At 60.8% G+C, this 57,308-nt stretch carries 50 protein-coding genes, 1 tRNA gene and 1 riboswitch (2 of these 52 running past the window's edge); of the genes, 26 read left to right on the plus strand and 25 right to left on the minus strand.

The annotated features are described in order from the left end of the window. The 9 genes from ACSV9I_RS14110 to ACSV9I_RS14150 all read right to left on the minus strand — a co-directional run. Positions 1–841, minus strand: partial view of an anti-phage dCTP deaminase gene (locus ACSV9I_RS14110; protein ID WP_438329450.1) — the 5' portion only. 722 nt of this gene lie to the left of the window's left edge; the window shows 841 of its 1,563 coding nt (coding positions 1–841); it begins with the start codon at positions 839–841; the stop codon falls past the left edge of the window. Positions 842–1,747: 906 nt separating this feature from the next. Further along, the gene (locus ACSV9I_RS14115) at positions 1,748–2,449 is read right to left on the minus strand and encodes a hypothetical protein (RefSeq protein WP_438329452.1); all 702 of its coding nucleotides are present in this window, start codon (positions 2,447–2,449) and stop codon (positions 1,748–1,750) included. 9 nt (positions 2,450–2,458) lie between these two features. Beyond that, the gene (locus ACSV9I_RS14120) at positions 2,459–3,220 is read right to left on the minus strand and encodes a hypothetical protein (protein WP_438329454.1); all 762 of its coding nucleotides are present in this window, start codon (positions 3,218–3,220) and stop codon (positions 2,459–2,461) included. 3,192 nt (positions 3,221–6,412) lie between these two features. Further along, the gene (locus ACSV9I_RS14125; RefSeq protein WP_438329455.1) at positions 6,413–7,288 is read right to left on the minus strand and encodes a hypothetical protein; all 876 of its coding nucleotides are present in this window, start codon (positions 7,286–7,288) and stop codon (positions 6,413–6,415) included. A gap of 524 nt (positions 7,289–7,812) precedes the next feature. After that, on the minus strand, positions 7,813–8,166 hold the full coding sequence (locus ACSV9I_RS14130) for a hypothetical protein (protein ID WP_438329457.1): 354 nt from the start codon (positions 8,164–8,166) through the stop codon (positions 7,813–7,815). Continuing rightward, positions 8,163–9,833, minus strand: a complete 1,671-nt coding sequence (locus ACSV9I_RS14135; RefSeq protein WP_438329458.1) for a restriction endonuclease subunit S — start codon at positions 9,831–9,833, stop codon at positions 8,163–8,165. The genes ACSV9I_RS14130 and ACSV9I_RS14135 overlap by 4 nt, the downstream gene beginning before the upstream one ends. Further along, complete coding sequence (locus ACSV9I_RS14140; protein WP_438329460.1) at positions 9,830–11,284, minus strand: N-6 DNA methylase; 1,455 nt, start codon at positions 11,282–11,284, stop codon at positions 9,830–9,832. Before ACSV9I_RS14140 ends, ACSV9I_RS14135 begins: the two co-directional genes overlap by 4 nt. Positions 11,285–11,337: 53 nt before the next feature. Further along, positions 11,338–13,782 (minus strand): EcoAI/FtnUII family type I restriction enzme subunit R, encoded by a 2,445-nt coding sequence (gene hsdR, locus ACSV9I_RS14145; protein ID WP_438329462.1) that lies wholly within the window; start codon positions 13,780–13,782, stop codon positions 11,338–11,340. 323 nt (positions 13,783–14,105) lie between these two features. Beyond that, positions 14,106–14,195, minus strand: a tRNA-Ser gene (locus ACSV9I_RS14150). Positions 14,196–14,466: 271 nt separating this feature from the next. Here ACSV9I_RS14150 and rplU point away from each other — a divergent pair. The 4 genes from rplU (at position 14,467) to ACSV9I_RS14170 (ending at position 16,428) form a co-directional block, all read left to right on the plus strand. Continuing rightward, entirely contained in the window at positions 14,467–14,781 is a 315-nt protein-coding gene (rplU, locus tag ACSV9I_RS14155) for a 50S ribosomal protein L21 (RefSeq protein ID WP_054158047.1), read from the plus strand. A gap of 33 nt (positions 14,782–14,814) precedes the next feature. Further along, positions 14,815–15,084 carry a 50S ribosomal protein L27 gene (gene rpmA / locus ACSV9I_RS14160; RefSeq protein ID WP_054158048.1) on the plus strand — a complete coding sequence of 90 codons (270 nt, stop codon included), beginning with the start codon at positions 14,815–14,817 and terminating at the stop codon, positions 15,082–15,084. A gap of 130 nt (positions 15,085–15,214) precedes the next feature. Continuing rightward, positions 15,215–15,853: a GNAT family N-acetyltransferase gene (locus tag ACSV9I_RS14165; RefSeq protein ID WP_438329463.1), complete on the plus strand. Its 639-nt coding sequence runs from the start codon at positions 15,215–15,217 to the stop codon at positions 15,851–15,853. Next, the gene (locus tag ACSV9I_RS14170; protein WP_438329465.1) at positions 15,850–16,428 is read left to right on the plus strand and encodes a GNAT family N-acetyltransferase; all 579 of its coding nucleotides are present in this window, start codon (positions 15,850–15,852) and stop codon (positions 16,426–16,428) included. Before ACSV9I_RS14165 ends, ACSV9I_RS14170 begins: the two co-directional genes overlap by 4 nt. A 42-nt stretch (positions 16,429–16,470) precedes the next feature. Here ACSV9I_RS14170 and ACSV9I_RS14175 read toward each other — a convergent pair whose 3' ends face one another. Next, the gene (locus tag ACSV9I_RS14175) at positions 16,471–17,337 is read right to left on the minus strand and encodes an endonuclease/exonuclease/phosphatase family protein (RefSeq protein WP_438329466.1); all 867 of its coding nucleotides are present in this window, start codon (positions 17,335–17,337) and stop codon (positions 16,471–16,473) included. 86 nt (positions 17,338–17,423) lie between these two features. Here ACSV9I_RS14175 and obgE point away from each other — a divergent pair, with 86 nt between their 5' ends. The 10 genes from obgE (at position 17,424) to ACSV9I_RS14225 (ending at position 27,427) form a co-directional block, all read left to right on the plus strand. Next, positions 17,424–18,512, plus strand: a complete 1,089-nt coding sequence (gene obgE, locus ACSV9I_RS14180; protein ID WP_054158052.1) for a GTPase ObgE — start codon at positions 17,424–17,426, stop codon at positions 18,510–18,512. Continuing rightward, positions 18,512–19,690, plus strand: a complete 1,179-nt coding sequence (gene proB, locus ACSV9I_RS14185) for a glutamate 5-kinase (protein ID WP_054158053.1) — start codon at positions 18,512–18,514, stop codon at positions 19,688–19,690. The genes obgE and proB overlap by 1 nt, the downstream gene beginning before the upstream one ends. Next, a complete protein-coding gene (locus tag ACSV9I_RS14190) occupies positions 19,683–20,966 on the plus strand; it encodes a glutamate-5-semialdehyde dehydrogenase (protein WP_438329468.1) in 1,284 nt (427 codons plus the stop codon). The genes proB and ACSV9I_RS14190 overlap by 8 nt, the downstream gene beginning before the upstream one ends. Positions 20,967–21,003: 37 nt before the next feature. Next, entirely contained in the window at positions 21,004–21,594 is a 591-nt protein-coding gene (locus ACSV9I_RS14195) for a nicotinate-nucleotide adenylyltransferase (RefSeq protein WP_054158054.1), read from the plus strand. A 185-nt stretch (positions 21,595–21,779) separates the two neighbouring features. After that, positions 21,780–22,139 carry a ribosome silencing factor gene (rsfS, locus tag ACSV9I_RS14200; protein WP_054158055.1) on the plus strand — a complete coding sequence of 120 codons (360 nt, stop codon included), beginning with the start codon at positions 21,780–21,782 and terminating at the stop codon, positions 22,137–22,139. 105 nt (positions 22,140–22,244) lie between these two features. Further along, positions 22,245–22,727: a 23S rRNA (pseudouridine(1915)-N(3))-methyltransferase RlmH gene (gene rlmH, locus ACSV9I_RS14205; protein ID WP_054158056.1), complete on the plus strand. Its 483-nt coding sequence runs from the start codon at positions 22,245–22,247 to the stop codon at positions 22,725–22,727. A 167-nt stretch (positions 22,728–22,894) separates the two neighbouring features. Further along, positions 22,895–24,289: a murein hydrolase activator EnvC family protein gene (locus tag ACSV9I_RS14210; protein WP_438329664.1), complete on the plus strand. Its 1,395-nt coding sequence runs from the start codon at positions 22,895–22,897 to the stop codon at positions 24,287–24,289. Further along, entirely contained in the window at positions 24,279–25,598 is a 1,320-nt protein-coding gene (locus ACSV9I_RS14215; RefSeq protein WP_054158057.1) for a S41 family peptidase, read from the plus strand. Before ACSV9I_RS14210 ends, ACSV9I_RS14215 begins: the two co-directional genes overlap by 11 nt. 84 nt (positions 25,599–25,682) lie before the next feature. After that, positions 25,683–26,855: a divergent polysaccharide deacetylase family protein gene (locus ACSV9I_RS14220; RefSeq protein WP_054158058.1), complete on the plus strand. Its 1,173-nt coding sequence runs from the start codon at positions 25,683–25,685 to the stop codon at positions 26,853–26,855. Between the two features lie 41 nt (positions 26,856–26,896). After that, entirely contained in the window at positions 26,897–27,427 is a 531-nt protein-coding gene (locus ACSV9I_RS14225; RefSeq protein WP_438329471.1) for an RNA pyrophosphohydrolase, read from the plus strand. Between the two features lie 12 nt (positions 27,428–27,439). Here the strand turns inward: ACSV9I_RS14225 and ACSV9I_RS14230 are convergent, their stop codons facing one another. Beyond that, positions 27,440–27,838 carry a rhodanese-like domain-containing protein gene (locus ACSV9I_RS14230; protein ID WP_054158060.1) on the minus strand — a complete coding sequence of 133 codons (399 nt, stop codon included), beginning with the start codon at positions 27,836–27,838 and terminating at the stop codon, positions 27,440–27,442. Positions 27,839–27,905: 67 nt separating this feature from the next. Here ACSV9I_RS14230 and ftrA point away from each other — a divergent pair, with 67 nt between their 5' ends. Next, positions 27,906–28,922, plus strand: a complete 1,017-nt coding sequence (gene ftrA / locus ACSV9I_RS14235; protein WP_438329472.1) for a transcriptional regulator FtrA — start codon at positions 27,906–27,908, stop codon at positions 28,920–28,922. A gap of 8 nt (positions 28,923–28,930) precedes the next feature. Here ftrA and ACSV9I_RS14240 read toward each other — a convergent pair whose 3' ends face one another. Together ACSV9I_RS14240 and ACSV9I_RS14245 are read right to left on the minus strand one after the other, a co-directional pair. Then, on the minus strand, positions 28,931–29,680 hold the full coding sequence (locus ACSV9I_RS14240; RefSeq protein WP_438329474.1) for an SDR family oxidoreductase: 750 nt from the start codon (positions 29,678–29,680) through the stop codon (positions 28,931–28,933). 149 nt (positions 29,681–29,829) lie between these two features. Continuing rightward, entirely contained in the window at positions 29,830–30,273 is a 444-nt protein-coding gene (locus tag ACSV9I_RS14245) for a metallopeptidase family protein (RefSeq protein WP_054158062.1), read from the minus strand. Positions 30,274–30,431: 158 nt separating this feature from the next. Here ACSV9I_RS14245 and ACSV9I_RS14250 point away from each other — a divergent pair, with 158 nt between their 5' ends. The 5 genes from ACSV9I_RS14250 to bfr all read left to right on the plus strand — a co-directional run bounded on the left by ACSV9I_RS14250 (position 30,432) and on the right by bfr (position 37,474). After that, positions 30,432–31,394 (plus strand): ImuA family protein, encoded by a 963-nt coding sequence (locus ACSV9I_RS14250; protein ID WP_438329476.1) that lies wholly within the window; start codon positions 30,432–30,434, stop codon positions 31,392–31,394. A gap of 40 nt (positions 31,395–31,434) precedes the next feature. Next, on the plus strand, positions 31,435–32,868 hold the full coding sequence (locus ACSV9I_RS14255) for a DNA polymerase Y family protein (RefSeq protein WP_438329666.1): 1,434 nt from the start codon (positions 31,435–31,437) through the stop codon (positions 32,866–32,868). Positions 32,869–32,899: 31 nt separating this feature from the next. Next, entirely contained in the window at positions 32,900–36,298 is a 3,399-nt protein-coding gene (locus ACSV9I_RS14260; protein ID WP_438329477.1) for an error-prone DNA polymerase, read from the plus strand. Between the two features lie 12 nt (positions 36,299–36,310). Further along, the gene (locus ACSV9I_RS14265) at positions 36,311–36,736 is read left to right on the plus strand and encodes a (2Fe-2S)-binding protein (protein ID WP_438329668.1); all 426 of its coding nucleotides are present in this window, start codon (positions 36,311–36,313) and stop codon (positions 36,734–36,736) included. Between the two features lie 252 nt (positions 36,737–36,988). Then, positions 36,989–37,474: a bacterioferritin gene (bfr, locus tag ACSV9I_RS14270; protein ID WP_054158066.1), complete on the plus strand. Its 486-nt coding sequence runs from the start codon at positions 36,989–36,991 to the stop codon at positions 37,472–37,474. Between the two features lie 2,462 nt (positions 37,475–39,936). Here the strand turns inward: bfr and ACSV9I_RS14275 are convergent. Both ACSV9I_RS14275 and ACSV9I_RS14280 read right to left on the minus strand, forming a co-directional pair. Continuing rightward, on the minus strand, positions 39,937–40,143 hold the full coding sequence (locus ACSV9I_RS14275) for a DUF1737 domain-containing protein (RefSeq protein WP_438329479.1): 207 nt from the start codon (positions 40,141–40,143) through the stop codon (positions 39,937–39,939). Position 40,144: 1 nt separating this feature from the next. Next, positions 40,145–41,059 carry an HpcH/HpaI aldolase/citrate lyase family protein gene (locus ACSV9I_RS14280; protein WP_438329481.1) on the minus strand — a complete coding sequence of 305 codons (915 nt, stop codon included), beginning with the start codon at positions 41,057–41,059 and terminating at the stop codon, positions 40,145–40,147. Between the two features lie 110 nt (positions 41,060–41,169). On the opposite strand from ACSV9I_RS14280, the gene ACSV9I_RS14285 reads away from it, so the two are divergent. Further along, positions 41,170–41,400: a hypothetical protein gene (locus ACSV9I_RS14285; protein WP_054159128.1), complete on the plus strand. Its 231-nt coding sequence runs from the start codon at positions 41,170–41,172 to the stop codon at positions 41,398–41,400. Positions 41,401–41,547: 147 nt separating this feature from the next. Next, positions 41,548–42,153 (plus strand): 3-isopropylmalate dehydratase small subunit, encoded by a 606-nt coding sequence (gene leuD, locus ACSV9I_RS14290; RefSeq protein ID WP_438329483.1) that lies wholly within the window; start codon positions 41,548–41,550, stop codon positions 42,151–42,153. An 88-nt stretch (positions 42,154–42,241) separates the two neighbouring features. Here leuD and ACSV9I_RS14295 read toward each other — a convergent pair whose 3' ends face one another. Continuing rightward, positions 42,242–43,174 (minus strand): pyridoxal-phosphate dependent enzyme, encoded by a 933-nt coding sequence (locus ACSV9I_RS14295; protein WP_438329485.1) that lies wholly within the window; start codon positions 43,172–43,174, stop codon positions 42,242–42,244. A gap of 174 nt (positions 43,175–43,348) precedes the next feature. Here ACSV9I_RS14295 and leuB point away from each other — a divergent pair, with 174 nt between their 5' ends. Both leuB and ACSV9I_RS14305 read left to right on the plus strand, forming a co-directional pair. Then, the gene (leuB, locus tag ACSV9I_RS14300; protein ID WP_438329487.1) at positions 43,349–44,461 is read left to right on the plus strand and encodes a 3-isopropylmalate dehydrogenase; all 1,113 of its coding nucleotides are present in this window, start codon (positions 43,349–43,351) and stop codon (positions 44,459–44,461) included. 340 nt (positions 44,462–44,801) lie between these two features. Then, positions 44,802–45,671: an RNA polymerase factor sigma-32 gene (locus ACSV9I_RS14305; RefSeq protein ID WP_054159133.1), complete on the plus strand. Its 870-nt coding sequence runs from the start codon at positions 44,802–44,804 to the stop codon at positions 45,669–45,671. A 21-nt stretch (positions 45,672–45,692) separates the two neighbouring features. Here the strand turns inward: ACSV9I_RS14305 and ACSV9I_RS14310 are convergent, their stop codons facing one another. Then, positions 45,693–45,902 (minus strand): hypothetical protein, encoded by a 210-nt coding sequence (locus ACSV9I_RS14310; protein ID WP_438329489.1) that lies wholly within the window; start codon positions 45,900–45,902, stop codon positions 45,693–45,695. Positions 45,903–46,187: 285 nt separating this feature from the next. On the opposite strand from ACSV9I_RS14310, the gene ACSV9I_RS14315 reads away from it, so the two are divergent. Next, positions 46,188–46,832: a glutathione S-transferase family protein gene (locus ACSV9I_RS14315; RefSeq protein WP_438329491.1), complete on the plus strand. Its 645-nt coding sequence runs from the start codon at positions 46,188–46,190 to the stop codon at positions 46,830–46,832. 61 nt (positions 46,833–46,893) lie between these two features. Here ACSV9I_RS14315 and ACSV9I_RS14320 read toward each other — a convergent pair whose 3' ends face one another. The 4 genes from ACSV9I_RS14320 to thiB all read right to left on the minus strand — a co-directional run bounded on the left by ACSV9I_RS14320 (position 46,894) and on the right by thiB (position 52,069). Further along, positions 46,894–48,420 carry a M48 family metalloprotease gene (locus tag ACSV9I_RS14320; protein ID WP_156318600.1) on the minus strand — a complete coding sequence of 509 codons (1,527 nt, stop codon included), beginning with the start codon at positions 48,418–48,420 and terminating at the stop codon, positions 46,894–46,896. A 219-nt stretch (positions 48,421–48,639) separates the two neighbouring features. Further along, complete coding sequence (thiQ, locus tag ACSV9I_RS14325; RefSeq protein ID WP_438329493.1) at positions 48,640–49,386, minus strand: thiamine ABC transporter ATP-binding protein; 747 nt, start codon at positions 49,384–49,386, stop codon at positions 48,640–48,642. Beyond that, positions 49,376–51,034, minus strand: a complete 1,659-nt coding sequence (gene thiP / locus ACSV9I_RS14330) for a thiamine/thiamine pyrophosphate ABC transporter permease (RefSeq protein ID WP_438329495.1) — start codon at positions 51,032–51,034, stop codon at positions 49,376–49,378. Before thiP ends, thiQ begins: the two co-directional genes overlap by 11 nt. A 6-nt stretch (positions 51,035–51,040) precedes the next feature. After that, the gene (thiB, locus tag ACSV9I_RS14335) at positions 51,041–52,069 is read right to left on the minus strand and encodes a thiamine ABC transporter substrate binding subunit (RefSeq protein ID WP_438329497.1); all 1,029 of its coding nucleotides are present in this window, start codon (positions 52,067–52,069) and stop codon (positions 51,041–51,043) included. 45 nt (positions 52,070–52,114) lie between these two features. Further along, a riboswitch (TPP riboswitch) is annotated at positions 52,115–52,229 on the minus strand. A gap of 122 nt (positions 52,230–52,351) precedes the next feature. Here thiB and ACSV9I_RS14340 point away from each other — a divergent pair. After that, the gene (locus ACSV9I_RS14340) at positions 52,352–54,157 is read left to right on the plus strand and encodes an ABC transporter ATP-binding protein/permease (protein WP_438329499.1); all 1,806 of its coding nucleotides are present in this window, start codon (positions 52,352–52,354) and stop codon (positions 54,155–54,157) included. A gap of 201 nt (positions 54,158–54,358) precedes the next feature. Here the strand turns inward: ACSV9I_RS14340 and ACSV9I_RS14345 are convergent, their stop codons facing one another. The 4 genes from ACSV9I_RS14345 to ACSV9I_RS14360 all read right to left on the minus strand — a co-directional run. Next, on the minus strand, positions 54,359–56,191 hold the full coding sequence (locus ACSV9I_RS14345; RefSeq protein ID WP_438329501.1) for an ABC-F family ATP-binding cassette domain-containing protein: 1,833 nt from the start codon (positions 56,189–56,191) through the stop codon (positions 54,359–54,361). Positions 56,192–56,195: 4 nt separating this feature from the next. After that, the gene (locus ACSV9I_RS14350; RefSeq protein WP_438329502.1) at positions 56,196–56,849 is read right to left on the minus strand and encodes a thiamine diphosphokinase; all 654 of its coding nucleotides are present in this window, start codon (positions 56,847–56,849) and stop codon (positions 56,196–56,198) included. A gap of 257 nt (positions 56,850–57,106) precedes the next feature. Next, positions 57,107–57,244, minus strand: coding sequence for a hypothetical protein (locus tag ACSV9I_RS14355; protein ID WP_197278358.1), 138 nt, complete (start codon positions 57,242–57,244; stop codon positions 57,107–57,109). Then, on the minus strand, positions 57,208–57,308 hold the end of the coding sequence (locus ACSV9I_RS14360) for a hypothetical protein (protein ID WP_054159143.1). The gene runs 187 nt beyond the window's last position; only the last 101 of its 288 coding nucleotides appear in the window; its start codon lies off the right edge, out of view — the gene reads right to left on this strand; its stop codon occupies positions 57,208–57,210. The genes ACSV9I_RS14355 and ACSV9I_RS14360 overlap by 37 nt, the downstream gene beginning before the upstream one ends.

A 57,308-nucleotide genomic window follows, 5' to 3' on the forward strand; every position in this document is an offset into this window, starting at 1 on the left:
GAACCTCGTTGCACCCTAGGGTGATTATTTCGCCTCTATCTGAAAAGATAGCGGCTCCGATCTGCCGCGAGAGGTCGAGCGAGCGTAGAGAAGCGCCTGCGGCTGCGTACATGCCGTATTCCGTCTTCGTGGGCGACAATCCGTTATGCCCAAAGAACGCTTTGACGAACCTGTCGATGACCGATTTTGTCCCTTTGTTCTCCTCACCAGGGACGAAAACGTCGCCTAGATGGAAGACATCGGACACCCGCTGTCCGAAGTCGTCACCGACCTCATTGTTATCGCGCGCTATCAGATCGATCGCCGCCTTCTCAGCCTCGTCATCGTCGATGATGGTCGTCGCATAGGACTTGATCTTCTTTACAAGTCTCTTCCTTCGCTCATCTTTGTCGGAGAATATCGACACCTGGAGGAATTTGCGACCATAGACCTCACGAAGGAGAGCGATCTCCTCCTCGCGTTTGAACTGACGCAGGATGAATGCCGTCCCTCTCATCGGCTCGTTGCGGGCGTCCTTGACGTTGGGCTGCTGCTGTTCTCGAAGTCGTCGTATCTCGCTGATACCTAGACAAGCGAGCGCAGCCTGATTGTCGGCCTCTCGTCGCACTCTGTCAGCATTGCCAATTAGCGAGTTGTACCTGTCGCTGTACGTAGTTTCGTCGACTGCGAGGTCAGGAAGCAGATCTCCCATGATCGATGTGATGTGGATGACATGCGATTTGTAATGGACACGTTGAAGCGCTTCCGTCAAATGCTGAATCACAGCATCGAGGTCGACCCCGATCGGACCAACCAGACCGATAACGAGCTCAGGATTGTCGACAGTGTTTTTCGACTTCACAGCAGGAACCTAAACTGGAACTTAACGGGTCACAGGCGATTGTCATATCGCCTAGGAATTAATGGATGTATGATCGAGTCGGACATCCTTGGAGGGTATAGGATCATGGAAGCGAAAACAGTCAAGCGGGACAACGTTTCTAGCCAGACGCGTAGGGAGCAACTCTGGTCGATCATGGAGGACGCAGCAGAAAACGTGTTGCAGCGTCCACAGAGCCGTCGTGGCCCATATGTCATCCCTGATAATGATCTCAAGATACCCAAGCAGGTTAACGGCCAATAATATCAGCCCGCTCCGGCGGGCTTTTTCTTTGCCTTAGATTGGCGTGAAGCAGCAGCTTGCACATTTCAGCTGTAAGCGCGGAAGCGAAGTGATGGTGCCACGGCGGGCGCGTCGGCCGGTGCGGATATGATCGTGCTGGCCGACAGATGGCATGGGAAAGGCCCCGCTCTCGATCGAATGCAGGGCCCAGGTTGCCGCCTTCACGATGGGAGGAGGCCGGAGGCGGGGATGGTCTGGGCAGGTTACGCCAGCCCAGTAAGGCGACAGGTGTAGGCGTCTTTCCTGCTGCCTAGATGCGGGTCACGCTCCTTCCTTCACCGGCCCAAGGGGTCGGGGGATCCTCGGGTTTGTTGACGTGGCAATAGCCGCAAGCTTGCTGGCAGCGCTTGCACTTGTGCAGATCGCAGGCGCGGTTCGCGTCATCAGCGGGGAGTCGCCGAGTTCGAGCTGCGCCTCCAAGTCATCGCGGAGGCGTTCCGTCAAAGGATGTTGTCAGGGCCTTTTGCGGGCCAAGATATCAGGGGAAATTCTCATCACCGGCTCCAAAAGGTAAGAGGTATCTACTGAAGCATCATGAGGCGGAGAAATTAGACCGCGAAAGTATACTTTTCGGTTTAACCGTGCCTATCGCTGTGGCGCGGCGGGGTTATTTGATGTGTATTCGATATTCAATCTGAGAAGTGATGGGGTGATCGGCGCTATTTCGTAGTTCTTATCTTTGAACCAATGCATCTGCTCCTCAGTATAATAATGGCAAAGTGCTGCCGCCGTAACGATCTGCGTCAGTACGCCGTCCTTCTCCTGAATGTAATCTGGTGAAAAATAGAAGTAAGGAGTGACCAGCTGGGCTTGCTCAGTTCTGGCAAACACGTCTTCCGGCACAAAAGTACGGTATTCGAGGTGAGCATCTCTTACGGCTTCCTCGGCGGCTTCCACGCGCTCAATGTAAGCACCGATGTCAAAGAGTGCAGCGTCAAAGCCAAGGTTTGAAACTGATACTTGTAAAGCATCATCCTCAACAAAATCGGGAGTTCCGACAGTCAGGTGATATTCAGGAGGAGTGATGGCCCGACATAGCCGGTTCCAAGTAGCAATGTAGTCTTTGAACGTCGCGTTGGCATCTGCAGCTGTAAGTGCCTCACGGGCATAACGTGCCTGCTCGGCAGAGGAATAAGCAGCCTCCATGGCAAAGTAAGCGGAGAGTGAGCTTACCAACGCTCCAATAGCAATCAATACCAACTCCATCAGCCGAACGGGGTCACGCTTTAGCGCAGCTCCGAACGTAGATTTTTCTGTCGAGCGAAACCGGCGTCCGCTGTTGACCATGTTCAAACCCTAATCAGGAGATCCCAGTCTAAGCTGTGAGGAATTAAAATGGGAAATCAGGTTTGAAACCGTGACAGCAAGCATGAACAAATAGAGAAAACCTAAACTTCCCAGAATTACAAAGAAGACGGGCCCGACTGTTGACCAGTCGAGAGTAAGGAAATACATATAACCAAGCGATGGGAAAAATAGGCAGACAGCAACCCCTCCAAATATATTGTCAAGACGATCTTTTTTTGCAGGCATTTCCCTGCGACGGGGCTCGCCTGCTTCGATCAGCATGCCTTCGAAAGTTATGTCGCTGGCGGTTCCGGTGTGAAAGACATCACAGATAAAACCCTGTTTGGGTTCGATGAATTCGAACAATACATCAGCTGCGCTGTCTGAACAAACGTCTACGGAGACGTCCATAGCCTCATTGGCTGCCGAATAAATGCTGGCCTGCAGGATCTGCTGACCCTCTGCCACCTTGAACATCAAAGGTTTTTTCCGTGCGATGTCGACGCGGCGGATCGTTTTGTTGCCGTCATTCCAAATGGTGAAAGTGCTGACTGTCCCCCGCGGAATCTCTTTTCCGTCAAACGAGATCTTTATCATCTTCGAGAATGCCGTCTTGTTCTGGCCGACGATCGTCGAGCTTCGGCAGTCAAAAGCCAAGCGTGAACGGCTTCGGATCCAAAAAGTTATGAATATGCTGATGATGGCAACTGCGGTGGCAACCCAGAACGCGTAGTTGAAGCCCCATTGGGCTGAAAACGTCTGCCAGTCCATGCAACAACTCCTGTGGTCAATACTGCTTACCACAGCGCCCCTCGTGCAACAGGCTCTCCGAGTATGGGGATAACTTTTAGTTGTGGTAATCCACAAGCTGAATCATCTTGAAGTCATCAGGGTGCGGCCCCAATCCCCCATCCTGGCCTTTTGAAGGCTGATTGGGAGGCAAAAACAAAGCAAAGTATTGGGATGTGGAACGTCCTATTATTTTCAAAGCCCACGAGGTTCGTGGCGTCTTAGGCCGCAGACATACTCAGGTACGCTGTATCGCCAAATTCAGTCAGAGCACACCACCGATGCCGTTTGAAGAGGGCACATCAACCGACCAATACCGTAATGGATTTGTAGTGCAGGGGCGCATTGGCTCCTGCTGGAATGACCTGACAGAGCCACTTGCATGCCCCTTTAGCCAAGTAGGAGACCGCCTTTGGGGTCGGGAAACTATGTGAAGTGACGGGGACGACCGGTGGCTTCCTGCCAATGGAGCTTCTCCTAAAGGACAAGACCATTTCGGAGCAATGTCCGCTCTCCGGCATGATCTAGGACGACCTTTACGACCAAAATGACGGCGCAAAGCGGAAACTACCTCCACTAGGAGCCGTAAGCCGACCTCGCCACCATGACTCTGAATAAAGGGTAAGGCGCGGAGTCCAAATTGGCGAATTAGATCTTTCACATCATTGGGTGCAGCGCCAGTAGGATGGTTTTGATGCCGTCGATCGTGCTCACGGCTACGATGCGGGCTCGAGGATGCGCGTGATCGCGAGGACTCCGAGCTGAGGGAACTCGGCTCGCGGATCCGGCTCGGTCTCATATGCATCGTCATTCGGCCAGAGCGAGTCACTGGCGCGCTTCAGAGGTCAGACCAGAGAATCCCCCTCCGCAGAGAAGAATGGCCGCCGGTGAGTCGCTATGGCGGTTTTGGCCAGCAGGGTGACTTTCGCTGTGGCGAACACAAGGGTCAGCCCACTACCAAACTTATTCTAATTACACTGTACTTCCTTCTTCCCCCCTTAGTGGAAATTAAAAGAAAAAAGAGAGTACTTAATAAAAGGGCCTCACGTGACGTATTCGGGAAATTTTCAGTACACTGTACTCTGCTCCCGCACACCCGACTGGCCTTATCGAACCAGAACCCGGACCTCGAGCGGCCTCAACTCCCGGTTCTCGGTTCGCCTGAGAATTTCGGTTGTCGGCGCTCACCCCGAACCCGCCCCGCGGTTCTGATCCACAATCCTTCCCAGCTTCGGGCAGAGCAATCCAGACCCGGGCCGAAGCGGTATAGCCACGAGTAGTTGGCGCTTCCGGACGACACGCGCGGGCCTTACCGACCCGAGTCGAAACTTTGTCACCAGCACAGCAGCCCCGAAATGCTGGATTTGCAGAAATGGCCTGCACCAAGCCTCACGCAGCGGAAACGGTTGGCGACTAGGTTGAGGCAATTGACGAGCACGGGATGTAATCACCTCAGATCACCTTGCATGAAGGCTGAGCGGAAAACGCCCAACAACAGAATTACCGGACTAGGCGCAGGTGGTCGCAGGTAATTTGGAAAGCGTATTGACGTTCGGGCTGAAGAAGCTTCCAAGCCTGTCAGTCAGATCGAGTTTGCCGCCAAGCTGGCGACAAAAGTGGAGAGCATAGAATACGACGCGATCAAGAGCGCTCCGTCAGCGGCCGCCTAACAGCAATCAAACATTCAGCAACAACGAGACGATTGCCTCGCCCAGCAAGGCCGACTCTAGATTTCGCCGCGCGAGATGACGAATTGTCATTGCCAAGGATACGCACACGCATCTTAATTTGGTGTACGAGCACATCCTTTGTGAGCCCCTAACCCCGGTCGGTTCAAGCAGAGCACGAACTCAGTTAGGCAATGGCGGGCAGGAGGTCTTCTGGCAAATGGGCGCCCCCATCAGCACTCTGCAGGAATTCGCGGCAATTAGCTTTGGTCGACCGATGGCCAGCATGTAGGCGCCGTACCTACGCAGCCTCTCTTTCGGCCAGAGCGAGTCACTGGCGCGAATCGCCGCCTCACCTGCCTCGACATAGCCAAACAGGCGAAATTGCCGCCAGCGGGCAGCTGTGACGATTTTAAGAAGTCCGAGGCGCCCCCCCGTTACGGTGAAAGCAATGGTCAGCCTATTACCAGCTTCTCTCTAAGTACAGTATACTCTCTTTTCCCCCATGAAACAAAATTAGAAGAAAAAAAGAGTACTTAATAAAAAGGGGACTCACGTGACGTATTCGGAAAATTTTCAGTACACTGTAATCTCGTTCCCGAGCCCGCCCGGGGATGGCTAAGGTGGAGAACCTCCAGCGTCAAATGCTCCCGATTTTGGAGCCAATCACCCAAAACCCGCAATCGCTTGGCTCACCTTGTCGTACACGCGGAGGCGACGCTGGCACCGAAGAAGCATCCTGGCTCACAAGGGGGACAGATCGATCCGTACCGCATGAATAGCCCGCCTGTTCTCAAGTTGTAGAACGATGGCAGAATCGGTGGCGCAACTGCGAGCTGCATCGACGGCATTCCGCAAATCCTCTGCCCTTGGCGTCCTGCACGCGAGCAGCCCTCGTTCGACGGAGATCAATCTTGGGCCCGCTGAACATGCCTGGTGCGACCGCACGCTAGACGCGGATTCAGATGGAAGCGAAAGCGACCGCTGGCTCCGTCGGCGGATAGAAGGGTTGTGAGTAAAGCTGACATCATATTTGGTGCAGACGTACTTACATGGGTCCACAGCCGTGTTTTTAACGGAGAATTGGCTTCGCGCATCAGGATTGCCGGCGCCACGCGCGATCTGTCTGAAACGCTCGTGCGCCAACAGCTTCGCAAGGTGCCCGGACAAGGCGATCCAAACCCTGTCCGGGCCATTCGTGGCAGTGAGATCACCACGAAAGACTTAAAGTGGGGAATCTGACTTACATCAGCAAACAGCGCCACTCACATGTGCGAAAATATGGCCAGACCTCACGCAAACAAAGGAAAGGGTACCACCTTTTTTCCTCAGACCGACAGGTCTCACAGCTTTAATGGGGGCACAGAAATTTCGGGCTGATTTTGAGTTTTCAGCCTGATATCACTTTGCAACAATTCGATTTATCTTCGGCGGCAAATCCTGCGAGGCTGCGCCAGATCTCATCCCTGGCCCAACTGATCGACCATTACCTATGGCACGTCACCCGTCACTCCCAAGACGGCCTGGTAGAATCCATCTCCTCAAGTATGTCCCTAACGAAGCTGTCAGGCCTATCACCCTTGATGACTTTAATGGCGGGACCATAGGATGGATCATGACGATTATATCGAAGGTCGAAATGGGTGAAGAACCACTTATTCCAACGGCGAAGAATCATCGTGTATTCAAGTCCATTTATCTGGCCGCCATGGCCCCACCAATACCAGCGAACGCCCGCCATAGGGGATTTGCGACCTTCGCGAACCAGAACGCAGCAGGTACCATCATCATAGCGGCGCACCGCGTCACGCAAAGTCGGAATAGCCTTTGGCGAAAACTGGGCTGGCTGATGCCAGTTGCGGCGGTACTCGTAATTTATACTGTTACCATGGAAGTATGATGAAGGTAGCATCGGCGGAATGAACGGACTTCTCTTTGTCGATATAGAATTGCGTTCCCAAACCTGACGCCACTCGTGCAGATAACCCAACTCCCGATAAGCGAGCGGAAACGGGTGCTCCAGTCGCTCTCCGTCCTTGAATGAGCAAGCAGGGATCTGAGCATCAGGAAAAAGTTCACGGAGGGAGGTCGCGCAATTGAGCCGAGCCTCGAAACGCTGATAGGTTTCGCCAACAAAGGCATGAGACAGTGCTTGCAACAGTGCTGCTCTGCCCGGCTTGGTTCCTTGTTTTGAATTCAACAACGACGCAAGTCTTTGCACGCCCAAGGCGAACACTTGGCCATCTGGCAAATGCGCGTGGCGCAGAAGAAGGCCTGCCAACTCCAACTCGGAAACAGGTTTTCCGGCATCGTTGGCCTGAAGATAATTGTCCAAAGCCAAGGCCACAGCTTTGAATTGATCTGTTGTCTGCAGAAATTTCATCGTCAGTCCTTTACGTTTAAGACTGGCGGGCACCGTTACTTGCCATGGAAAGACCAAACATATTCAGCGGATTTACCATACCCAAAGGGCGGTGCCTGAGTTGGGCCGCTACCCAATCGCTTCATTCCCGTCACGACCCTGAAAAAGATACCCGGCATTTTCGTTTCGTCAACACCACTACCCAGCTGCTTTAGCCGGCTACCACTCATTGCGGCCGTTGCATCAGGGACCCCAAGAGTTCCGGTCGGTGAAACGCTAAAAAACCACGCATCGGAAACGGACTGTACTCGGAAATATTGGCTTGAACCAGATTAGCTTAGTTCGTAGCTTCAACTTGCTGGCCCATCCCGCCCTTCTCTTCGGATGTGGCCCGCGTGCTAGCCTGCCAGCGAAGCAATAGAGCTCGCGCCCTTGGTGCGAGCTCTTCTTTACTGCGAAGCAACCGTTTCGCTATCTCGGCAGATTCAGGTTTCCGGCGGGCTCGTGATCCCACCGCATCGATCGGAATAGTAGGGTCCGCTCTCTTACGAATACCAGTCCAGCAAGCCATCCAGACCCGCCCTGCTACTGATCTCAAGGTAGAGCGCCTTTCCAGCGGACAGGGCCGCCAGGTCCTTGCGATTGAGATCGGCGCACAGTTTTGGGGCAACGGATATGACGCCCGGAATAGAGGCCGAGAGCGGCGGCTCGATCCAGAGCTTCACCCGCTTCATGTTTCCCGAGTAGACATCCAGCGCGAGAAGCTTGCCAGCGGATGTCTTGAAAGCCATGACCTTCATATTCTCAAGGCCGGACCTGTCACCATTCGGAACCTTGTTGATGGTTTCGCCGAGTCGCGACACTAGAACAGGCAGCGCGTCGAGCACACGAAACGTCATTCCGCAGCCTCCCGCAGGGACTCGGCATCCATCGGTACCAGCGCCTCGGCCAGCAGCGCGTCGAGCAATTTCTTCCGCGTCGCGTCGGCGCTGGTCAGGCTGGTTTCCAACTGATCACAGAGCACCATGAGTTCATCGACCTTGGCGACGATGCGGCGTTGTTCGGCGAGCGGTGGGAGGGGGATAGGAAGCGACAACAGCGTGGTTTGATTGATTTTGGGCATCGTCGCTTGAGCACCAGATGCGTTCTCAGTCAAATATCGACGGCCAGACGGAGATATCGAAGCGAGATGCACATATGACAGAGCAACATCGTCAGATACGCGCACTTTGATAATCAGATCAGGAAACAGGAACGTTTGGGGCGGGCCGTGATAAATGGCAGCCATTCCAACATACTCTGGAGTGTTTCCACGCTGAAAAAGAAGGTCTCCATCAGACAGCCAGAAATCGGATTCTGGCGAGAAGTTTCCTTCTACGCACTTAAAGTGAGCAGCGTTAAATTTCCCGCTCGTGGTCGCTGAGAGCGTGATCGCCTTCGGTGCATCCTCGCGGCTCGTTGGGCGTGGCGAGATGCCGTTCTGCGGGCCGGAAACAACAAGTTGATCGAGGGACGCCCATGTCCATGTCGCCGGTACATCGTATGCGGCTCCGCGCGAATCGATTTTGACAGTTGGCTTTCTATTCCTTGGCTTGCATACCTCGACGCGCCGTAAAAGCTCCGACGCCGGCTCGTCGGCCGGGTCCTGCGACACGAGCTTGCCGCGGACGGCGAGGTTGAGGATGGTCTGGCGCAGCTGCTTGATCTGGTCCGGTCGGGCGGTGAGCGCCGGCAGGGCATCGAGCGCGAAGCGGGCGTCGTTGCGGAAGGTTTCCGGGTCGGGGGTATTGAGGCGGGCAAGGCTTGCCGCCGTCAGCCGGTCCCGTTTCGTCTCCCGCTCCGTTCGCGCCGCTTCCAGCTCGTCGCACAGCGCCATCAGTTCATCGAGCTGCTGTTGAATTACAGGAGGTACCAAGGGAACCGGAACGTCTTCTATGCGACCGAGAGTGAGGGTGACGTTGGCCGTACCTGACATTCTGGAGACAAGAAGCTCTTCCTTGAATGCAGACAGATACTCAAACAGGAAGCGGGCAGAAAAGAGTGCGGGGTCATGAGGCAATACGGCAGCAAGGATAGTCCCGAGCGCAAACTGGCCTTCTTGATAGTGAAGGCGATTAATGCTGGCGTTGCCGTGCCCAGTCGATGAAACCAATGGGATGATGGCTGCCGCACCGTCGAAGTCGTAGTGATCAGCAGTTATCCGCTCAGCAGCGGTGACGACAAGGGGGTAGGGTCCCGGCTTAGCCTGCTGTATACCCGTCTTACCTTTTTCGACCCTGGCGATCTGTCCCAGCGAAACAAACTTCGAAGGATCGGAGAAATCATCGGGCAATTGATCATGGGTGATGGCGACGATAGGCTTCTGTTTGGTCAGAATTCGCTGGGAGATGAGCCTGCGTTTCACATCATCAAGCAACGCGAGGATTTCCTCGCGGCCAATCGATGCATCTGTTTCGTTAAGCCGTCCGGATATAGCCAGTGCCACTACGATCTTGCGCAATTGCAGAACGTGGACAGGATTGTCGCTAATCGCTGCAGATAGGGCATTCAAAAGTGAGGCGTTCATCGGGCCAGCGCCTCGGCCAGAATGCTCTTCAGCTGGTCGCGCAGCCGTGCCGCATTGGCCTCGGCAGCCATCAACTCTTCCAGCAGTTCTTCCGGATCGCCATGATCATCGGTCACAGTGTGCGGGTTTTTGAAATCCAGATTGTAGCCCCGCGCCTTCACCTCCTCCAAGGTCACGCGCCAGGCCTGCGGGCCTTCTTCACGGCCCTTCCGCTCCTGGCCGCCCCACCAGTCGACGCAATCCCGCAGATGCTCCTGCCGGATGGGCTTGGTCATGGAATAGGCCTTCTGGCCCTCCGGCACGCGGTGTTCCCAATACCAGATGTCCTTGGTCGGCGCGCCCTTTTCGAAAAACAGCAGGTTGGTACCGATCGAGGCATAGGGCTTGAAGACCGAATTGGGCAGGCGCACGATGGTGTGGAGATTGCACTCCTCCAGCAGATGCTCCTTCAGCCTTGTCTTGATGCCCTCGCCGAACAATGAGCCATCCGGCAGGACCACGGCGGCGCGGCCGCCATCCTTCAACAGACGCACGATCAGCGCCAGAAATAGGTCTGCGGTTTCCTTGGTGCGGAAGGTCGGGAAGTTGTTTTCGATGCCGTCTTCCTCACGCCCACCAAAGGGCGGGTTGGTGAGCACGATTTCGACGCGCTCATCCTTGCCCCAGGAGATCAGCGGGCGGGCGAGCGTGTTATCGTGGCGCACGAAGCTCGGGTCCTCGATGCCGTGCAGCAGCATGTTGGTGACACAGAGCATATGCGGCAGCGGCTTCTTTTCCACGGCGCGCAAACCGGCCTGCATCTTCTCGCGGCTCTCCGGCGTGCGCACATGGTTCTTCTCCATGTGGCGGATGGCGCAGGTCAGGAAGCCACCGGTGCCGCAGGCAGGGTCGAACAGGGTTTCGCCAGGTTTCGGGTCGATGCGCTCCACCATGAAGGAGGTCAGCGCGCGCGGGGTGTAGTATTCCCCCGCATTGCCGGCCGATTGCAGGTCGTTCAAAATCTGTTCGTAGATTTCGCCAAAATGCTGGCGTTCCGTCAGGCTGTTGAAATCCACATCGCTGATCTTGTTGACCACCTGGCGGATCAGCTGGCCAGATTTCATGTAGTTATAGGCATCCTCGAAGAGATCGCGCACCACACGGCGGCGGTCTCCGGCTTGAGCCGAGGCCGGCAGGCCCTTCAAGGCGGGGAAAAGCTCGTTGTTGACGAAGTTCAGCAGCGCCTCGCCGGTGATGCCTTCTGGGTCCGCCGCCCAGTTGCGCCATTGGAATTTTTCGGGGATTGGCGAGACATAATTGTCGTGCGTCAGCTCCAGTTCCTGGTCCTGATCGTCCATGATCTTCAGGAAAAACATCCAGCAGAGCTGGCTGATGCGCTGGGCATCGCCATCGACGCCGGCATCCTGGCGCATGATATCCTGGATGGATTTGACGGTGTTACGGACTGACATGATGCTGCTTCATTCTGTTAGTGGCTGCGTGGTGCACTCGGGAGGGTCTAACCTCACGAGGCATCCTCGTAAATTGCGTTCTGCATCGCATGGACCGCTTGTTCAAAAGCGGCTTTGCCACCAAAGGCGCGGACAAGTTCGATGGCGGTACCGAGCGTGTTGGCCGGCGGTATCTTGAGTACGTTGGTATCGTCGAGGTTCAAAACGCCCTCATCGGCATACTTGGATAAGAGCACATCCAGCACGGCCCGTGCCTTGCCCTCGTATCGGGCAAAGACGTCGCGCTTCTTCACGTTGTCGGCACGCTCCTGCCGCGTCAGCGGCTTTCGGTCGAAGGCAATGTGGCAGACTAGATCAAAGGGATCGAGGTCAATACCGAGCTCTTTGGCGATCACATCCAGCGGCAGGCCCTCTGCCGCCAGTTCCTTGACCAAGGCGTCCTTGCGCTCCTCCGATTTCCAACGCTTCAGGAAATCATCGAGACTGGCGAAATGGCGAAGCAGCGCTGCCTTGGTGAAATCGCGCAGGCTTTCGGTGACGAGCTTGCCATTGGCATCGAGATATTCGACACGCTCGGCGATAACCTTTGCGCTGATGCCATCGACATAGACTTTCTTCTGACGTTCGCCGCCGCCGGGCGGGAAGGTCACCTCCTCGCCACCAGTGGTCGGCGGCTCTGCCGTATATTCGTCCTGCTCATTGTCTTCGAAGGCGAGCGGCTCACCATCTGGCGGCGTGATGGGATCGTCCTCGCCCGCCACATAAATCTGCACCGGATCACCATCGAATTCGGGATCGGCGAAGTGGTTCGTCGCGCCTCGGAAATCCATGAGGGTGAAGTAGAATTTCTGCGTATCCTCATGCACGCGCGTGCCGCGGCCAACGATCTGCTTGAACTCGGTCATGGAGCCGACGGGGCGATCCAACACGATGAGGCGGCAGGTCTGGGCATCGACGCCGGTGGAGAGCAGCCGCGAAGTGGTGACAATCACCGGGTAGCGCGATTCCGGATCGATGAAGTTGCCGATCTGCGCCTGGCCGAGCGTGTCGCTTCCGGTGATTCGCATGACATAACGGGGGTTCTCGTCGCACAGGTCCTTGTTGTCGTTGATGAGCGCCTGACGCATGCGGGCCGCGTGTTCCTCGTCAACGCAAAAGACGATGGTCTTCTGGTAGCGGTCGCCGCTCTCCTTGAGAAACTCGGTCACCTTGGCGGACACCAGCTTGGTGCGGTCATCCAGAACCAGAGTGCGGTCGAAATCCTTGGCGTTGTAGATTCGGTCTTCAACTTCCTCGCCGTCGCGGTCCAGCTGGCCTTTTTCCGGGCGATAGCCTTCGACATCACGGTCGATGTGGACCTTGATCACCTTGTAGGGTGCAAGGAAACCGTCGCTGATGCCCTGCTTCAGGGAGTAGGTGAATACCGGTTCGTCGAAATAGGCGGTGTTGGACACGTACTCGGTTTCCTTCGGCGTCGCCGTCAAACCGATCTGGCTCGCAGCGGAGAAATATTCGAGGATTTCTCGCCAAGCGGAATCTTCGGCCGCGCTGCCGCGATGACATTCGTCGATGACAATCAGGTCGAAGAAGTCAGGCGAGAACTCACGGAAAAGTTTCTGGCGTTCGTCGGGACCGGTGATGGCCTGATAGAGCCCAAGATAGATTTCGAACGAGGTGTCGATGCGGCGTTTGCGATCCAGCGCCAGCGGCACAGACTCTTCGGTTCCATCGGGGCGTTCGATCGTCTTTGACTTGGTAGAAAGCTTGGCCATTGCGCCGCCGAAGGGGCGGAAATCGTTGACCATGGTCTGGTCGATCAGCACGTTGCGATCAGCCAGGAATAGGATGCGCTTTTTGCGCTTGGCCTTCCACAGACGCCAGATGATCTGGAATGCGGTGTAGGTCTTGCCCGTACCGGTGGCCATGACCAGCAGGACGCGATCCTGCCCCTTGGCGATGGCCTCAATGGCAGCGTTGACGGCGTTTACCTGATAATAGCGCGGGGCCTTGCCGCTGCCATCATCGTAATAGTCCTGGAGCACCAAGGCTTCAGCAGAGGTATCCAGGCCCTTCCATTGGCTGTAAAGCCGCCAAAGGTCATCCGGAGATGGGAACTGGTCGAGGCGGAGGTTTTCCTCCTTCACGTCCCTCAGGCCGGTACGATCGTGAAACACGAAGCCGTCGCCATTCGAGGCAAAGACGAAGGGGATCGCCAGCGTCTCGGCATAGTCCAGCCCCTGTTGCAGTCCATCGCCGACCGCATGAGTGTTGTCCTTCGCCTCGATGAGCGCGATCGGGATATTGGGCTTGTAATAGAGGACGACGTCGGCCTTTTTCGCATTGCCGCGGGCGACGAGCTTGCCACGCACAGTGATGCGGCCTTTTGTGAAGAAGACCTCTTCCCGGACCTGCAACATCATATCCCAGCCGGCCTGTTTGACGGCCGGCAAGATGAACTTCGTGCAGATATCGCGTTCCGTCAAAGAGCGCTTGTCCATCCCGCTGCATTTCTCCCTGATGCACCCTTGGCAAGACCGCCATTAGAATAGAGTCTTCACAGCAGATGCAACCCAAGGGCAACCTTGCATCCCACACATGCGGGAGCCCAACCACTTGCAAAATCGGCAGGCAGGAGAGCAAAAAACAGTAAAAAGCAATCGCGCCAGGCTTGCGGATGCGAACCCAAATGCCTAGCTCTCAAAGCCAAGGTGTCGGTTCGATCGAAAAATTGGAGAATCCAGCACTGAATTGCAAAAAGTGGGCCGAAAGGTGGGCCTGCGACCAAAACGCGACCAAAAAACCCAACAAAGACAACAGTGGATGGCGGAGAGGGTGGGATTCGAACCCACGATACCCTTGCGAGTATGCCGCATTTCGAGTGCGGTGCTTTCGACCACTCAGCCACCTCTCCGGTCACATTGGTCGGCGCACGGTGGCGCGGGCTGTCTCATAGCGGCAAGTCACCCCCCACGCAAGAGCGAATGTGACGGTTTTGTCCGCTTTTATCTTGACACCCAGAAGGGGCTCACGTATGCGACCCTCGACTTAAAGTGTGCAGAAATGTGCCTTGTGGTCTTCGCGATCCGCGAAGTGAACCGGCGGGATGAAAGTTCCGCTCCTCCGACTGGCAAAAAGACGGCCCCTCTTTGAGGAGAGCCGGAACGAACATGAAAGGTTAAAAAATGTTCGCAGTCATCAAGACCGGCGGTAAACAGTACCGCGTCAATGCCAACGACGTGCTGACCATCGAAAAGCTGGAAGCCGAAGCTGGTGCGACCATCGAATTCACCGAGATCCTCATGGTCGGCGTCGGCGCAGACGCAACCATCGGCGCGCCCTTCGTGGCTGGCGCCAAGGTCACGGCAGAAGTTGTCGAGCAGACCCGCGGCAAGAAGGTCATCGCCTTCAAGAAGCGTCGTCGTCAGAACTCCAAGCGTTCGCGCGGCCATCGTCAGCACCACACCGTGGTGCGCATCACCGATATCGTCGCAGCCTGAAACGCTGATAACTAGGTTTAAAGGAGCAATCCAATGGCACACAAAAAAGCTGGCGGTTCTTCGCGTAACGGTCGCGATTCCAATTCCAAGCGCCTTGGCGTGAAGAAGTTCGGCGGCGAAGCCGTCATTCCAGGCAACATTATCGTTCGTCAGCGCGGCACGCAGTGGCATCCCGACGCCAATGTCGGCATGGGCAAGGATCACACCGTATTTGCGCTCATCGAAGGCAATGTCGCGTACCGTACCAAGGCCAACGGCAAGGTATACGTGTCCGTAATGCCGAAAGCCGAAGCAGCAGAATAAAGCCGGTAGCGTTTAACAAACAGCCGGTGTCTCATTGACCCGGCTGAGCGCGCAAGGTTCAGTTTCAAGAAAACGGGGGAGATGGGACACCATCTCCCCCTTTTTCTTTTCCAACCAAGGAGACTGAACCATGGAAAGCTTATTGATGAGGGAGGACCAATTCCGGTCCCCCGAAGAGCGGCCAAGGCCCGATCGGACCAGGACCGATTGCCCTGTCTTGTTGTCACAAAGGCTCGTTCTGCGCGCCCCGCACATCGAAGACATTGACGCCCTTGCCCATCTCGCCAACAATGCCGCGATCGCCACCATGGTGGCCCGCATGCCGCATCCCTACACGGCAAAAGACGCGGCCGACTTCGTGCGACGCACGAATATCGGCGAGATCGGCAAGTGCGTCTATGCCATCACGAAAGCGGAAAACGGCGAATTTCTCGGTTGCTGCGCGCTGGAGCCCAATCCCGTCGACGATACCACGCTCGAACTCGGCTATTGGCTGGGCGAGCCTTACTGGAACAAGGGTTATGCCACCGAGGCGGCGCATGCGCTGATCGACATGGCCTTTCGCACCCGCGAATGGGTGTCCCGCATCGATGCAAGGTGCCGCGTCACCAACATCGCCTCGCGCCGGGTCATCCAGAAGTCGGGCTTCCAGTTCCAGGGCACCGGCATGGTCGGCAACCTCGCCATGGGCGGCACGGTCCCGGTGGAATGGTACAGGCTGGATCGCAAGACCTGGCTGTCCTTGAAGAGCTGGGGGGAGATGCGGTGAGCGCACTTGTTGCCGAACGGCAGGCCACGCGGCCTGTCACACCCGGACCCTGCCCCATGATCGAGGCAACCCGGCTCGTTCTTCGGCCCCACCGCATGGCGGATGCGCCGGCCATTGCCGCCTCACTTGGCGATTTCGCCGTGGCGCGCATGCTGACAAGGGTCCCTGTGCCTTATGATGGCGAGGATGCCCGCGACTGGCTGAACATGGCAACGTCAGGCCTCAAGCCCGACTGGCATCTGGCCGTCACACTCGATGACGTCCATGTCGGTGTCGTCTCGCTCGAACTCAGACACGGGCTCTGGCACCTCGGCTATTGGCTGAACCGATTCTACTGGGGCAAGGGGCTGATGGGCGAGGCAGTCGAGCTCACACTCGAGCGCTTCTTTCGGCGTATGCCGCAGGTGGAAATTGCCGGCGGCGCCTTTGCCGACAATGCCGCGTCGCTGCGCCTGCTCTCAAGGCGCGGCTTTCGCACGACCGGAATGACGCAAGTCTATTCGGTTGCCCGCAACGGCATGGTTCCGCTCGTCGACATGCGGCTCACCCAGTCGGATTTCAACGGCCGGAGCTGAGGCCCACAAAAGCGGGATCTGGGCAAACCTTGCCCGGATCCATCAAGCAAGCTCGATCCAGACCGGAAAATGGTCGGAGCCGAGTGCCGACAGATCCACCCGCGCGGCCTTCAATCTTGGGGCAAGGCCGCCACTCAGGAAACAATAATCGAGATGCATGCGCCGCGCTCCATCCTCGCTGATCCAGCTATAGCCGTCTGCCGGCCGGCCGATCCGCGCCTCGGCATCGATTGCAAAGCCGGTACGTGCCACGCGGCCGTAATAGGCATCCTTGCGCCCGGCCATCGTAAGATATTCCGCGCTCTCCGGCTCCATGTTGAAATCGCCCATGATCACGAAGTCCGCCGGCAGCGGCGGATCGGGCAGGTCAAACTCATTGATCCCGGTCAGCGCCCCGCCCTCTTCGAGATAGCGGAAGGCGCGTTCCTTGAGAAAGGCAATCTGCGCGATCCGCTCGTCGGGAGAGATGTGGTCGAGATGCACGGAGTAAACGCGCAGCGCCTCCCCTTGCCCCTCCCCCGGCACCTCGATCACCGCCTCCAGCGCCGAACGCTGCAGGTTGAGCCGGTCATAGGTGCGCATGCGCGGCAAGAGCAGGTTGCGCGTGGCCCTGATCGGAAAACGCGACAGCACCATATTGCCGAACTGGAAGCGCCGTTCGATGCGACGCCCATCGACCATCTGATGGTCGACGAGAACATCGCAGCCCGGCCCGAAAGCGCAAGAGTAATCCGGGAAGGCCGCCGAAAACACCGCGACGAGATCGGCGTGACCATTGCGCGAAAAGCCACGGGTGACCTCCTGAAGCGCGATCACATCGGCACCAGAAAGGCTGGCTGCAATCCGATCCGGGTCAAAACGCCCGTCCTGGCCGATGCCATACTGGATGTTGTAGCTGACGAACTTCACGATACTCTTTGACCTCCGCGCCCTGCGGCGATAACGATGGCCGCGATCCGAGCGGAAAAACGCAACCGACACAAGACGGCAGTACGATGAAATTTCTCGATGAAGCAAAAGTATACATTCGTTCCGGCGACGGCGGTGGCGGTGCTGTGTCGTTCCGGCGTGAAAAGTTCATCGAATTCGGCGGACCTGACGGTGGCGATGGCGGTCGCGGTGGCGATGTCTGGGTAGAAGCCGTCAATGGCTTGAACACGCTGATCGACTTCCGCTTCCAGCAGCATTTCAAGGCCAAGACCGGCACGCACGGCATGGGCCGCAACCGCACCGGCGCCAATGGCGACGACGTGACCCTCAAGGTTCCGGTCGGCACGCAGATTTTCGAGGAAGACAACGAGACCCTGATCGTAGACCTCACCGTCGAAGGCCAGCGCTTCCGCATCGCCAAGGGCGGCAATGGCGGCTTCGGCAATGCCCACTTCAAGACCGCGACCAACCAGGCGCCGGATTGGGCCAATCCTGGCCTTGAAGGCGAAGAAAAGACCGTCTGGCTGCGCCTGAAGCTGATTGCCGATGCCGGTCTCGTTGGCCTGCCCAATGCCGGCAAGTCGACTTTCCTCGCCGCCGTGACCCGCGCCCGGCCGAAAATCGCCAACTATCCCTTCACCACGCTCCATCCGAACCTCGGCGTTGCCACCATTGACGAGCGCGAATTCATCCTGGCCGACATTCCGGGCCTGATCGAAGGCGCCCATGAAGGTGTCGGCATCGGCGACCGCTTCCTCGGCCATGTCGAGCGCACCCGCGTGCTTTTGCATCTCGTTTCCGCCCAGGAAGAAGAAGTCGGCAAGGCGTACAAGACCGTGCGTCGCGAACTCGACGCCTATGGCGGCGGCCTGGATGACAAGCCGGAGATCGTGGCGCTGTCGCAGATCGACGTGCTCGACGCGGCAGAACTGAAGAAGAAGGCGGCGGAACTGAAAAAGGCCTGCGGCCAGACGCCCCTCCTGCTCTCGGCCATCACCGGCAAGGGCATGACGGATGCGCTGCGTGCGCTGCGCGACATCATTGTCGCGGCCCAGGGCAACCAGCCCCTGCCGGAAAAGCGCGAGAAGAACCGCCGCAACCGCGACGGCGATGGCAATCTTGAAGCCGGCCTCGACGGAGAAGGCGACGACTGATGACGACCCGGCTCCGCTCGCTCTCCCGCGTCAAGCGCGTCGTCATCAAGATCGGCTCCGCCCTGCTGGTCGATCGCGGTTCCGGCATCAAGTCGGAGTGGCTCGATGCGATCTCGGATGACATCGCCGCCTTGAAAGCCCGTGGGACCGACGTTCTCGTCGTCTCCTCGGGCGCCATCGCGCTTGGCCGCACCGTGCTCGACATGCCCAAAGGCGCCTTGAAGCTCGAGGAAAGCCAGGCTTGCGCCGCTGTCGGCCAGATTGCGCTTGCCCGTCACTGGGCAGAAAGCCTCTCGCGCCATCAGATCGTGGCCGGCCAGATCCTGCTGACGCTCGGCGATACCGAGGAGCGCCGGCGCTACCTCAACGCCCGTGCCACCCTCAACCAGCTTCTGAAGATCGGCGCCGTGCCGATCATCAACGAGAACGATACGGTGGCTACCACCGAAATCCGCTATGGCGACAATGATCGCCTGGCCGCCCGCGTGGCCACCATGGCCGGCGCTGATCTGCTGGTGCTGCTCTCGGATATCGACGGTCTTTACACGGCCCCGCCGCATCTCGATCCGGAGGCCCGTTTCCTCGACACGATTGCCGAGATCACGCCTGATATCGAAGCCATGGCGGGTGGTGCGGCCTCGGAACTGTCGCGCGGCGGCATGCGCACCAAGATCGATGCCGGCAAGATCGCGACCAGCGCCGGCTGTGCGATGATCATTGCGTCGGGCAAGACGATGAACCCTCTCGCCGCCATCGAAGGCGGCGCGCGCCATTCCTGGTTCGCCGCGTCGAAATCGCCGGTCACCGCCCGCAAGACCTGGATTGCCGGACAGCTCCAGCCGGCCGGCACGATTGAGGTCGACGCTGGCGCGGAAGGCGCATTGAAATCCGGCAAGAGCCTGTTGCCCGCCGGCGTTCGCACGGTTTCTGGCAATTTCCATCGCGGCGACACGGTTTCGATCCTCGGGTCCAGTGGCCGCGAGATCGCCCGCGGACTTGCCGGCTATGATGCCGAAGAGGCCCGGCGCATCTGCGGGCGCAAGTCGAAGGAGATCGAAGAGATCCTCGGCTATGCCGGTCGCGCCGCCATGATCCACCGTGATGATCTCGTCATGACCGAACTTGGCCAGCGCGATGCAGCTGCCGCCGAAGACCGGAAGGATGCCGCCCATGCTTGATAGCGTTTCCAATGACAATTCGATGGAAGCCGTGATGCTCGACATCGGGCGTCGCGCCCGCCGCGCCGCCCGACCGCTGGCGACCGCCTCGACATCAGCCAAGAACAAGGCGTTGAATGCCATGGCGGATGCGCTGCTCGCAGCCGAAGCCGAGATCCTCGCAGCCAATGCCACCGACCTCAAAAACGCCGCCGAAACCGGTGTCGCCGCCTCCTTTATTGACCGCCTGACGCTGAACAGCGAACGCATTGCCGGCATCGCCCGTTCGCTGCGCGAAATCGCCGATCTGCCGGATCCGGTCGGATCGCTGATTGCCGAATGGGATCGTCCGAACGGGCTGCATATCGAGCGCGTCCGCACCCCGCTTGGCGTCATCGGCGTCATCTATGAAAGCCGCCCCAATGTAACCGCCGATGCCGGTGCCCTCTGCCTGAAGGCCGGCAATGCCGTCATCCTGCGCGGCGGCTCCGACAGCGTCCATTCCTCACGCGCCATCCATGCCTGCCTGGTGAAGGGGCTTGAGGCTGCGGGCCTGCCGGGCGATGCGATCCAGCTGGTGCCGGTGACGGACCGCGCCGCCGTCGGCTATCTGCTCTCCGGTCTCAATGGCGCCGTCGATGTCATCGTGCCGCGTGGCGGCAAGAGCCTTGTCGCCCGCGTCCAGCAGGAAGCGCGCGTCCCGGTCTTTGCCCATCTCGAAGGCCTCTGCCACGTGTATGTTGATGCCTCGGCCGATCTCGACATGGCCGTCAAGATCACCGTCAACGCCAAGATGCGCCGCACCGGCATCTGCGGCTCTGCCGAAACCCTGCTCATTGATCGCGCTGCAGCCGACACGCATCTGAAGCCGATCCTCGACGCGCTTGCCGCCAAAGGCTGCGAGATCCGCGCCTCCGAGGCCGTCTTGGCACGCGTGGGTGGCCTCACGCCCGCAACCGACGCCGACTGGACAACCGAATATCTCGACGCGATCATCTCGGTCGATCTGGTTGACGGCATCGACGGCGCCATAGAACACATAGCCCGCTATTCGTCGAACCACACGGAAGCGGTCATCGCCGAAGATCCTGCCGTGGTCGAACGCTTCTTCAACGAGATCGATTCCGCCATTCTGCTGCACAATGCCTCGACCCAGTTTGCCGATGGCGGCGAGTTCGGCATGGGCGGCGAAATCGGCATTGCGACCGGCAAGATGCATGCCCGCGGCCCTGTTGGCGTCGAGCAGCTGACCTCGTTCAAATACCGCGTCCGCGGCACCGGCCAGGTCCGTCCCTGACGTGGAGGAACCCGCCATCGCGCACCGCCATCGGATCATGCCGCATGTCGAGCCAGGCATGGTGGTGGGTCTGTTCGGCGGGTCCTTCAATCCACCACACCGGGGACATCTGCTCGTCGCGGAAATCGCCATCCGCAGGCTGAAGCTCGACCAGCTCTGGTGGATGGTGACGCCCGGCAACCCCTTGAAGAGCCACCGTCAGCTCGCCCCGCTCGGCGAGAGACTGACGGCCTGCGAAGCGCTGGCGGAAGATCCGCGCATCAAGATCACCGCTTTCGAGCAGGCGCTGGGCACCAGCTATACGGCGAAGACGCTGGAATTCATTCGCGCCCGCAATCACGATGTCAACTTTGTCTGGGTCATGGGTGCCGACAATCTGGCAGGCTTCCACCACTGGCAAAACTGGCAGAAGATCGCCAGCACCTTCCCGATTGCCGTGATCGATCGCCCCGGATCAACGCTTGCCTATCTGTCCTCGAAGATGGCTCGCACCTTCGACTATGCCCGCGTCGATGAGGAAGATGCCGGCGTCCTGTGGCAGAAGAAGGCACCCGCCTGGACCTTTATCCACGGACCGCGCTCGACGCTGAGCTCCACCGCCTTGCGCTCTGCTGCCGAAAACGGATGAAGATCCGACGCCCGATGACGGCATCTGCGACCGGTCCCTTGAAAGAATCGTCGATCGATGCCACCTTTTGGATGCGATCCCAGCGATGGGAAACGCAGACGTGCTGTTCTGTTTTGCCAAGGAAAGGATGAACTCTGACAACAGTACACACCAAGGGACGCGCACCCCGCGCTACCCCGAAGAGCATGGAACGTGGCGCCGATGCTGCAGCCCGTGCGCTTGAGCTGGTCCTCGCAAGCCTTGAGGACTCGAAGGCAGAAGATATCGTCTCTATCGACATTGCCGGGAAATCCGCACTGGGCGACTACATGGTGGTCGTATCCGGACGCTCGAACCGTCATGTCACGGCGATCAGCGAACACCTCATCTCCGACATGAAGGACGAAGGCCTGGGCTCTGCCCGCGTCGAAGGCCTGGAAACCGGCGATTGGGTCCTGATCGACACGGGAGACATCATCGTGCATGTATTCCGACCCGAAATCCGCGAGTTCTACAACCTGGAAAGGATGTGGGCGGCTCCGGACATCGAGGACCGGCTGCACTGAAAAACGGCCGGCCGTCCGGTGGACGGTCTCGAAGCCGGATTGACACGGCAGGCGTCATCCTGCCGATAGAGATGGTTTTGTGACCTTAACCCCTGGGACTGCCGCATGAAAATTGGCATCTATGCCGTAGGCCGGCTGAAAGCTGGACCGGAGAAGGAACTTGCGTCCCGTTATCTGGACCGCTTCGCCAAGGCCGGACCGCAATGCGGACTGGATTTCACCCGCTCCGTCGAGCTGAATGAAAGCCGCGCCGGCAATGCCGACACGAGAAAGCGCGAGGAAGCCGCCGAGCTTTCCCGCCAGATCCCCGACGGCGCCTTCATTGTCGTGCTCGATGAACGCGGCAAGGCCCTCGACAGCGCCGAATTCGCCAAATTTATCGGGGAAGCAGCCGACAATGGCCAGCGGGACATGGCCTTTGTCATTGGCGGCGCCGACGGCGTGGACCCCGAATTGCGGGACCGGGCCCGCCTCGTTTTGAACCTTGGAAAGCTCACCTGGCCGCATCAGCTCGTCCGGATCTTGATTGCCGAACAGCTCTACCGTGCCGTCACGATCCTCACCGGCCACCCTTATCATCGGGTGTGACGGAAGGACGGCGCTATATCGCTTTGCGTGAGGCGCAAATCAGCGTATTTTCCCGCCAAACCTGGGAAAATGCCTTGCGAGTGACGAGCAGATTGACCGCGATCGACAGACTGTGGCGCCAAAGCGGTGCCCGCTGCGGCCGCGTTGCGTTGCTCGCAGGTCTCGTCGTGGTGCCGCTTGGCGCAAACCATCATCTGCACGCCGCTCCGGATGACAGGTCTTCGATCACGACAGGCGCAGTCCCGCCACGACCGGAGCGCGACGATCTGGTGACAACCCCGGTCGTTGCGCCGGAAAAGCCGGACCCGGCCTTGGAGCTCCGCGCCAAGCGCGATGAGGTCAGCAGTGAACTGCAGGAAGTGGCACGCACCATGCAGCTTTCGGCAGAAAAGACGGCCGAGCTCGAAAAGAGTATCGCCGAGATCACGAAATCCTCGGAAAGCCTGAAATCGGCCCTGCTGGAATCTGCCGCACGCCGCAAGGACATCGAGAACAAGATCAGTGCTGGCGAGAAGCGACTGGCCGATATCGGTGTGCGCGAGGACAAGATCCGCGCCTCCTTCAAGGACCGTCGCGCCGTGCTCGCCGAGGTCCTGGCCGCTCTCCAGCGCATGGGACGCAATCCGCCGCCGGCTTTGCTCGTCAGCCCGGAGGATGCACTGGCATCGGTGCGCACCGCCATCCTGCTCGGCGCAGTCGTGCCCGGCGTCCGCCAAGAGACAGACAAGCTGGCAGGCGACCTTAGAGAGTTGATTGCGCTGCGCGACGCCAGCCGCACCGAGATGGAAAGCCTCGTCACGACCATTGCCAGCCGCCAGGAGGAAGAACGGCGGATGGACATGCTTCTGGTCGAGAATGATCGGCTCGCACGCACCAATTCACTGCAGCTGCAGGCCGAACGCAAGCAGGCGGAAAGCCTTGCCGAACGCGTCACCACCATGGAAGCGCTGATCGCATCGCTCGAGAACGAGATCACTTCGGTACGCCAGGCCGCAGAACTCGCCCGCGCCGAAGAGACGCGCCGGGCCCAGATGACCGAGGACCAGAAGGCACGGGCTCGTGATTTGGCCCAGTCGGGATTGCCTGATAAAAACCGTATTGCGCCAGCATATCCGTTCTCCGAATTGCAGCAGAAGCTAGACCTGCCAGTGGCGGGCGAAACGCTGCGTCAGTTCGGCGATCCGGATGGAACCGGGCATCAGGCACAGGGCACCGTGATCGCTGCTCAGCCCGGCGCTCTGGTGACTGCACCGGCCGATGGTTGGGTTGTGTTTGCCGGCAATTTCAGAAGCTACGGTCAGATGATCATTCTGAACACGGGCGAAGGCTATCACATGGTGCTGTCCGGCATGGACCGCATCACGACGGGACAGGGCAAGTTTGTGTTGTCTGGAGAGCCGCTGGCGACCATGGGTGAAAAAAGAGTGGCCAGTGCCATTGCTTTGGCGCTGGAAACGGAGCGTCCTACTCTTTACATAGAACTGCGAAAAGACGGTAAACCGGTTGATTCCCGTCCTTGGTGGGCCGGAGGCGATTCTGGAAAGGCACAGAATGATACGTAGGGTCTCTCTTCTCCTCGTCGGCGCCCTGATGGGCGCAACTGCGATGAGTGTCATTTATTCGGCGGGCGTCCCGGCTCAGGCTGCGGGTGCATCCACCTACAAGGAACTCTCGATCTTCGGCGACGTCTTCGAGCGCATCCGCGCGCAATACGTCACGCCGCCGGATGAAAACAAGCTCGTGGAGAGCGCCATCAACGGCATGCTCACCTCGCTTGACCCCCATTCCGTTTACATGAACGCCAAGGATGCGGCGGACATGCAGACCCAGACCCGCGGTGAATTCGGCGGCATCGGCATTGAAGTGACGATGGAAGAAGAACTGGTCAAGGTCATCACCCCGATCGATGACACGCCCGGCGCCAAGGCCGGCATTCTGGCCGGCGACTTCATCTCGGATATCAACGGTGAAAGCGTTCGCGGCCTCAAGCTTGAGGAAGCGGTCGAAAAGATGCGCGGCGCGGTCAACACGCCGATCAAGCTGACCATCCTGCGTAAGGGTGCCGATAAGCCGATCGACATCACCGTCACTCGCGAAATCATCCCGATCCGCGCCGTCAAGTCACGCGTCGAAGGTGACGTCGGCTATCTCCGCGTCATCTCCTTCACGGAGAAGACCTATGACGACCTGGAAGCCGCGATCGAGAAGATCAAGAAGGAAGTCCCGGCCGACAAGCTGAAGGGCTATGTTCTCGACCTGCGCCTCAACCCGGGCGGCCTGCTCGACCAGGCGATCTATGTCTCCGACGCCTTCCTGGAGCGTGGCGAAGTGGTCTCCACCCGCTCGCGCGATCCGCAGGACACCCGCCGCTTCAACGCGACCGCCGGTGATCTGACCGATGGCAAGCCGGTGATTGTGCTTGTCAATGGCGGCTCGGCCTCGGCGTCTGAAATCGTCGCCGGCGCCCTGCAGGATCTGAAGCGCGCGACCGTGCTCGGCACCCGCTCCTTCGGCAAGGGTTCGGTCCAGACCATCATCCCGATGGGCGAAAAGGGCGCGCTGCGTCTGACCACGGCACTGTACTACACGCCGTCGGGCCGTTCGATCCAGGGCACCGGCATCGAGCCTGACATCAAGGTCGAGCAGCCCCTGCCGGAAGAACTCCAGGGCAAGGTCCGCTCCGAAGGTGAATCGGCCTTGCCGGGTCACATCAAGGGCAATGCCGAAACCGACGAAGGCTCCGGCTCGGTCGCCTATGTCCCGCCGGAAGCCAAGGATGACGTCCAGCTCAACCAGGCGCTTGACCTGCTGCGCGGCGTGAAGACCGATCCGGCCTTCCCGGCCGATCCGCAGAAGGCATCGCTGCAGTAAACCGCTATCGCCGCCGCCCGCGCCTCCCTCAAGGCGCGGGCGTTCGGATCTTCAGGATCCGCCACATTCATCGGAAGTCTCGGCATGGATCTGCATGCACCGCTCGGTCAGGAGCGAAAGGGCGGCCACCGCCGCAAGCGTCGCATACGTTTGTCCACCCTGTCCTCCGTTGCAGCCGGTCTCGCCCTGGTCGGCGTGTCCGCCTGGACCGCACTTTCGCCGCTACCCCTCTCCATCGAAGCTCCGATCAGCCTGACGCCCCCCGCAGCCGAACCACCCGTGCTCGCCGAGGGAACCCAACGTGACACGACCGAAAGCCCTGCTGCCGGTATATCGGCAAGCGGCCCCCGTGACGGCGCCAATGTTCGGCGTACGACAACGGCGGACGGCAATGTCGTGACCACGTTCAGCCCCACCTCGCGCCAGGGCCCCGTTATCATCGGCGCAACGAACACGCAGGATCCCCGTCTCGCCGGCCTGCCCAATGAGGATCTGCTCGAAGACACGCCCGAAGGCCGCCTGCCGGTCGTGTCGGATACGGGCCTGCGCCCGGTCGATTATTACGCCAGGCCCTGGTCCGGTGCCCGCGGCACGAAGATCGCCATCGTCATCGGCGGCATCGGCCTGAGCCAGACGGGCAGCCAGAAGGCCGTGCGCGACCTGTCGGATGATATCACCCTTGCCTTTGCCGCGACTGGCAACAGCCTGCAGCGCTGGATGCAGGAAGCCCGCCGCAAGGGCCATGAGATCGTGCTGCAGGTTCCGATGGAGCCCTTCGACTATCCGAACAATGATCCGGGCCGCGATACGCTTCTGGCCGAGGCGGGCGCCGCATCGAACCTTGAAAACCTGCACAAGGCGATGGGTCAGATCACCAACTATACCGGCATCATGAACTATATGGGCGCCCGCTTCCTCGCCGACGACAAGGCGATGGATCCGATCATGCGCGACATTGCCGCGCGCGGTCTGCTGTTCCTGGACGATGGCTCGACGGCGCGCTCGCTGTCCGGGGATTACGCCAAGGCCGTCGGCTTTCCGCATGCTTTCGCCGATGTCGTCATCGACAGCCAGATCGATAGCCAGGCGATCCTCGCCAAGCTCGACGAGCTGGAACGCATCGCCCGCCGCAACGGCCAGGCCATCGGCGTCGGCGCTGCCTTTGATGAAACCATAGACGCCGTGGCCAAATGGCGCGAAGAAGCCGTGGCCCGTGGCATCGAGATCGTCGGCGTCTCCGCCATCGCCGCCGATTGAAGACGAAACCCGCAGACACCGTGCGAACCGAGAGCAGCCCCATGACATCCGAAGACTTGAGCCCGAAAATCAAGGCCGAAGATTTGCCCTACCGCCCCTGCGTCGGCATCATGGTGCTGAACAGGGCCGGCCTCGTCTGGGCCGGCCGACGCATCTCGGAAGGCAATTCCGAATATGACGGCTCGCCGCAGCTCTGGCAGATGCCCCAGGGTGGCATCGACGCGGGCGAGGCGCCACTGCCTGCCGCCATGCGCGAGCTTTATGAAGAAACCGGCATGAAGACCGTCTCGCTGCTGGCCGAAGCCGGCCGCTGGATCAATTACGACCTGCCGGCCCACCTGATCGGCATCGGCCTGCGCGGCAAGTATCGCGGCCAGACCCAGCGCTGGTTCGCCTTCCGCTTCGAAGGCGACGAGAGCGAGATCGCCATCAACCCGCCGCCCGGCGGACATCAGCCGGAATTCGATGCCTGGGAATGGAAGCCGATGCAGGATCTGCCCGACCTGATCGTGCCCTTCAAGCGCGCCGTCTACGAAGAAGTCGTGGCGGAGTTCTCCCACCTGGCAGGCTGACCGGCAGCCCGTTCATAACCCCGTCGCGACCGCGAAACCTTCATCCGCCCAGCCGGTCATGCCGCCGATCATCACCTTCACCTTGCGGCCAAGCCGGGCCAGCCGAAGGGCTGCCTTGTCGGTGCCATTGCAATGCGGTCCGGCGCAATAGACCACGAACAGCGTATCCTCGGGCCATTCCGCCATCTTCCGCTCCGTCATCTTGCCATGCGGCAGGTTGATCGCGCCTGGCACATGCGCCTTTTCGAACAATGCCGGTCCGCGCACGTCGAGAAGCACGAAATCCGGCTCCCCCTTTTCCAACACCGCATGCACGTCCCAGCAATCCGTCTCGAAGGAAAGCCGTGCCGCATAGTGAGCCGCGACCAGGGCAGGATCGGCGGCGGGAATTTCAGTGACATGGCTCGGCATGGGCATCTCCTTGGTGTTTCGATGGAGAGATCTTGCCTTTTTCCTGCAATGAGCGAAACTGGCCTGAATGCCAACATGCGTAAAGATTGCGCCAATGAATTCACCCTTCGCCTCCTCCCCCCTCACCGGTCCCCGTGTCGTCACGCTGGCCTATGACGGCCTCTGCACCTTCGAATTCGGCGTGGCGGTGGAAGTCTTCGGTTTGGCGCGGCCGGAACTGGGCCATGACTGGTATCGCCATGCCACCGCCGCCATCGAGCCCGGCCCCTTGCGCGCGGCCGGCGGCCTCACCGTCACGACGAGCGGCAATCTCGACCTCATCGCCGAAGCCGATCTGATCGTCGTGCCCGGTTGGCGCGGTATCGGCGAACCCGTTCCAGCGCTGCTCATCGAAACCCTGCGTGCTGCCCATGCCCGCGGTGCAAGGCTGATGTCCCTCTGCTCGGGACTTGCGGTTCTGGCTGCCACCGGCCTTCTCGACGGCCACCGCGCCACCACCCACTGGCGTTATGCCGATGCGATCCGCAGCCGCTTCCCTCTGATCAAGCTCGATCCGGACGTGCTCTATGTCGATGAAGGGCAGGTGATGACCGCCGCCGGCAGTGCAGCCGGCATCGATCTTTGTCTCCATGTCGTGCGCCGTGATTTCGGCGCAGAAGCCGCCAACAGCGTTGCCCGCCGCCTCGTCGTGCCGCCGCATCGCGAGGGTGGCCAGGCCCAGTTCATCATCAAACCCGTACCGCAGGAGCGTGAAGGCCAGCGCCTCGCGCCCCTTATCGACTGGATCGATGGCAATCTTGATCGGGAAGTAACGCTTGCCGAAATGGCCGCGCGCGCCGGCATGAGCACGCGCAGCTTCCAACGCAAGTTCAAGGACTTGACCGGCTCTGCCCCGGGCGAATTCCTGCTCGCCCGCCGCCTGCGCCACGCTTGCGATCTGCTGGAGCGCCAGGCAGACCTGTCACTCGATGACATCGCACTTGCCGCAGGCTTCGGCACGCCGGCGACGCTCCGCCACCACTTCCGTACCCGGCTTGCCACCAGCCCCGCCGCCTATCGCGCGCGCTTCGGCCATGCAGCCTGAGCCCGGCCTCACTTCACCGCCGCATTGCCGCCATCGGCATAGAGTGCCGAACCGGCAACAAAACTCCCCATTGGCCCGGCCAGGAACAGTGCAGCCGCCGCGATCTCTTCCGGCTGCGCAATCCGCTTCAGCGCATGCAAGGACGCAGCCCAGTCCTTCTGCGTCTGGTCGCCTGCCATCGCCGTATCGGTCCCTCCCGGCAGGAGCGCATTGGCCCGAATGCCTTCGGCGCCGTAATCGGCGGTGATACCCTTCACCAGCCCCATCAACCCGGCTTTCGCCGCACCATAGGCAGCCATGCCTGGCAAGCCGACGCTGGTGCCGACGAAGCTGGAAACGAAGACGAGCGCACCGCCACCACTCGCCTGCATGGCGGGGATCTGTGCCCGAGCCGCCAGAAAGGCACAAGTGAGGTTGCCATCGACCACGGACTGCCACTCCGCAGGGTCCAGTGTGGCAAGGGGGCCGATCCGTCCGACAGTGCCGGCATTGTTGATCGCAATATCGAACCGGCCGAAGGCTTCGAGAGCCGTGTCCACCAGCCGCCGATGCGTGTCTGCCTGGCGAACATCGCCGGCGACCGCCTGGACGGTGCCGCCGTTTGCCCGGATATCCGTAGCAACCCGGTCGAGCGCTTCCGCCCGCCGAGCATTGATGACGACGGCTGCACCTTCGCGCGCAAAGAGCACGGCCGTCGCACGCCCAATGCCAGAAGACGCGCCGGTGATGATGGCAACCTTGCCCTGAAGACTGTTCATGATGATGACCTCCTGTTTCAGGAGGCCAGACATAGAGAGGCGCAAGGGTGTCGCGACACCCGTTTCTTGTTTGCACCAGACAAAGGGCAATGGATGAGTTGAGGCAGGTGGAACGTGGAAAGGCGGTTCTTGCGGCCTTCGAGGCAATTTCACCGCTCGGCGGCAGCCGCCTCGTCAGCGCTTTCCTCGATGCGCTCCATGTCGTCGTCCGACAGACCGAAATGGTGGCCGATTTCATGGATCAGCACATGGGTGATGATGTCGCCCAGTGTCTCCTCGTTTTCCGCCCAATAATCGAGGATCGGCCGCCGGTAGAGAATGATGCGGTTCGGCATCATCCCGGTTTCCATGGTGAAACGCTCGGAAATGCCGCGGCCTTCGAACAGCCCCAGCAGATCGAAAGGCGTTTCGAGCGCCATGTCTTCGAAGACTTCATCGGTCGGAAAATCGGTGATCTCGATGATGAGATCCTTACTCAGGTCGCGAAATTCCTGCGGCAGCCGGCCATAGGCCTCGATCGCCAGCGACTCGAACGTGCTGATCGTCGGCGCGTGCCGTTCCTGCCAATCCTCACTCTGGTCTATGCGGGCCATGGGTACTCCTTACTGCCGCACATATAGGGGTTTTGCGTCATCATTTCGAGAGTGAATTCAACGAAGGAATAAATTCTTATCTCCACCCCCGTTGACTCTTTTCGCCAGCTCTGGAATCCATAGGAACAAATAAGGAACATCTGAGCAAGGAGAACGTCATGGGCCAGCGCCCTTCGGCGACGGAAGAGCTTTTTGCCCTCAGGCAGGCAGTTGCCCGCATCGAGGGAAAGCCCGACCATGCCGCGCGCCTGGCTGCAATGGCGGCAGGCGCGCAAGACGAACGCGCACACACCGCAACCGGCATGGCCGGAAGCGATGCAGCCTCCGTTTTCGCGCCGCTGGCCACCGAACTCACGGCACGGGGAGCGATGGTCGAACTGCGCGGCGAACGGCTGCAGCAGGCGGGCGCAGTGACCGGGCTTGGTCTGTCTCTGGCCTTGATGCCGGCATCCCCAGCAGAGGTTGGGGAAGCTGCGGACAATCGCAGCGCGCCACGTCATCTGCTCTTCATCGCCGATCCGCATGTCGTGCGCGAGGCGGGCCGTGCCTATGCGCCGGGATTGACCGATTACGGCCTCGCCCCCGCCCAACTCGTGCATGCCCTGCCACGTCGTATCGAAGATGCCTTGTGGCTCACCGAGGCGGCCCTGTCCTCGCGCGCCTTTGCCGCCGTGCTGCTTGAAGTGCACGGCAACCCGAAGAAATTCGGCCTGACCGAAAGCCGGCGCCTCAGCCTCAAGGCACGCGGCACCGGTGGCAGGCTGTTGATCCTGCGTCAGGCAGGCGAGGAGGAGGCATCGAGCGCCGCCCTTCGCCTGTCTGTCGAACCCGCGCCGGCGGTGGCGCGGTCTCTCGCCGACGGGTCCCTGCTGGGCGGCAGCATCGGGAACCCCGTCTTTCGCATCCGTGTCGAAAAATCCCGCATGCCGGGCCGGACCGACCTCATTCTGGAGTGGACACCCCATGACCGCCGCCTTCGCGCCATCGCTTCTCACCCAACATCCGGCCTCGGATCGCCGTATTCTGTCCCTCTGGCTTCCGAGGCTGTCGACGGATCGCATCGCCCGCCGCCGCTGGGGTCTGTCCTGGCGTTTGGACCGGTCCTCGACCACGCCTCCTGAGCGCCCGCCGCTGGCCTGTGCCGGCCGCTCAGCCAATACGATGCGCCTGACCGCCCTTGATGAAGCAGCAGAAGGCTTTGGTCTGCGTGTGGGCCAGGGCCTGGCCGAGGCCCGGGCAATCTGTGCAGGCCTCGATGTTCTGGAGGCAGATCCCGCCGCTGATCGAAGCTTTCTCGATGCGATTGCCGACTGGTGTGATCGCTATACGCCGCTCGTTGCCCTCGATGGCGAGGATGGTCTGCTGCTGGATATCAGCGGCTGCGCCCATCTCTTCGGTGGCGAGGCGAAACTCGTCGAGGATCTGGACCAGCGCCTCACCGCCTTCGGCCTTGCCGTGCACATCTCGGTCGCCTCGACGCCAGGCCTTGCCCGCGCCTGCAGCCGCTTCGGCGGTCCCACGCTGGTCTCCCCGCCCGACGCTATCCGGGTTCTGTCACCCCTGCCGGTCGCGGCCCTGCGCCTTGATGCGGGCACGCTGGCCAATCTTGCACGCGTCGGGTTAAAGACGGTGGGCGACCTGATCGCTGCGCCGCGTCCGCCGATCACCCGCCGTTTCGGCCCGGTCCCGATCCTGCGCCTCGATCAGGCGCTCGGCCACGAAGGCGAGCCGATTTCGCCGCGCCGCATGCTGCCGCTCCTCTCGGCCGAACGGCGGCTGGCCGAACCGATTGTCAGCGAAGACCATGTGCTCGACCTTGCCGGCCGTCTCGCCGGCGGCCTGAAGACCGCGCTCGAAGCCCGCGGCGAGGGCGGTCGCCTGTTCGAACTCCTGGTGTTCCGCGTCGACGGTCGTGTCTTCCGCATCGAGGTTGGGGCCTCCGCTCCCTTGCGCGATCCCGCCCGCATCCGCGCGCTTTTCCGCGAACGCCTTGGCGTGCTCGCCGACGAACTCGATGCCGGCTTCGGTTATGAATTGCTGCGGTTGAACGTGCTCCTCAGCGAAGCCTTCGATATCCGGCAGGCAGCCCTTGCCGAAGACGAGGGCGCCGAGGCAAGCGAGCTTCTCACCCGCTTCCTTGATCAGGTGACTGCCCGCCTCGGCGAGCGCGCCTTGCGTCTGCCGGTACCACTTGCCAGCCACTGGCCGGACCGTGCCGCAACCCATGCCCCCCTCACCGATGGCCTCAAGGCGCTCGGCCGTGCTCTGGTCGGCACGCGCGACATAGCCTCGCCCAGGCGCAGTCCGCGCCCCATTCGCCTGCTCGACCGACCGGAAGAGGTCGAGGTCATGTCATCGGTGCCTGACGGCCCACCGGCCAGTTTCCGCTGGCGCCGCGTCCAGCGCCGCATCGCCCGTGCCGAGGGGCCGGAACGCCTAGCGCCGGAATGGTGGACGGATGGCGAGGATGCGCCACCGCGCGATTATTTCCGCATCGAGGACACGGCAGGCCAGCGTTTCTGGCTCTATCGCGAAGGCCTGTTCGAGCGCCGCACCGTCAACCCGACCTGGTTCCTCCAGGGTTTCTTCTCCTGAGGCGGGCATGAACACTCCGTCCGGAGGGCTGTTGAAAGGCCCCACAAACCCGCAGGGCTTTTTCGAGATCGGGCTGAAAAGCAATTTCTCCTTTCTCGACGGCGCCTCGCATGCCGAGGAACTCGTCCAGCAAGCCTTGGCGCTCGGTCTCGACGGGATCGGCCTTGCTGATGTCAACACTGTCGCCGGCGTCGTGCGCCTGCATGCATCCGCCAAGCTGAACGGGCTTGAATTTCGCCCCGGCGCCCGCCTCGTCTTTGCCGACGATACGCCGGAGCTTCTGGCCTATCCCATGGATCGCAAGGGCTGGGGTAATCTCTGCCGCCTGCTCAGTGCCGGCAATCTGCGTTCGCAGAAGGGCACCTGCACGCTTTATCAAGCAGATCTCCTCGAATGGGCGCAGAACATGCTCTTCGTTGCCATGCCCCCGTCGCTCGCCGAGATCAGCGATGTCGAGGCCTATCAGGCCCGCCTCGCCCGCATCCGGCCGGCCCTCGGCGACCGGCTCTATTTAGGTCTTGTGCCGCGCCATGATGGTTCCGATCGCAAGACTTTCAACGAACTCGGCCTGATTGCACGCCGCTTCGATCTGCCTCTGGTCGCCACGAACGACGTCGTCTACCACGCCCCGGATCGAAAGCCGCTTGCCGATGTCGTCATCGCCATCCGCGAACATGTGGGTATCCGGGAGGCTGGCTTTCGCCTGCATGCCCATGCCGAACGCCACCTGAAATGCGGGGCCGAAATGGCCCGTCTGCTGCGCGCCTGCCCGGAGGCCATGACCAACAACCGGAAACTCTTTAGCCGGCTTCGATTTTCGCTTGACGAACTCTCGCATCAATATCCCGACGAAATCTTCGACGGTGAACCGCCGGCACTGGCGCTTCGCCGCCTCACTTTCGAGGGCGCGGCCCGTCGCTATCCCGGCGAAATCCCGCAAAAGGTGCTGGGCCTCCTCGACTACGAACTGAAGCTGATCGCCGAAAAGCGCTATGAACCCTATTTCCTCACGGTCTATCGCATTGTTTGCCACGCGCGCGCCGTCGGTATTCTGTGCCAGGGCCGCGGATCGGCTGCCAATTCTGCCGTCTGCTTCTGCCTCGGCATCACCGAGGTCGACCCCCAGAAGACCACCCTCCTTTTCGACCGCTTCCTCTCGACCGAACGCGACGAGCCGCCCGATATCGACGTCGATTTCGAGCATGAGAAGCGCGAGGAGGTGATCAAGTTCATCTATGAGACCTATGGCCGGGAGCATGCAGCGCTCACCGCCGCCGTCATCAGCTACCGCGCCCGCTCGGCCGGTCGCGAGGTGGCAAAGGCCTTCGGTCTGTCGGACGATGTGCAATCGGCTCTTGCCGGCTCGATCTGGGGCTGGTGGACGAGCGACTTCACCGAGGACCAGGCCAAGGCCGCAGGCCTCGACCTCCAGGACAAAACCACCCGGCATGTCCTGTCTTACGCCCAAGCCCTGCAGAATTTCCCCCGCCATCTCTCCCAGCATGTCGGCGGATTCGTCATCACCCGCGACCGCCTGGACGAAGTGGTGCCGATCATGAACACGGCGGATGGCCGCTACATGGTCGAATGGGACAAGGACGATCTCGATACGCTGAAGATCCTCAAGATCGACGTGCTGGCGCTCGGCATGCTCACCTGCCTCGCCAAGGCCTTCAAGCTGCTGTCCGCCCATTACGACCGCCAGGAAACGCTGGCCTCGGTCAACGAAGACCAGCGCCCGGAAGTCTATGACATGATCTGCCGGGCCGACACCCTTGGCGTCTTTCAGATCGAAAGCCGCGCCCAGATGAGCATGCTGCCGCGTCTCAAACCCCGCATCTTCTATGATCTGGTCATCGAGGTCGCCATCGTCCGCCCCGGCCCGATCCAGGGCAATATGGTCCACCCCTATCTGAAGCGCCGGGAAGACAAGCTCGCCGGTCGGCCGATCGACTATCCGAGCGAGGAACTGCGCACCGTGCTGGAACGCACGCTGGGTGTGCCGCTTTTCCAGGAACAGGCCATGCAGATCGCCATCACGGCTGCCGAGTTCACACCCGCTGAAGCCGACAAACTGCGCCGCGCCATGGCCACCTTCCGCCGCACCGGCCAGGTCTCAAGCTTCCAGAAGCGCATGGTGGAGGGCATGGTCAAGCGCGGTTACGATCCCGAATTCGCCGCCCGCTGCTTCAGCCAGATCGAGGGTTTCGGCGAATACGGCTTTCCCGAAAGCCACGCGGCCTCCTTTGCCCTGCTGGTGTATGTCTCCTGCTGGTTCAAGGCCTTCTATCCGGATGTCTTCTGCGCCGCGATCCTCAATTCCCAGCCCATGGGCTTCTATGCGCCGGGCCAGCTGGTGCGCGATGCCCGCGAGCATGGCGTCGAGATGCGGCCCGTCGATATCAATCACTCCGCCTGGGATTCAACGCTTGAAGGCGATGAGCAAGGGCAACCGGCCTTTGATCCCGCCCGCATCGCATCCCGCCACCGCTCCATGACCAGCGTGATCAAGAGCCGCCAGGCGGTGCGTCTCGGGTTTCGCCAGATCAAGGGCCTGTCGGAAAAGGATATGGCCCGCCTCGTTGAAAGACGCGGCGCGGGTTATGATTCCGTCCGCGATCTCTGGCTGCGCACGCGCCTGCCCCGCGCGGTGATCGAGAAACTCGCCGATGCCGACTGCTTTTCGTCTCTGGGACTGAACCGCCGTGATGCGCTCTGGGCTGCCCAGGCGCTCGATGCGGGAGCGGCAGTCGAAGACCTGCCCCTCTTCCTGACACGTCCGGGCGAGGATCTGCAGCAGGAGGCCGAGGTCGCCTTGCCGCGCATGCTGCCGGGTGAAGAAGTACTGAGCGACTATCGCACGCTGAGCTTCTCGCTGAAGGCGCATCCCTTGTCCTTCCTGCGTGAGGCCATGCATCGGGCGGGGCTGAAATCGGCAGCCGACCTCGAAAACATGGCGCATGGCGCAAAGGTGCAGATCGCCGGCCTGGTTCTGGTGCGCCAGCGACCAGGCTCAGCCAAGGGCGTGATCTTCATGACGCTGGAAGATGAGACAGGGACATCCAACGCCATCGTCTGGCCAAAGGTCTTCGAGCGCTATCGGCCGGTGGTCATGGGCGCAAGGCTGGTTGTCCTGCGCGGCCGGCTGCAAAAGGCCCATGGCGTCATCCATGTCGTCGCCGATCATCTCGTCGATGCCAGCCCCCGCCTCGGCCTGCTGCTCAAAGACCTGAAGGCCTTTGATACATTGGCCCATGCCGATGAGGTCCGCCGGCCGGGCGTCGACCAGCGCCAGGCAAAACGCGAGAAGCAAACGCGCCCGATGCCACCAAAGCCACCCTCCACGCTGCCGGTGGCCGCCCCACCGCCCGGCCATCCGCGGCGCAGCGCCATGGCCCAGTTGATGCCCAAGGGCCGCAATTTCCACTGATCCTGTCTGGGCATTACACGTCCGAGCAAGCCGTGTCTGCGAATTTTCTTGACAAAGCTCATCTGGTTTAACACAAAGGGGACAACGAGTGTCATGTTTGACGAGTGCCCGACCATGCTGGTCTGCAGCTGCAATTACATCACCGACAAGGACATCCAGGCAGTCATTACTGAACTGCTGGATGAAGACTGTTGGCAGCTGATCGTGCCGGGCAAGGTCTACCACGCCATGGGCAAGCGCGGTCGCTGCTGCGGCTGCTTCCCCAATGTCGTTGACCTCATCATCCGCACCACTGCTGAATATCACGCCGCCCGCAAGACCGAGGAAACCAAGGTCGTCGACTTCATGGAGCGCCTGAAGCAGTTCCATGAAGAGCAGAAGGCAGCCTTTGCCGAGCGCCGTCAGGCTATGCTCGCCAGCCGTCGCGCAGCCGGCTGATCCCTTTCTTCGCCTCAAAATCATCACTGATAGAAATTACCAAGACACGCCGACAGCCTCGCATCGTGCGCGCAATGTGCATATGCGAGCCTTGCGCATGCGTCTGTGATGCGCGAAGGCCCCGCCGTATCGGGCGCTGAAGTTGCACGATAAACGTCACAACACTTTAGAATCCTTCTAACAACACTCTCGACAGATCGAATTTCGGGCGGTAATGTTTCGGCATTCCAATCACGTATAAGGACGACAAACATGAAGGGTGATCCGAAGGTCATCGAGCAGCTCAACGAAGCGCTGTTTCTCGAACTCGGCGCTGTCAATCAGTACTGGCTGCATTACCGCCTGCTGAACGACTGGGGCTACACCAAGCTCGCCAAGAAGGAACGCGCCGAGTCGATCGAAGAAATGCAGCACGCTGACAAGATCATCGACCGCATCATCTTCCTCGAAGGTCACCCGAACCTCCAGACAGTCGCACCGCTGCGCATCGGCCAGAACGTCAAGGAAGTGCTCGAAGCAGACCTCGCCGGCGAATACGATGCCCGCACCGCCTACAAGGCCTCGCGCGACATCTGTCACGCGGCCGGCGACTATGTCTCGATGAAGCTCTTCGAACAGCTGCTGATCGATGAGGAAGGCCATATCGACTTCCTCGAAACCCAGCTGGAGCTGCTCGGCAAGATCGGCGAAGAGAAATACGGCCAGCTCAACGCCGAATCCGCCGATTCGGCCGAATAAGCCCAAGCCATCCCAGCGAAAGCCACCCCAGCGAAAGCCCCCTTCCGGGGGCTTTTTTGTTTCGAGATACAAGCCCCCGGATCCGATTTGGATCTGGTTCACCGGAGCAAGCGCGCACCGGCAACGCCGCCCAGAGCGACATGCCCCTCTCCTCTGCCTGCATCAGACGCCAGTTTTCCGCCCCCCGCCAACGTTGACCCCTCCCCTCATCCTGAGGCGCCCGACACAGTCGGGCCTCGAAGGACGAGGCCCATCTTGCAGCCATTGCCTGGATCCTTCGAGGCCCTCGCTTTCGCGAGGGCGCCTCAGGATGAGGTCATCACACAAGCCACCGCCCCCTGATCCGCCTCCTGAGCTTGTCGAAAGGCGGGCACCGTGCGCATCCCACCTCCCCCAATGCGGGGGAGGACGGAAAATCGAAGGCTTGAGGTCCGCGTAAGCCGCCTAAACTTCAGATTTTCCTGGAGAGGGGATCAGTGCTGCTGGTTCGACATTACCGCCCCCCTCTCTGGCGATTTCCGATGTTTAGACCGCTTGCGCTGGCCTCATTCATCATATTCGCTTGCTGCTGCGCCCCGAAGACAAGCTTGCCGCACCCTCTACCCCTCATCCTGAGGCGCCCGACACAGTCGTGCCTCGAAGAACGAGGCCCATCTTGTATCTGCGGCCGGGATCCTTCGAGGCCCTCGCTTTCGCGAGGGCGCCTCAGGATGATGTCATCACACAAGCCGCCGCCCCCTGATCCGCCTCCTGAGCTTGTCGAAAGGCGAGCACCGTGCGCATCCCACCTCCCCCCATGCGGGGGAGGACGGAAAATCGAAGGGTTAGGCGAGCGTAAGCCGCCTAAACTTCAGATTTTCCTGGAGAGGGGCACAGTTCCGTTGGTAATAACCTGACCGAGCCCCCCTCTTGCGAAATCTGAGGTTTGGCCCTGATCGGGCCAATTCCTCGATTTCGCTTTCTCCCCCGCAAGGGGGGAGATAGGTCCCGCGCTTGCGGCGTGCTCCGGCTTCTCCCCAGCGGGGAGAAGATGGTCCGCAGGACACAGGTGCAACTTGTTGCACCGGGGATGAGGGGGGCGCGAAGCGCAAGGCGACATGGCAGAGCATTGGCGGGGTCATCTTTGATCCAGTGCCACGTTGTGTGCGGCTTCGCCGCCCCCTCATCCGGCGCTATCGCGCCACCTTCTCCCCGCTGGGTAGAAGAGGGAGGCCGCCAAAAGCCCCTCAGTTTCCGCAGTGGCCCGGGGATGAATTTCGGGAAATCTCCAACGAAATCAGAGCCGCATCCTATTTTTCATCCCCGCTTTTTGCAGTGGCATTACACTCACCCCGTTCCGCCCTCGGATACACCTGACGATGCGATGTCGGGCGAGGCGGGATCGGCGCCGGGGCGATGTGCTGTCGCAGGCATAAAACCCCGGCCCGCTTGCAACGGTCTCCCTCCGGACGAAGAGCTGGACGAGGGTAATGGGGTCGGATGCCTCAGAACCCGGATACTCGATCGGAAGGGCGTGCCTCAGAGGCACACAAACAAGGCGCCAACGCTGTCGCGAACAAGACCTGACGGCGGGGCGAAACAAACGGCGGGGATGCGAGGGGATCGCCAATGATCCAAATGCATCCCCCGGGCGAGGGTCCCGGTCGGAATGGTGCACCATCCGGCGGGAACCTCCCGGGCCACCGGCCAGGCTATGGCAGACATTCCCTCGGGAATTGACTGCCAAGCCGGACCCGCGCCCGGTCCATCTTTGGGGCAACTCAAAGACCGTCGCCGCCTTGCCAGAGAGACGCATGCAAGCGGGAATAGACGCCGAACGGGGCGCCGGAAGGAGCCACATTACTTACTTAGACAGGCTGCTTCTGGCGCCCCGTCCGAGATAAATAAAGCCATCCCCGGAGGGAGCCATCCCGACCGGCGGCGAAGCTTGGTTTTTTGACAGTGATAGATTTCCCCTCATCCTGAGGTGCCGGGCTTGCCCGGCCTCGAAGGGCGAGGCCACCCCGCCACCCCTCATGCTGAGGCGGGAGCGAGATCAGAAGCACGAGGCCACCAGAGCGGGATGCCTCAAGGCCAGCGCCGTCCGCGTGCCCCCCGGCATGAGGGCCGAGCACAATGCGCGGAGCCCGTCTCACCTCCCCCCCACTGTGGGGGAGGACGGAAAATCGAAGGCTTAGGCGAGCGCAAGCCGCCTAAACTTCAGATTTTCCTGGTGAGGGGATCGGTTCCGTTGCAACGACATAACGGCCCCTCACTTGCAATTTCTGATATTTACGCCGCTCGCGCTGGCCCAATTCATCGACATCGCTTTCTCCCCCGCTAGGGGGAGATGGACACTCGCGCCGCGCCATGCGCGTGGACCCCGGCATGAGGGCGTCGAGACGGACTCAGTCCGCACTCTCCCCCGCCAAGGGCGAGAGGGCTCAGCGGTCTTAAGCCCATGGCATAGAGCGGCCGACGCTTTACTGTTCGCCGAGCTTCATCGTCGGGTCGTAGTCCTTGCCATGCACGGTCTTCACGACAGCCTGCCCGCAGTACATCTTGTTTTCCGCCGCATTGAAGGAGTGGCTCGGCGAGCCATGCAATTCCCAGCCCTTGTTCAGCGCGTCGGTCACGCGGTGGCAAAAGGCGGAATCGTCAGGGCCGGTGATAAAGCGATAGACTTTCATCTCAAATGTCCTTTCGGGATTGGATTGCGGCAAGCCGTTCGAGCAGGCGTGCGGCCTGATCCGCATGCAGGCGCTCGATCATGCGGCCATCGATATTGATGACGTTGAGCCCGGCATGGGCCGGGTCGGAGAAGGCCTCGACCACGAGCCGTGCTTCCGCCACCGCTTCGGCCGACGGGCCGAAATGCTGGTTGGCCCCAGCGATCTGCGCCGGATGGATCAGCATCTTGCCGTCAAAGCCCATCGCGGCCCCTTCGGCACATTCGGCTTCGAAGGCGGCCAGATTGCTGAAATCATTCGAGACGCTGTCGATGACGTCGAGCCCATAGGCACGGGCAGCGAGCAGCACCTGCATGAGATAGGGCACGACATAGCGCCGCGTGGGATCAGGCGGGATGCGCGTCGCCTTGCGCAGGTCGTTGAGACCGATGACGAAGGCATCGAGCCGCCCGGCGGAAGTGCGGCCGGATGACGCGATTGCGGCTGCATTCAGCACGCCGCGCGGCGTCTCGATCATCGCCCAGACCCTGAGACTTTCCGCCGCATCGCTTTCCGAGAGAACATCGACCACGCCCTGCACCTCAGCGGGGTCCTCGACCTTCGGCAGCAGCACGGCTTCCGGTGCAGCGGCAATCACCATTGCCACATCCTCGCGGTAGTGCATGCTGTCCGAACCATTCACCCGGACAATCCGCTCGCGCTTTCCGAGATCCGCTTCGCGCAGGAATTCCAAGAGCTTGCGCCGCGCCTCGGCCTTCACATCGGGCGCCACCGAATCCTCGAGATCGAAAATGATGGCATCGCAGTCGAGGCTCGCAATCTTGGCAAGCGCGCGTTCATTGACGGCCGGCACGGTCAGAACGGAGCGGCGCAGTCGGGACGGGTGGTTGAGATCGAGGGAGGACGAAAGGATCATGGCCGAGTTTTGGCAAGCTTTGGCCCCCTGCGCAAGATGACAAATCGGTGAAGGCCCCTTGCAATACAGGGTTCGAAGGATCACCTTTGCAGCGTGAAAGGACCATACTCATGCAGAATCTTCGCTCCGCCGTTCTCGCCCTTGCCGGCCTTGCCTTCGTCGGCATCGCAGCCGCTTTTGCGGTCTCGCTGACCCTGATCGTCGGAGCGCTTCTCAGCGTGACGCTCGCGGTGCGCATGCTGATGCCGCGTGCGAAGCGCCAGCCGGTTTATGCCCGCGCGAAACGCCGTGAAGACCTGCGCGTCTGGAATGACGGCAAGGGCACGATCATCGACCTCTAAGGCCGGGAATGACGACCGGAACGCCGGCCCGAAATCGTCGATGACCCCGCTCCCTGCTGCCTGCCCAAGATTCTCCTTCAAATCCATGGCGATTTGCTCTATGGGCGAGACAACAGACGCTTTTTAGCCAGATCGAAGGCAGGATTGATGGAAAAGTTCGTAAAGCTCACCGGCGTTGCCGCGCCGCTCCCGGTCGTCAACATCGACACGGACATGATCATCCCGAAGGATTACCTGAAGACCATCAAGCGCACCGGTCTCGGCGCTGGTCTCTTTGCCGAAGCCCGCTTCAAGGAAGATGGTTCGGAAAATCCGGATTTCGTTCTCAACAAGCCCGCCTATCGCAGCGCCCAGATCCTGGTCGCCGGCGACAATTTCGGCTGCGGCTCCTCGCGTGAACATGCGCCCTGGGCATTGCTGGACTTCGGCATCCGCTGCGTGATCTCCACGTCCTTTGCCGACATCTTTTACAACAACTGCTTCAAGAACGGCATCCTGCCGATCATCGTCAGCCCGGAAAACCTGGACAAGCTGATGGACGACGCGAGCCGCGGCTCGAATGCAGTCCTGACGGTGGATCTGGAAGCCCAGGAAATCACCGGTCCCGACGGCGGCAAGATCACCTTCGAAATCGACGCTTTCAAGCGCCACTGCATGCTGAATGGCCTCGACGACATCGGCCTGACGCTGGAAAAAGCCTCGAGCATCACGACTTTCGAAACAGCCAACGCTGCACAGCGCCCCTGGGCCTGAGCAATTGGGCCTGAGCAATCGAAGGTCAGAGCCTTCGAATTGACCGAACGAAGAGCCGGGCTTAACGCCCGGCTCTTTTTATTGGCGCTCAGGAATACTGCGCCCGCCAGTTCTCCAGCATGGCAAGCGAAACGCCAATCCCACCACAGACTTCAATCAGCGGCGCCTTGAACCGGGAGAGAAGCCCGGCATGCACATCGGCAACCGCAAGGGCTGCGCCACAGGCCGGCTCCACCAGCACCCGATGCGCGTCGGCAAACTTCAGGCAGGCCCGGACGGCCTCGGCATCGGTCACGGTCACGCTTTCGATCGGATGCTGATCGACCAGATCGAAAACATGGCGCGCCACCTGTCGCGCGCCAAGCGAATTGGCGATCGAGGTAATGGCCGGCAAGGTCACCCGCGCCTTTGCGGCAATCGCGGCATTGAGCGAAGCCGCCCCTTCCGTCTCGACCGCGATCACCGGGATGGTCGAAAGCCCGTTGCGCTGCAAGCCTTCGACGATGCCGGCAAGCAACCCGCCACCGCCGACGCTGGTCACCACACAGTCAAACTCGGCGCCCGCCCTGACCACTTCATCGATCAGCGTTGCATGGCCCTGCCACAACAGCGGATGATCGTAAGGATGCACATAGGCGGCATTTTGCGCCGCCGCGAGCGAGACCGCATGGGCATTGGCCTCATCGAAGACCGTGCCATGCACCAGCACCTCGGCGCCGGTCGCCGCGATCCGGGCCCGCACCTCGGACGAGGTGGTTTCCGGCACGACAATCGTCACTTTCACCCCGAGGGAACGCCCGGCAAAGGCCGCGGCAATGCCGGCATTGCCGCCAGAGGCACAGAAGATTTGCCGGGCACCCTTCGCCACCTCATGCTGGCAGAGAAGACCGACGCCACGCAGCTTGAAACTGCCGGACGGCTGCAGCGCATCGAGCTTCAGCCAGAGCGGCAGGCCGCTTTTGCTGTAGGTGGCAGAGGTCCGCAGGAGCGGCGTTTCAATGTGGAGCGGGGTAAGAGACATGGGGCGCGCATTCCGGTGGCAGGGACGATACTTCTGGACGTCCAGGCCTGTGCGGTCAACCACGCCTCTTGCCGAGCGAAACCCCGCAAACCGTACCGTTTCCGGCCCATCTCGCTTGAAAAGCCCAAACGCCCCGCGTAAGACACCGCAACTTTGAACGAGTGGAGGGTTTCCATGACTGCGCGCAATCTTCTCCTGCTGCCCGGCGACGGCATCGGCCCGGAGGCCATGGCCGAAGTCCGCAAGATCATCGCCTATATGAACGCCGAACACGACGCCGGCTTCGTCACCGATGAAGGCCTGGTTGGCGGTTCCGCTTATGACGCGCATGGCGCAGCGATCTCGGAAGAAGACATGGCCAAGGCGCTTGCCGCCGATGCCGTTCTCTTCGGTGCCGTGGGTGGCCCGAAGTGGGATGACGTTCCGTACGAAGTCCGTCCTGAGGCCGGACTTCTGCGCCTGCGCAAGGATCTGGAACTCTTCGCCAACCTGCGCCCCGCGATCTGCTATCCGGCACTGGCCAATGCTTCGTCGCTCAAGCCGGAACTGGTCGAAGGCCTCGACATCCTGATCGTCCGCGAACTGACCGGCGGCGTCTATTTCGGCGAGCCGAAGACCATCACCGACCTCGGCAACGGCCAGAAACGCGCCGTCGACACCCAGGTTTATGACACCTACGAGATCGAGCGCATCGCGGCTGTCGCCTTCGAGCTGGCCCGCACCCGCGGCAACCGCGTCTGCTCGATGGAAAAGCGCAACGTCATGAAGTCGGGCGTGTTGTGGAACCAGGTCGTGACCGCGACCCACAAGGAGAAGTTCTCCGACGTGACGCTGGAGCACATGCTGGCGGATGCCGGCGGCATGCAGCTCGTGCGCGCCCCGAAGCAGTTCGACGTGATCGTCACCGACAACCTGTTCGGCGACATGCTGTCCGACGTTGCGGCCATGCTGACCGGTTCGCTCGGCATGCTGCCATCCGCCTCGCTCGGCGCACCCGACGGCAAGACCGGCAAGCGCAAGGCACTTTATGAGCCCGTGCACGGTTCGGCCCCGGACATCGCCGGCAAGGGCATCGCCAACCCGATCGCCATGATCGCCTCGTTCGCCATGTGCCTGCGCTACTCCTTCAATATGGTGAAGGAAGCCGACACGCTGGAAAAGGCAATCGCCAACGTGCTCGACCAGGGCATCCGCACCGGCGACATCATGGCCGAGGGCTGCCGCCAGGTTGGCACCGTCGAGATGGGCGACGCGATCCTCGCCGAGTTCAAGGCGCTGTCCGCCTGATCCGGTCAAACTGACAGGGGTCGACGGGCCCTCAAACGAACATGCAACGGCGCGGGGCAACCCGCGCCGTTCTGCATTCTGGCGTCCAGCCACGGCGGTGGACCTGCCTCTCTAAATCACGTCTTCGTGAGAATATGCTTTTAAACGTCCAGAGGTCACCGACCGGCAAACCGTCGGGCGAGAGGCTGCGTAATGCAAAGCGGAATTGATGAGGAAAATGGAACAAAAGGTGGCGCGAGCCCAGCCCGGTGGAACCGGAAGGGCGCTCGACCGTTGAGACTTCAATTGACGGATATAGGGCCCGTCGACGCGCGATCCACCCCGACCAGGAGAGATTCCGATGAAAGCCATGTCCGCCGACCGACACATTATCCGATACGCCATGGCGCAGCCCTACCTGGAGCGCGAGGAAGAACTCGACCTTGCGATCCGCTGGAAAGAGAATGATGACCAGGCGGCACGAAACCGCATCGCCCAGGCGCATATGCGCCTCGTCATTGCCATGGCCTCGAAGTTTCGCGGCTTCGGATTGCCACTCAATGATCTGATCCAGGAAGGATATATCGGCCTTCTGGAAGCAGCCGCCCGCTTCGATCCCGGCCGTGAAGTGCGGTTCTCGACCTATGCCGGCTGGTGGATCCGCGCCTCGATGCAGGATTATATCTTGCGCAACTGGTCGATTGTCCGTGGCGGTACAAGCTCAAGCCAGAAGGCACTGTTCTTCAACCTGCGCCGCCTGCGCGCCAAACTTGCCCAGGGTGACAACCGCCTTTCAGATCAGGCGATCCACCAGGAAATCGCCTCGGCCCTTGGTGTCAGCCTTTCCGACGTGCAGTCGATGGACGCGCGCCTTTCCGGCAATGATGCATCCCTGCAAACCCCGGTCGCCGGACGGCATGGCGAGGGCACAGAGCAGCTTGACATGTTGGAAAGTGGCGAAGCCCTGCCGGACGAACAGGTAACCTCGATCATTGACGGCGAACGCTGGACCGGTTGGCTGCGGGACGCCATGAATGGCCTCAACGAGCGTGAGAGCCGCATCATCAAGGCCCGCCGCCTGACGGAAGATGGAGCAACACTGGAAGAGCTCGGTATGGAGCTTGGCATTTCCAAGGAGCGTGTCCGCCAGATCGAGACACGGGCCCTGGAAAAGCTCAAGGTCGCACTCACCGACAAGGCGCCAGCATCGGCGCGTTACGAGATGGCGTGACGGCGGCTGACAGAGCCGCCATCACCTATCGCCCGACGGCCAAAGTCGGCGGATAATCATCGCGAGAGCTGCCGCAGAGACTGCAATCGAGGCGGCAACATAACCGACATCTGCGAGATCCCAGTGCTTGATGGTCGCGCCGCCAATCAGCGCGCCAAGGCCAATACCGGCATTTGCCATTGAAACATTGAGTGTTCCAGCAAGCGCCTGCGAGTGACTTGCCGCCTTCATGACCCTTACCTGGCAAATCGGATAGAGTGCGGTGTTGGCGATGCCCCATGCCGCGAACCAGGCCCTGGCTGATCGGCTGCGAACACTGCACGGGGCTGGCTGAGAAACATGATGAAGCACCTCGACGAGCATTGAGGCACTATCACTGAGGCCAGCTGCGGCATTTGGTCAAACGACCCTATCGCGAGGCGGCGCTGGCAAATCATCCGATCATCGAAAATCCAATTCATTGAACCGCGACAGTCACCGTGGTAATGCAACTTTTAAGCGAGACCGGAGAGTGACATGACATCCAGCCAAGCCGCATATCATCTATACGGCGCGCCCGGTTGGGGATCCGTACTGGTGGAAGCGGCGCTGGTCCGCGCAAAACTTCCGTTTACGGTCGAGGATGTGACTGGCTTTGACGCGCCGGGTGAAGCGCGGGACCGCCTGCTGGCTGTCAATCCTCTCGCACAGATACCCGTTCTTGTTCTGCCCGATGGAACGGCGATGGCCGAGAGTGCTGCCATTCTGCTCCATATTTCCGAAACCTGCCCCCAGGCAGGGCTTGCCCCCGCGATCGGCGATCCAATGCGACCCGTGTTCCTGCATCGACTTGTGTGGCTTGTCGCTGCGCTCTACGCGACGTTCACCTATGCGGACTACCCTGAACGGTGGGCACCCAGCGCGCCAGAGGAGTTCAGGGATCGCGTGATGAGCCGCCGCAAGGATTTATGGCGGCAGTGGGAACGGCAGGTCAGCGCGTCACCCTGGGCACTTGGTGAAGACTTCTCAGCCCTCGACATTTGCATTTGTGCCATGAGCCACTGGCGCCCGGGGCGTGACTGGATGAAACAGGAATGCCCGAAACTCGCGACCATAGCGCTGAAAGTTGACTTAGAACCAGATCTACGCCCGGTCTGGCAGAGAAACTTCGGGAGCGATTGAGCCATTGGCGGGACAGCAATCGGTGAACAGCCAGTAAGGCCAGAGCGCCAACAACCGTCGCTCACTCGGTGATGATCTTCACCCGCATGCCCGGCGCAACGGTCGAGGCAGGACCAAGTGCATTGATCAGGCGGAAAAGCTCGAGCTTGCGGTCGGTGCCCATCATCCGGGCCGACATGGTGCCGACATTATCTGACGGGCCGACGGTAACGACACGGACGCGCAGCGGCTTCAGCGAGCTTGCCTCCTGCGGCGTGATCCGGCGGAAGCTGGAACGCAGCTGTGAGGCTGTCGGGGTCAGCTGCGGGCTGCTCTTAGGCACGGCGGTCAGGAAGCGGAAGATCTGCGGGCCGATGCGGATGACCGTAATGTCGAAATCCCAGCGATCGGCCGAGGCCCGCGCAGTTGCGGCCTCGAGACCGTTGACATTGATCGCCTGGATCGTGTCCGGCAGAAGACCGGTCACCCAGCCGCTGGAAATGTAATTGGCCAGCGTCATCTTCTTGTTGTCAGCCACGCCATCGAAGCGGATTGCAACATCGCCGGGACCCGTTGCCAGGACCGCCTCGACCTTGTTGTCGATGACGAAACCGGCCGGAACGTCGAAGCGGATGCCAAGCTTGCCATGCAGGAAGGTCTGCCCGCGCACATAGCCCTCGTCCGGGCTGTCGCCATAGAGCAGGCCATCGATGCCGTTCAGGTAATAGTCGCGACCCGTCTCGCCGTGGCTGCCTTCCGGCCCGAAGGCACGGGCATGACGCTTGGCGAATTCGACGCGCTGCGGCGCATTCGGGTGGCTCGACAAGAAGTCCAGGCTCTGGTCGGCATCAGGATCGACCGAGGTGAACTGGCTGTATTTGGCCATGGAATCGAGGAAACGGGCAGCGGCATAGGGATCGTAGCCCGCCTCACCCAGTGTTCTGACGCCGATCACGTCGGCCTGCAATTCCTGCTGACGCGAGAAGGCAGCCAGACGCAGCTTGCCGCGGGCAAGTGCCTGCTTGCCGGCGAGATCGCTGGACAGGACCTCCGCCACAACCCGGCTGGCAATCACTTCCGCCTCTTCGCGGCGCTGACGCTCGATGCCGTGGTTTGCCGTGACATGCGCCATTTCATGGCTGAGCACGGCTGCCACTTCCGACGCGTCATTCGCAAGCGCCAGAAGGCCGCGCGTGACATAGAGATACCCCCCCGGCAGCGCAAAGGCGTTGATCGCGGGGGAATTCAAAATGGTGATCCGGTAGGACTGGTTCGGATTTTCCGACACGGCCGTCAAAGCACCGGCAATGCGGGCGACAAGCCGCTCGGTCTTGGCGTCGGAATATTCACCGCCATAGGAGGCAACGATGCGGGGATGCTCGCGGGCCCCCATCTGCGCGCGCGGATCGCCCTTTTGCACTTCATCGACGATCTGCGGATTGCTCGATGGCGCGACGGAGGGCTCATAGGCCTGCTCGAAAACAGACTGGCAAGAGGACAGCACAAGGCCGGCAGAGACGAGCACTGCAACGCTCGATGCCAGCCGCAAGGGGCGGCGCTGCCGTCCCTTTTCGGCAGCCATCACGCTGATCCGGCTCAAAAACTGCATCCTGCCCCTTCACCCTTGCCCGAAAGACCCATGCAAGGGTCCACTCGCCTTACCACGCACTGCCCGGCGAGAATCGTTCCGGACCGAATCCCTCACATTTTCCATAAAGCGAAAATGATCTGGGCTCCAGTCGGTAGATAGTGCCGCGCCTCGCTTCTACCAAGCCCAGCCGAGCCGGACTTTTTCCATTCCGGCGCATGCCAGCACCGAACGACCAAATTAAGGCGAAAGACCCTCTGCCCGACCGTCGCCAACGAACTGTCGCACGGCTTCGACATCCGTGCGCATAAAGAATTCCGCAGATGGTACCGACAACAGCACGCGACCGTTTTCGATGAAGACGACATGTTTGGCAAGCCGTTCGATGTCTCGCGGATCATGGGTGACGAGCAGCAGCGTGGCTCTGGTTTCGGCCTGGAGATCGGCGATGAGTTCGACCATCGAACGGCGCAGGCCCGGATCAAGCGCCGCGAGCGGCTCGTCAAGCAACAGGACGGGACGATGCCGCACCAGAGCCCGGGCAATGGCGGCGCGCTGTCGCTCACCGCCCGAAAGAGAGCCCGGCAAACGATGCTCGTAACCCCCAAGCCCAACCCGCTCAAGCGCATGCCCGATGGCTTCACGATCCGCAGGCGACAACCTCAGTCCCGGATGAATGCCGAGCCCGATATTGGTGAAGAGATCGAGATGCGCGAAGAGGTTGTTGTCCTGGAAGACAAGGGAAACCGGACGCTCGGCCGGCGCCAGCCGCGTGACATCCTGCCCGTCGATCCGCACTGCACCGCTTTCCGGCTGCTCGAAGCCGGAGACAAGATTGAGCAGCGTCGACTTTCCCGAGCCGGATGGGCCGACAATGGCCGTAACCGCACCGCGCTCGAAACCACAGTCGAAATCGAAGTGGCTGGTGCCAAGCGTCAGGGTCACATGATCGAGTGTAACGGCGGCGGCAGCGGTTTCAGGCGGCATCAACACGCTCCCTTGCAGTCGAACCCGGCGCGCCAAGAAGAGCCAGAAGCAGGCAGATCAGACCAAGGATCAGCGCCAGCCCGTCGGCATCGTGGCTGCGATAGCTGCCCATGCTGGCATGGATCAGCGTTGGCAGGGTGGAAATATTCTCCGATCCAAACAAGGCCACAGCACCCAGGTCGCCGAGCGAGAGGGCCATGGCGAAAGTCAGCGCGGCAAACAGCGGCCGGCGCAAAACCGGCCAGTCGATCAGCCGCAGGCGCTGCCACACGGAGAGGCCGAGGCTTTCGACAAGACGGGCCGTGCGCTCGCGGTGGTCACGATAGGCCGGTTCCAGAACGCGCGTGGCAAAGGGTAGCGCCATCAGGGCATTGATGCCCGTCACGACGAAAGGGGCAAAAAGCGCGACATCCCCATACGGCCGCAGCATCAGGAACCAGCCGGTGGCGAGTACCGTCGTCGGCACGAGCAGAACCAGCGAAGAGACGCCGGCGAGGCCGAGAGAAAAAGCCTGCGTGACGGGCGCGGCAGACATTGTCCGATCGTGGCGGCCGGTCAGCTGGCTACGCGCCGCGACCACAGCATAGGCGCCAAGGGTGGCCAGAAGCCCGGCCGCGACCGCAACGATGAGACTGGTCATTGCCGCCTGCTGAAACGCCGATTGCTGCATGAGGCGCCACAGATCGGATCGAAGCCCGGAGACCACGACCTGTCCGAGCGGCAGGATAAGGAAGAGGGCACTCACGGCAAGCAGCAGCCCATCGGCTGTGCGAACCAGCGCAGCGCGTCCGTCGAAACGGGGAAAGCGGCGGCCGCTTGCCTGGCCCGCATCGCTGGCGCTTGGAAGAAGGCTCAAGGTCAGGAGCACGACAGCGGTCACGAGGATCTGCGTCACTGCCAGCGAGACGGCGCGCTCCGGATTGAAGTCAAAGCGCAGGGCCTGATAGATCGCGACCTCGATCGTGGTCGCTGCCGGTCCGCCGCCGAAGATGAGCACCAGCGTGAAACTGGTGACGCAGAGCATGAAGATGAGGCCGGCCGCCCCCGGAATGACGCGGGCAAGCACCGGCCATTCGATGAACCGGAAGGTCGAGAGCGGCGAAAAGCCGAGGCTGGCGCCCATGCGCCAATATTCCGCCGGTACCCGCTCCAGCGCAGACAGCAGGAGCCGGCTGGCTAGCGGCAGGTTGAAGAAGACATGGGCGACCAGAATGCCGCCAAGACCATAGATCGAGAGTGGCTGAGAGACGCCGAGGCCGACAAGCGCCGTGTTGACGATGCCATTGCGGCCGAAAATGCCGATCAGGCCAAGCGCGCCGATCAGAACGGGCAGCCCCATGGGAACGGCCATCAGCCGGATGAGCCAGACCCGACCCGGAAAGGATGGCTGGCGGGCAAGCGCACTGGCCACCAGGACAGCCAGGCCGACAGAGAGAAATGTCGAGAGCGCTGCCTGCCAGAGCGTAAACTGCAGGAGTGCCAGGATCACCGGATCGCCAAAGATGTTGAGGACGCCGGATCCTGTGCGCCCCGACAGCAGGGAAAAAAGTGCCGTGCCAACGAAACCGCCAATCGCCAGCAGAACAAAGAGGCCGCCCACGAATGCGGGCAGCCTGTTACGCCAGGACTGATGGAGCGGTCTCGCCATCGACGCTCAGTTCAGCGTCATGGCCTTGAGCCACTCATCGATCCAGGCCTGACGATGCTCCGCCACCTCTTCGGGTGACTTCAGGAACGTGACCTCGGGTGTCACCAGCTTGCCAAAGGCATCCGGCAGCGGATCGGTGGTGGCGGCAGCCGGCATCATCCAGTTGTTGGTCGGGATCGTGTCCTGGAAGGCAGGCGTCAGGGTGAAGGCGAGGAACTGACGGGCAAGCTCCTTTTCCGGCGCATTCTTCATCAGGCCGGCAACCTCGATCTGGATATAGTGCCCTTCAGAGAAGGCAGCGGCCTGATAGCGATCGGTTTGTTCCGCCACCATGTGATAGGCGGGGGACGTCGTGTAGGACAGAACCATCGGCGCCTCGCCCTTGGTGAACAGGCCATAGGCTTCCGACCAGCCGGGCGTGACGGTCAGGACACGGTTCTTCAGCTTGGCCCATGCGGCCGGCGCTTCGTCGCCATAGACAGCCTTGACCCAGAGCAGCAGACCAAGACCCGGTGTCGAGGTGCGCGGATCCTGGATCACGATCTTCTCCGCCGGATCGCCCTCGACCAGCTCCTTCAGGCTTTTCGGCGGGTTCTTGACGGTCTGCGTATCGTAGATGACGGCAAAATGCCCGTAGTCATAGGGAATGAAGGTATCATCCTTGAATCCGTCGCCCGGGAGAGTGAGGGCGGATGTATCGAGTCCATGCGCCTCAAACAGGCCGGTCTGCTTGGCCTCCGCCACCAGATTGGTATCGAGACCGAGCACGACATCAGCCTTTGAGGTCTGACCTTCGAGCTTCAACCGGGTGAGGAGGGCCACGCCATCGGCAACGCCGACGAAGTTGACCGTGCAGCCGCACGTCTTTTCGAAGGCTTCCTTGACCTTGGGGCCTGGACCCCATTCGGAAACGAAGCTCTCATAGGTATAAACGGTCAGCGTCTTTTCCGCCGCAAGGGCGGACGTGCCGAAGCCGAGACCAAGGATCGCGGCGGCCAGGCCGTGCAGGAACATGGATGTAATCTGGGGTCGCATGGCGCCCTCCTCCTTCAATATCGTTGCTGTCGGGATAGGGCGCCTGATCTCGTCGCGTCTAATCCCTCCGCCGGTGTTAACCGGATCAGGTTCCGCGGGTTGGCAAGACTGCCTCTCAGCCAAGGATCCAGATGGACCGAAGGCACCCCGTTAGAGCACTCAAGCAAATAGCGCGGCACTTGGCCGAGTGCAAGATGGGGACATTTCGCCCCAGGACGCCAAACGTCAGGAAATTGGCAAGTGCTGCGTGCTAGACCGGGATGAAAGACGGGAATTGCACGCATGATGTCTCAGCAGTCGAAGACCAAGAACGATCCGAAGCGTGTCATTGCGGAGGTCGAGGCCAGTTTCAGCCGCCAGCTGCGCATAGCCCTCGACAGCTTCTGGAAATCGTCTGTCCGAAACCGCATCATCGCCTTTGCCGCCGCTCTCGTGGCCGTCATCCTTGCCACCGTCTACGGCACGGTGCTGATGAACCAGTGGAATGCCCCCTTCTTCAACGCGCTGGAAAAGCGCGACTTCACAGCCTTCATCAATGAACTCCAGACCTTTGCGATGATTGCCGGCGGGCTGCTCGTGTTGAACGTCGTACAGGCCTGGCTCAACCAGATGACGTCGCTCTATATGCGCGAAGGCCTGTCGCGCGACGTCGTCGATCAGTGGCTGACCGGCGCCCGCGCCTATCGTCTGTCGATCTCGAGCCCGCTCGGGGTGAACCCCGATCAGCGCCTGCACGAGGATGCCCGCAAGCTGGCTGAGATGACGACATCACTGGCCATCGGCCTGTTCAACGCCACCATCATGCTGGTCAGCTTTATCGGCGTGCTCTGGGGACTTTCGAGCGAGTTCACCTTCCACATCGGAGAAACCAGCTTCCAGATTCCGGGCTATATGGTCTGGGGCGCCATTCTCTACGCGCTTGCCGCCTCGCTGCTGAGCCAGCTCGTCGGGCGCTCGCTCTCCAAGCTCAACGCGAACCGCTACGCCCGGGAAGCCGATTTGCGATTTTCGCTGATGCGGGCCAATGAGAACCTGGAGGCAATTGCTCTTTCCCGCGGCGAGGAAACAGAGCGACGGCATATCCACCAGGCGCTGGACGGCGTTCTGGGCACGCTTCGCCAGCTCGCCCTATCGCTGACCAATCTGACCTGGGTCACCGCCGGCTTCGGCTGGCTGGCGATCATCGTACCGATCCTGATTGCGTCACCGGCCTATTTTGCCGGAACGATCACGTTTGGTGGTCTGATGATGGCAGCGGCAGCCTTTACCCAGGTCTATTCGGCGCTGCGCTGGTATGTCGACAATTTCGGCGCGATCGCCGACTGGCGGGCGGCACTGGAGCGCGTCACGGTTCTACGGGCTGCACTCACCAGCATGGAAGAGAGTCATGGCGGACCGGGCCGGTTGACACTGGATCGCAGCACGGACGGGCGTCTGAGGCTGGAAGACCTTGAGATCTACGCCCGGGCCAATGGCGATACCTATGAAAGCGCCTTCCGGCTGAAGGAAAGAGCCGTGGTGATCGAACCGGGAGACCGCGTGATGGTGAATGGCGACCAGGGCGTGAACCGGAAACTGCTGTTCAATGCCATGGCGGGGCTCTGGCCCTTTGGCAGCGGCAGGATTGCGCTGCCATCGGGTGACTCCGATATCGTGTTCATGCCGCAGACCGGCTACCTGCCCGAGGGGCGACTGCGCAGCCTGCTCGCCTATCCTGCCTCCTCGGCCGGTTTTGATGAAGCGGACATGAAAGATGCACTAAGCCGCGTTGGCCTTGGCGACTTTGCCAAAAGGCTCGACGAACGGGGGCGCTGGGACCGCATTCTCGACAAGGACCAGCAAATGTCCCTGGCCTTCGCCAGCATCCTCCTGCGCAAGCCGCGCTGGCTGGTGTTGCAGGACGTTCTGGAAGGACTGGAGCCGGAAACCGAAAGCCGGCTGACAAACATGCTGAAAGACATGCAAGGCACGACTCTGATCTATCTTGGCCGTTCCATGGCTTTTGCAACAGCAACGGGAGCCAGAGCCGTGCATCTGGAAAAGACGACAGTCAACGCCGGACTGGACGGCGCTCCAACCGATGGCTGAAGCCCTCTTCGCAGTCTTGGTCATCGGTCTTCTGATCCTTGCCAGTTTCCGGCTCTACAAAGAGAAAACTCAGTGTTGGAATTTTCCCCATGGCAAGAACATAAAGGGCTATGTCTTGTGGGCAATACTGCTCACTGGCTGGTTCGGGCTCTTGTGGATGTGGCCCTGGTCCGCATGAAGATCGCGGACTGAGATCGACCCTTACCCCTCCAACTCCTCGCGCAGCATTTCGAGTTCCAGCCATTCCTCTTCCATACGGGTGATATCGGCCCGCAGCTTTTCGAGCTCGGCAGCGAGCTTGTTGAAGGTTGCCGGGTCCTTGGTGAAGAGCTTGGGATCGGCCATCTTGGCCTCACGGGCAGCGATTTCCGTCTCGGCCTTCTCCATCTCCTTCGGCAGGTTTTCGAGCGCAAACTTCTGCTTGAAGGACAACTTGCCCTTGGTTTTTCCGCCACCATCGGCAGGCTTTCCGCCGGAGGCCTCCTGCGCCTTGGCGCGCTCGGCCTTCTCCACCCGCTTGCGTTCATCCTCCACGCCCTTGCGTTGGGCAAGCATGTCGGAATAACCGCCGGCATATTCGATCCAGCGACCATCGGGGTTTTCCGGATTGGCCGGCGCAATGGTCGAGGTCACGGTGCGGTCAAGGAAATCGCGGTCATGGCTGACCAGGATGACGGTGCCGGAATAGCCGGCGACAATTTCCTGCAACAGATCGAGCGTCTCTATGTCGAGGTCGTTGGTCGGTTCGTCGAGGATGAGGAGGTTCGAGGGCTTCGCCATCATCCGGGCCAGCATCAGGCGGGCACGTTCGCCGCCGGAGAGATTGCGGATCGGCGTGCGGGCCTGTTCCGGTGCAAAAAGGAAGTCCTTCATATAGCCGGTGACATGCTTCTGCTCACCATTGACCAAAAGGTTTTCGCCACGACCATCTGTCAGGTAATGGGCGAGGGTATCCTCCGGATTGAGATCCTCGCGCTTCTGGTCGAGGACCGCAATCTCGAGATTGGTGCCGAGCTTGACCACGCCCTCATCCGGGGCAAGCTGGCCGGTCAGCATCTTCAGAAGCGTCGTCTTGCCGGCACCGTTCGGTCCGATCAGACCGATGCAGTCGCCGCGATGGACCCGGATCGAAAAGGGCGCAACAATCGGGCGGTCGCCATAGGTCTTGACGATCTTGTCAGCCTCGATGACCAGCTTGCCGCTTTCCTTGCCTTCAGTGATCGCAGCCGAAATCGTACCTGTCGGCCCCTTGTGGCCGCGATACTGCGAGCGCAGATCCTGCAGATTGCCGAGGCGGCGCATGTTGCGCTTGCGCCGCGCGGTCACGCCGTAGCGCAGCCAGTGCTCCTCGCGCTCGATCTGGCGGCCAAGCTTGTGCTGCTCGATCTCTTCTTCTTCAAGCACCTGATCACGCCATTCCTCAAAATGGCCAAAGCCACGGTTCAGGCGGCGCGACAGACCGCGGTCAAGCCAGACGGTAGCGGTCGAGATCTTCTCGAGGAAACGTCGGTCATGGCTGATCAGGACAAGCGCGCTGCGGCTCTTGGACAGCTCGCCTTCGAGCCATTCGATCGTCGGCAGATCGAGATGGTTGGTCGGCTCGTCGAGCATCAGGATATCAGGCTCCGGCGCCAGCACGCGGGCAAGTGCTGCACGCCGCGCCTCCCCGCCGGAGAGCTGTTTGGGGTCTTCCTGACCTGTGAGACCGAGATGCTCGAGCAGATAGGTCACGCGGTAGGGATCGTCACTCGGGCCCAGCCCCGATTCGGCATAGGCTTGGACAGTGGCATAGCCGTCGAAATCCGGTGCCTGTTCCAGATAGCGGATCGTCGACGACGGATGGCGGAAGACTTCACCCGACTGCGCCTCGACCAGACCGGCTGCGATTTTCATCAAGGTCGACTTGCCCGAGCCATTGCGGCCGACCAGGCAGATGCGGTCACCGGGTTCGACCTGCAGGTTGGCGCCGTCGAGCAGCGGCGTGCCGCCGAAGGAAAGCTTGATATCATCGAGTTTCAGAATGGGAGGCGCCAAGGCTTCAGGCTCCGGATAAATCATAGGGACGGGCGAGCAGGATGGCCCGACCGCGAGTGAGCGCGACGGAGATAGGTCCGTCGGCGATGTTGGATATCGTGCGCGACGACCCGAAGGCGAGGGAAAAATTCCTGAGCGGGTAGCGCGCATTGCGAATCGTCAGGCCGGTCAGCGCCGTGAAGCCCAGCACGGAGAAAAGCGCACCCTTGGGCAGTTCAAGCGCAAGCTCGCTTTCCTCGACAAAGGGATAGGCTTCTTCCTCGCCCGAGGTCAGGACCACCTCGAAACCGTCTTCGACGAGGCCAAGTGCATTGAGATAGTGCTGGAGAGCATGGTCCGACCGGTCGCCGCCGAGCGCGCCGACAAAGATCAGCCGTGTCGCGCCGCGCGCAATCGCCTCGGCAACGGCGATCTCGCCGTCCGTCGCCGCCTTGGCAGCGGGATAGCTGCGCCGCTCCACCCGGGCATAGTGGGCAATCAGCGCTGCATCGCTGCTGTCGAAATCCCCGACCCACAATTCCGGCGTCAAGCCGAGCACCTCGGCATGACGCATACCACCGTCGGCGGCAATCACGCGACTGCCGGCCGTCAACGCCTTGAGGCGCTCCGTGACGGTCAGCGTGCCACCGAGAAGGATGGTGAAGGAGGATGTGGTCATGGCAAGCCCTTAGCGCATCTTGGAGGGGAAGGGAAAGCGCTTCCGCATCGGGAAGCGGCCCTCCTATGCAGGCCCTGGCTGTCGCGAAGCCTGCGATGCGATCATGGAAGACCGACTGCCGTGCGCGAAGCTGGCAGATCTTCATGCAAAATGGGAAATCCGACGGATGGAAAGAGACTGCCGCGAGAAGAGCGGGGCCGCGAAAGGCAGCCTCCGCCTCATCAACCGGCGCTCCTCGCCGCCAGCATCTGGTGTGATCAGCGCTTCTTCGGCGTTGCCGCCTCTGCACTCTTGATCTGCGTGCTGAAGGTGGAGACTGGCGCAGCCGACGGCTTTGCCTTGTCCTGCTTCGGCTTTCTTACTTCGCGGTTCGAACGCTGCTGGCCTTTAGCCATGATGTCTGCTCCTTCTTCAATGTGGATGTGGCAGGGGCGCGGGCGGATGCCTTGCTGCGGCTCG

Source organism: Rhizobium sp. G187 (genome assembly GCF_051549525.1).
Taxonomy (GTDB): domain Bacteria; phylum Pseudomonadota; class Alphaproteobacteria; order Rhizobiales; family Rhizobiaceae; genus Allorhizobium.

Excerpts from the sequence above, each read along its gene's own strand:
- rplU (WP_054158047.1), top strand. The coding sequence starts at position 14,467 with ATGTTCGCAGTCATCAAGACCGGCGGTAAACAGTACCGCGTCAATGCC.
- thiQ (WP_438329493.1), bottom strand. The coding sequence starts at position 49,386 with ATGCCGCCTGAAACCGCTGCCGCCGCCGTTACACTCGATCATGTGACC.
- ACSV9I_RS14340 (WP_438329499.1), top strand. The coding sequence starts at position 52,352 with ATGATGTCTCAGCAGTCGAAGACCAAGAACGATCCGAAGCGTGTCATT.
- rsfS (WP_054158055.1), top strand. The coding sequence starts at position 21,780 with ATGGAACGTGGCGCCGATGCTGCAGCCCGTGCGCTTGAGCTGGTCCTC.
- ACSV9I_RS14295 (WP_438329485.1), bottom strand. The coding sequence starts at position 43,174 with ATGTCTCTTACCCCGCTCCACATTGAAACGCCGCTCCTGCGGACCTCT.
- ACSV9I_RS14140 (WP_438329460.1), bottom strand. The coding sequence starts at position 11,284 with ATGTCAGTCCGTAACACCGTCAAATCCATCCAGGATATCATGCGCCAG.
- ACSV9I_RS14255 (WP_438329666.1), top strand. The coding sequence starts at position 31,435 with ATGCGCCTGACCGCCCTTGATGAAGCAGCAGAAGGCTTTGGTCTGCGT.
- thiB (WP_438329497.1), bottom strand. The coding sequence starts at position 52,069 with ATGCGACCCCAGATTACATCCATGTTCCTGCACGGCCTGGCCGCCGCG.
- ACSV9I_RS14230 (WP_054158060.1), bottom strand. The coding sequence starts at position 27,838 with ATGCCGAGCCATGTCACTGAAATTCCCGCCGCCGATCCTGCCCTGGTC.
- ACSV9I_RS14190 (WP_438329468.1), top strand. The coding sequence starts at position 19,683 with ATGCTTGATAGCGTTTCCAATGACAATTCGATGGAAGCCGTGATGCTC.
- ACSV9I_RS14280 (WP_438329481.1), bottom strand. The coding sequence starts at position 41,059 with ATGATCCTTTCGTCCTCCCTCGATCTCAACCACCCGTCCCGACTGCGC.
- ACSV9I_RS14115 (WP_438329452.1), bottom strand. The coding sequence starts at position 2,449 with ATGGTCAACAGCGGACGCCGGTTTCGCTCGACAGAAAAATCTACGTTC.
- ACSV9I_RS14320 (WP_156318600.1), bottom strand. The coding sequence starts at position 48,420 with ATGCAGTTTTTGAGCCGGATCAGCGTGATGGCTGCCGAAAAGGGACGG.
- ACSV9I_RS14240 (WP_438329474.1), bottom strand. The coding sequence starts at position 29,680 with ATGAACAGTCTTCAGGGCAAGGTTGCCATCATCACCGGCGCGTCTTCT.
- ACSV9I_RS14135 (WP_438329458.1), bottom strand. The coding sequence starts at position 9,833 with ATGAACGCCTCACTTTTGAATGCCCTATCTGCAGCGATTAGCGACAAT.
- ACSV9I_RS14245 (WP_054158062.1), bottom strand. The coding sequence starts at position 30,273 with ATGGCCCGCATAGACCAGAGTGAGGATTGGCAGGAACGGCACGCGCCG.
- ACSV9I_RS14130 (WP_438329457.1), bottom strand. The coding sequence starts at position 8,166 with ATGACGTTTCGTGTGCTCGACGCGCTGCCTGTTCTAGTGTCGCGACTC.
- ACSV9I_RS14310 (WP_438329489.1), bottom strand. The coding sequence starts at position 45,902 with ATGAAGGCGGCAAGTCACTCGCAGGCGCTTGCTGGAACACTCAATGTT.
- ACSV9I_RS14125 (WP_438329455.1), bottom strand. The coding sequence starts at position 7,288 with ATGAAATTTCTGCAGACAACAGATCAATTCAAAGCTGTGGCCTTGGCT.
- ACSV9I_RS14215 (WP_054158057.1), top strand. The coding sequence starts at position 24,279 with ATGATACGTAGGGTCTCTCTTCTCCTCGTCGGCGCCCTGATGGGCGCA.
- leuD (WP_438329483.1), top strand. The coding sequence starts at position 41,548 with ATGGAAAAGTTCGTAAAGCTCACCGGCGTTGCCGCGCCGCTCCCGGTC.
- obgE (WP_054158052.1), top strand. The coding sequence starts at position 17,424 with ATGAAATTTCTCGATGAAGCAAAAGTATACATTCGTTCCGGCGACGGC.
- hsdR (WP_438329462.1), bottom strand. The coding sequence starts at position 13,782 with ATGGACAAGCGCTCTTTGACGGAACGCGATATCTGCACGAAGTTCATC.
- bfr (WP_054158066.1), top strand. The coding sequence starts at position 36,989 with ATGAAGGGTGATCCGAAGGTCATCGAGCAGCTCAACGAAGCGCTGTTT.
- ACSV9I_RS14275 (WP_438329479.1), bottom strand. The coding sequence starts at position 40,143 with ATGAAAGTCTATCGCTTTATCACCGGCCCTGACGATTCCGCCTTTTGC.
- ACSV9I_RS14195 (WP_054158054.1), top strand. The coding sequence starts at position 21,004 with ATGCCGCATGTCGAGCCAGGCATGGTGGTGGGTCTGTTCGGCGGGTCC.
- ACSV9I_RS14165 (WP_438329463.1), top strand. The coding sequence starts at position 15,215 with ATGGAAAGCTTATTGATGAGGGAGGACCAATTCCGGTCCCCCGAAGAG.
- rpmA (WP_054158048.1), top strand. The coding sequence starts at position 14,815 with ATGGCACACAAAAAAGCTGGCGGTTCTTCGCGTAACGGTCGCGATTCC.
- ACSV9I_RS14315 (WP_438329491.1), top strand. The coding sequence starts at position 46,188 with ATGACATCCAGCCAAGCCGCATATCATCTATACGGCGCGCCCGGTTGG.
- ACSV9I_RS14305 (WP_054159133.1), top strand. The coding sequence starts at position 44,802 with ATGAAAGCCATGTCCGCCGACCGACACATTATCCGATACGCCATGGCG.
- leuB (WP_438329487.1), top strand. The coding sequence starts at position 43,349 with ATGACTGCGCGCAATCTTCTCCTGCTGCCCGGCGACGGCATCGGCCCG.
- ACSV9I_RS14220 (WP_054158058.1), top strand. The coding sequence starts at position 25,683 with ATGGATCTGCATGCACCGCTCGGTCAGGAGCGAAAGGGCGGCCACCGC.
- ACSV9I_RS14120 (WP_438329454.1), bottom strand. The coding sequence starts at position 3,220 with ATGGACTGGCAGACGTTTTCAGCCCAATGGGGCTTCAACTACGCGTTC.
- thiP (WP_438329495.1), bottom strand. The coding sequence starts at position 51,034 with ATGGCGAGACCGCTCCATCAGTCCTGGCGTAACAGGCTGCCCGCATTC.
- rlmH (WP_054158056.1), top strand. The coding sequence starts at position 22,245 with ATGAAAATTGGCATCTATGCCGTAGGCCGGCTGAAAGCTGGACCGGAG.
- ftrA (WP_438329472.1), top strand. The coding sequence starts at position 27,906 with ATGCCAACATGCGTAAAGATTGCGCCAATGAATTCACCCTTCGCCTCC.
- ACSV9I_RS14350 (WP_438329502.1), bottom strand. The coding sequence starts at position 56,849 with ATGACCACATCCTCCTTCACCATCCTTCTCGGTGGCACGCTGACCGTC.
- ACSV9I_RS14355 (WP_197278358.1), bottom strand. The coding sequence starts at position 57,244 with ATGGCTAAAGGCCAGCAGCGTTCGAACCGCGAAGTAAGAAAGCCGAAG.
- ACSV9I_RS14225 (WP_438329471.1), top strand. The coding sequence starts at position 26,897 with ATGACATCCGAAGACTTGAGCCCGAAAATCAAGGCCGAAGATTTGCCC.
- ACSV9I_RS14250 (WP_438329476.1), top strand. The coding sequence starts at position 30,432 with ATGGGCCAGCGCCCTTCGGCGACGGAAGAGCTTTTTGCCCTCAGGCAG.
- ACSV9I_RS14285 (WP_054159128.1), top strand. The coding sequence starts at position 41,170 with ATGCAGAATCTTCGCTCCGCCGTTCTCGCCCTTGCCGGCCTTGCCTTC.
- proB (WP_054158053.1), top strand. The coding sequence starts at position 18,512 with ATGACGACCCGGCTCCGCTCGCTCTCCCGCGTCAAGCGCGTCGTCATC.